The organism is Kingella denitrificans ATCC 33394 (assembly GCF_000190695.1).
Lineage (GTDB): Bacteria > Pseudomonadota > Gammaproteobacteria > Burkholderiales > Neisseriaceae > Kingella_A > Kingella_A denitrificans.
Map to the genome: position 1 here is coordinate 1,650,861 of NZ_GL870929.1, position 49,057 is coordinate 1,699,917.

Here is a 49,057-nt window from a genome sequence, read left to right on the forward strand (position 1 = left end):
GGGGTTTAGTAATGGAAATATCCATCCGTCTGGGATGGCAGATGAACGTGGGTTTTATTATCAAGATTTTGGTTTAATTCCTGTATGGACCAAACACCAAGGTGTTTACCCGCCTTTGAAACTTCGAAATGGGCCGGTATCTTTCATTCCTGAAAATATGGTTTTATTTAGCTGTTTTATTGGACAACAAGCATGGGGGCTACCGCATAAATTATACGTGGTTGACCCGTTGGCATTATCAGAGCCGTTTTTATCGCGTCTGCCGGCTAAAAATGGTGCCCGAGTGGGCCATTATGAACGCGCCTTCCCGGAAGGGTTCTTTAAAAGCAAACGCACCGGACAGAACCGTTTGGCCAATCCCACCTTGAAAGCCTTATATGCGGATGTGGAATTGGCCACGCGCGGCGATCTGTGGACGGCGGAACGCTGGGCGGCGATATGGCGGCTGAATAGCGGGCATTATAAAAATCTGGTGCAATATTTTGACCGTAATGATGTTGGCGCGGATATTTATCCGAAAGATAAAATTGATGCTACTTCTATTTATACCTGTATGGGCGGATTCACAGCGGTTATGGTGGACAAAGAAAAGCCATAAATCACCTCTTCCAAAAGCACCTGCACCGTGAAAAACCAAGTGCAGGCTGCTTTCGTTTTTTGTTTATTCACAAAAACTTGACCTACATTAACCCCCAGCCGAATTACATTTGAGAACAACCAAAAAGAGGCGTACATTGGAACAATATTCTAATTTTTCCAACCCAAACAGGAGGTATGCATCATGGCAAAAATGAAAGCCGCCGTTGTTAATCCCAAAGTAAACGGTTTTGTGGAAGTGGTCGAAAAAGACATCCGCCCGTTGGCCTATAACGAAGCCTTGGTCGAAGTCGAATACTGCGGTGTGTGCCACACCGATTTGCACGTTGCATCGGGTGATTACGGCGTGAAAGAAGGCGTGGTGCTGGGGCATGAAGGCATCGGCATCGTGAAACAGCTCGGCGAAGGCGTTACCGCGCTGAAAGTGGGCGACCGCGTCAGCATCGCGTGGATGTACAAAGCCTGCGGCGCATGCGAATACTGCAACACGGGGCGCGAAACCCTGTGCCGCAGCGTGCTCAATTCTGGCTACACGGCAGACGGCGGCATGGCAACGCACTGCATCGTCAATGCCGATTACGCCGTGAAAGTCCCGGCAGGACTAGACCCCGCACAGGCATCCAGCATTACCTGCGCCGGCGTTACCTGCTATAAAGCCATCAAAGTCTCCGGCGTGCGGCCGGGCCAATGGATTGCCATTTACGGCGCAGGCGGCTTGGGCAACTTGGGCGTCCAATACGCGAAAAAAGTGTTCGGCGCACACGTCGTGGCCATCGACATTAACGATGACAAACTGGCCTTTGCCCAAGAAACGGGTGCGGATTTCGTTATCAATGCAGCCAAAGAAGACGCGGCCAAAATCATGCAGGAAAAATGCGGCGGCGTGCATGCAGCCGTGGTAACCGCCGTGTCCAAAGCCGCATTCAATTCGGCAGTGGATGCCGTGCGCGCAGGCGGCCGCGTGGTGGCGGTGGGCCTGCCGCCCGAAAGCATGGATTTGTCGATTCCGCGCATCGTGTTGGACGGCATCGAAGTGGTCGGCTCGCTGGTCGGCACGCGCAAAGACTTGGAAGAAGCGTTCCAATTCGGCGCGGAAGGCTTGGTAGTGCCGAAAGTGCAACTGCGCACGCTGGACGAAGCCCCTGCCATTTTTGACGAAATGCGCGCGGGCAAAATCACCGGCCGCATGGTGATTGATATGCACAAAGGTGCCAGCGGCTGCTGTGGAGCATGCGGCGGCGCAGGGCATTAACGATTAACGGACGATAAAACGAAAGCAGCCTGCACATTGGAAAATGGTGTGCAGGCTGCTTTTTGATTGTCCATTGGGTTGCCCAGGTTTTTTTGATTTAGCGCAATTATTGTGCCGAATCAAACAGAATAGGCGGCGTTCAGTTTGAAATTTATCGCGCAAGGCTTTATGATGGCGCTTATTAAAGTAATTGATAATCCATTCTATTTGTTTTTATAAAGAATGCGCCGTTGGAAACCGAAGCCGTTTTCCGCGCGGCGCGCATTCCGCGAATATCGTTAGAAAGCCCACCATGTCCACCATCCCACTCTCCCAGCTGCGCAAAGGCGCAGTTGCGCATATCGATTCCATTGTCCCCAATCCCGTGTTCGGCGAGCTCGATGCCTTGGTGTCGCGCCGGTTGGCGGATTTGGGTTTTTCCGGCGGCATGCCTTTGCAGGTGATTGCCGTGGGCGGTTTCGGGCGCGGGCCGTTTGCGGTGCGCTTGGGCAACCAGTCGCAGTTTTCGCTGCGGCAGGAAGAGGCGGGGAAGATTATGTGCCATGTGGTCGATGCGGAACAAAAGCAGCCTGCACCTTAAAGGCTACCTGAAAGCGTCAGCTTCAACGAAGTTGAAATGAAAAAGCAGCCTGCAACCCTGCCGACCAAAGTGCAGGCCGCCTGAAAACCTTGCCGCGCCGCACGAAAGCAGCCTGCACGCGGCAAACAGAAGGAAAACCGATAAAAATCAAAAAGGAAATACGATGGAACTGAGCTATTTCGCCCTCATCGGCGCGCCGAACTGCGGCAAAACCGTGTTGTTCAACGGGCTGACCGGCGCGCATGCCAAAGTGGCCAATTATCCGGGCGTAACGGTGGACAAGCGCGAAGGCGCGTTTTTGGATGACGAAGCCGTGCGCATTGTCGATTTGCCCGGCACATACAGCCTGCGCACGACCAGCCCCGACGAAGCGGTGGCGAAAGATGTCGCCGTGGGCAAGCTGGGCATTCCGCCCGACGCCATCATCGCTGTTGCCGACGCGACCAACCTGCGGATGACCCTGCGTATGATTCTGGAACTGAAAACGCTGAAACTGCCGATGGTGGTGTCGCTGAACATGAGCGATGTGGCGCAGCGGCGCGGTTTGAATATCGACGCGGCGAAACTGAGCGAACTGTTGGGCGTGCCCGTGCTGGAAACCGTGGCCGTGAGCGCGTCGGGCGTGCAGGCGGTGCGCGAAGCCGTGTCGCAGTTGCCGCGCAAACGCTCGTTCCCCGCCAACCCCGCTTCCGCCGAACGCACATTGGATGAATTGGACAGCGACGCGCTTTATCACGAAGTCGAATCCATTTTGGCGCAAGTCGTGCGTACGGAAATGACCCTGCCCGCCTGGCACAAAAAACTCGACGACATCGTGCTGCACCCCGTCTGGGGCATGATTCTGCTGCTGGTCATCCTGTTTATGGTGTTCCAAGCGGTGTACACCTGGGCCGCGCCGATTATGGAAGCCATCGAGGGCGGCTTCGGTTGGCTGGGCGAGTGGGTGGCCGCCAATATGCAGCCGGGCATTCTGAACGATTTAATCGTGAACGGCGTGATTGCCGGCACGGGCAGCGTGCTGGTGTTCCTGCCGCAGATTACCATCCTGTTCGCCTTCATCCTGCTGCTGGAAGACTCGGGCTACCTGCCGCGCGCCGCGTTTTTGCTGGATAACGTGATGGCGAAAAGCGGCTTGTCCGGCCGTTCGTTCATTCCGCTGCTGTCCAGCTTCGCCTGCGCCGTGCCCGCCGTGATGTCCGCCCGCACCATCCACGACCCGCGCGAACGGCTGGTCACCATCGCCGTCGCCCCGCTGCTCACCTGCTCCGCGCGGCTGCCCGTGTACGCGCTGATTATCGCCGCCGTCATCCCCAATCAAACCGTGTTCGGCATCTTCAACCTGCAAGGGCTGACGCTGTTCGTGCTCTATATCGCAGGCATCCTGTCCGCCGCACTCGCCGCCTACCTCATGAAACGCTTGGCGCGGATTAAGGGCAACGTGCAACAGTTCCCGCTGTTGATGGAACTACCTACCTTCCGCATGCCCAACTTCAAACACATCCTGACCAGCCTGTGGGACCGGGTGAAAGCCTTCCTGAAACGCGCCGGAACGATTATTTTCACTTTGACCGTGATTCTGTGGGGTTTGGTGAGCTGGCCTGCTCCGCCCGAAGGCGCAACCGGCGCGGCAATCGATTACAGCCTGGCCGGCATGATCGGCCACGCCATCCAGCCGCTGTTTGCCCCGCTGGGCTTCACTTGGGAAATGTGTATCGCCATGATTCCGGGCATCGCTGCACGCGAAGTGGTCGTGGCCGCACTGGGCACGGTGTATGCCGTGGGCGCGTCGTCCGAAGACGCGGTGCAGAACGCGCTGATTCCCATCGTCCACAGCAACTGGGGCCTGCCCACCGCCTTCGCCTTCCTCGCCTGGTATGTCTATGCCCCCATGTGCGCCGCCACTTTGGCCGTGATTCGGCGCGAAACCAAATCGCTGAAACAAACCGCCATCATCGCGGGCTATATGTTCGCGCTCGCCTACCTCGCCGCTTTCGCCGTTTACCAAATTAGTTCAAGGATTTTGTGATGCTTCAATATATTATCGTCGCCCTCATCATGCTTGCCAGCGCGTTCTTCCTGCTGCGGAAGTTTGTGTTCAAACCGAAAAAAACGAAACACGATTGCAGCAGCGGCTGCGGCAAATGCGGCGGCTGCGGTTAGGCCTGCCGAACAGAAAAGCAGCCTGCACCTTAAAGGCTACCTGAAAGCGTCAGCTTCAACGAAGTTAAAATGAAAAAGCAGCCTGCACTTCGTTTGAGGGAAGGTGCAGGCTGCTTTTGGCGCTTTCAGACGCTCCCATTAAGAAAAAAATATGCTCGAAATCATCTTCATGCTGCTGGTAGTAGCCGTTCCGCTGCTGCACCTCTACACCTTCTTCACCGAAGCCGGCCACCTCGACCAATGGGAGCCGTGGCTGGTAATTGTCATGCTCGTTTTGACTGGCACTTGGTTTATCTATTTCGTCAGCCCCGGCGCACGGAGAAATCTGGGCATCCAACTGCTGCTGATTGCAGGCATCATTGTCTTCATTTTTCTTTTGCAATATTCCGCAGATTTAAGGCAAGCATAGCCCGAGAGCATTCGGCGGCTCCTTTGGATATGAAGCCAAGCTGCGGCCGTACTTTGATTGGGGAAGGTGCAGGCTGCTTTGGGCGATTTCAGACGTTCCCGAAGCTGACGCTTTCAGGTAGCCTTTCAGCCGTTTGAGGCTGCCTAAAAATTTTACTGCGCCAACGGCCAAGGCAGCGCCACCGCGGTTGCGTCATCGGCAGAGCGGTACACGGTTTGCGACCAAAGCACGGTGTCGCCGTAGCGGTAAACGCGTTTGCGGGACACGGCGGTTACGGTGTTCTGCTTGTCCAAAAACACCATCCGGTCATCGCGGCGATGAAGGCCGCGCACATCGCCGTGCGTTTCCGAATACACGGCAAATCCTTTGGCGTCCAGCACCGTAAACCGATGGCGCGGAATATCGCCCACGGTTTCCAGCGCATTGAAATTTTGGTGCAAAACCCCTGTCGGCAGCGGGTCGCTCATTTTCAGGTAGCCTGCATAAAGCCACAAGGCTGCTGCGGGCAGCAGGATGGCCGCCAATATGATTTTCAGTAATTTCATGGGTTTAAGCATTTTGTTTCCCTTGAAAAGCAGCCTGCACTTCGGTTTTCCAGTGTGCAGGCTGCTTTTGGCGTTCCCCGCCAACCTTTTAATCCGCTCCCCCCAGCATCTCTAGCAATTCTTCTTCGCTCAACACCGCCACGCCCAACGCCTGCGCCTTTTCCAGTTTGCTGCCTGCGGCTTCGCCCGCCACCACGAAATCGGTTTTTTTGGACACGCTGCCGCTCACTTTGCCGCCGGCGGCTTCGATGAGGGCGGCGGCTTGGTCGCGTTTCAGGGTGGGCAGGGTGCCGGTCAGGACAAAGGTTTTGCCGGCGATGGGGCTGTGTTCGGGGTGCAGGCTGCCTGAAACGCCGTCCGTGCTGCTTTCAGGCAGCGCTTCGGTGAAGGCGGTGATTTCTTGCAGCAGGGCGGCGTGTGCAGGCTGCTTGCGCCAGTCCTGCCATTCTTGCGGCAGGGCTTGGTCGGTTTGCAGGGCGTGCAGGCTGCCTGCGAGTTGCCAGAGTTCGGCGGCGCGTTTTTCGCTGAGTTTGATGTTTGGCAGGCGTTGCAGCCATTGTTCGGGCGCGGCGTGGGCGCGGGTTTGGGGCGACGGGGCGGCGGCTTGGGGGGCGACGTGTTGCAATAGATCGTCCAGCATTTTTTGCTGTGCAGGCTGCTTGAAATAGTGGGCGATGGCGTGGGCGACGATGCTGCCGATGTCGGGCAGGCAGGCGAGGATGGGTTCGGGGGCGCGGCGCACGGTGTCGAGGTTGCCGAATGCGGCGGCCAGCTGTTTGGCGGTGCTTTCGCCGACGTGGCGGATGCCGAGGGCGAACAGGAAGCGGGCGAGCGGCGGGGTACGGCTTTGGGCGATGCTGTCCAAGATGTTTTGCGCCCATTTGGTGGCGGCGGATTTGCTGTCTTTGATGGTTTGCAGTTGGGCGATGTCCAGTCGGTAAATATCGGCAAAGCTGTGTAATACGTCGGCGGCGACAAGGGCTTCGATTTGCTTGTCGCCCAGCCCGGCGATGTCCATGGCTTTGCGGCTGGCGAAGTGGATAAGCCCTTGTGCGCGCTGGGCTTGGCAGAGCATGCCGCCGGTGCAGCGAGCAACGGCTTCGCCTGCTTCGCGTTCGACCGCGCTGCCGCACACGGGGCAGGTTTCGGGCAGCCTGAACGGTTCGTACTTCGCTTCCATTTGTTCGCCCAATAAATCAACGGGCTGCATGGGGCGGCGTTCCAACAGCACGCGCACCACTTCGGGAATCACGTCGCCCGCGCGGCGCACGACCACGGTGTCGCCCACGCGTACGTCTTTGCGCGCCACTTCGTCCTGATTGTGCAGCGTGGCGTTGGTCACGGTAACGCCGCCCACGAACACGGGCGCAAGCCGCGCCACAGGGGTGATTGCGCCGGTACGGCCGACCTGCACGTCAATCGCTTCGACGGTGGTGAGCGCTTCTTCGGCGGGGAATTTGTGCGCAATCGCCCAACGCGGCGCGCGCGATACGAAGCCGAGTTGCTGCTGTTCGGCCAATGAGTTCACTTTGACGACCATGCCGTCGATTTCATACGGCAGGCGGGGGCGGTGTTCGGCCAGCCGTTCGTATTCGCGCAACACGGCTGCCGCGCCGGTGTGCGTGCCGAAATAGCCTTCGGGCAGGGAAAAACCGAGTTCGTGCAGCAGCGCGAGTTCTTCCATGTGGCTTTCAGGTAGCCTTTCCACGCCGGAAAGCTGGGCGATGCCGTAGGCGAAAAAATGCAGTTTGCGCTGCGCGGTGATTTTGGAATCGAGCTGGCGCAGGCTGCCTGCGGCGGCGTTGCGCGGGTTGGCGAAGGGCTTTTGGCCGGCTTCGAGCTGGCGTTGGTTCAGCGCGGCAAAATCGGCTTTGAGCATCAGCACTTCGCCGCGCACTTCCAAAAGTGCAGGCTGCTTTTCGCCGTGCAGTTTCAGCGGGATGTTGCGCACGGTTTTGATGTTTTCGGTCACGTTTTCGCCCGTGGTGCCGTCGCCGCGCGTGGCCGCCTGCACCAAAATTCCATTTTGATACAACAGGCTGACGGCCAGCCCGTCAAACTTCGGCTCGGCGGCGTATTCCACCTGCGCCACGCCCAATTCCTTGCACACGCGCTCGTCAAACGCCAAAAATTCGGCGTGGCCGAACGCGCCCGTTTCGTCATCGCGCGGCGAAAACGCGTTGTTCAGCGACAACATCGGCACGGCGTGCACCACGGTTTCAAAGCCGTCCAGCACCGCGCCGCCCACCCGCTGCGTGGGGCTTTCGGGCAGCCTGAACTGCGGATATTCGGCTTCCAGGGTTTCCAGCTCGCGGTAGAGCCGGTCGTATTCGGCATCGGGCACGCTGGGCGCGTCCAAAGTGTAGTATTCGTGAGCGTAGCGGTTGAGCGTTTGCACGAGGGTGCGGATGCGGTGTTGAGGGGTGGACATGGTGCAGGCTGCCTGAAAGTGGGGAAAACGCGATTGTATCAAATTCGGTTGGCAGACGGAGGCAGCCTGCACCCGTTTCGTGCTATAGTGGATGAAAATCGCAATGATACGGCGTTGGCTCGCCTTGACGTACTACCTGTACGCCTTGCGGCTCGCCGCCTTGTCTCATTTTTATTTTCATCCACCATCACATTGCCACTTTACACGCCATTTCCCAACGCCATGAAGACCATTCAACCCGAACGTTTTTCCGATGACGACAGCTACGAATATTACGCCGACAAACTGGCGCGAACGGGCTGCCTCACGCCTGCCGAGCATTATGTTTTTGCCCATTTCGTGCCGTTCGATTGGGACGAGTCGGCAGTGGCCGAACATTATCTGCGGCATGTGTGCCGTGCCGCGCGGTCAGGCTATGTGCATGCGTTGTACCAACTGTCGTTCGTGTTTGAATACGGCGATTACGGCGTGGCAAAGGACGCGGCATTGGCACGGCGGCTGATGGGCATTTGCGCGCGCAAGCAGCACCCGAACGCGATATTCCACGCGGCATGGCAGGCGCAGGACGAAGCCGAACGCCGCCGGCTCATCCTGCTCGCCGCACGGAAACGCTCGCAAGCCGCCTATCTTTATCTGGCCGACTGCCATGCCAAAGGCCGCGACGGTTTCCGCCAAAACCGCCGACTGGCCACGTTTTACAAGAAACGGGCTTGGGCGGACGGGACTTGGACGGTTTGACGGATAAGGCCGTACGCATCAAAAAGCAGCCTGCACTTTTGAATGGGAAGTGCAGGCTGCTTTCAGATTGGGCGGGCGATTTCTGTGGACGATTGGTGTGCTGGTTATTTTTTTGTTTATGCAAACAATTCCTGCGGGCGGCAGGGTGCAGGCTGCTTTGTTATGCGTTATGCGGTTGATGCGGCAATTCGCGGTGCGGCGGCAACCTACTCCCTCTCCCGTGGGAGAGGGTTGGGGTGAGGGCTTCTTGGGGTGCTTGCCAATCTTAAGTGCGGGCGGAAACCCGAAAGAGTGGGTATGGCGGCGATACGCCATGCTCTGTCGTTAAATTTTCTGTGCCTGTTCAGGTGGACCGTCTCCCTAGCCCTCTCACGCAGGAGAGGGGCAGGGTTACTGCGCCCGTTAAAAAGCAGCCTGCACGTTTTATTTGGCCGAGCCTTCTGCCAGCAGCCAAGCCGCCCAAGCCGCGTCATCGGGGCGCGTCAGCTTGATGTTGCGCGTGTCGCCCTCAATCAGGCGCGGCGCGTATCCGGCGCGTTCCATGGCCGAAGCCTCGTCCGTCACCTGCTGCAAATCCGCCGACTGCAACGCCAAATGCAGGCTGCCTGCACGGAAGGCCTGCGGCGTTTGCGCCTGCCACAAACCTTCGCGCGGCACGGTGTGCACGATGCGGTGATTGTCGTCCTGCTGTTTGAGCGTATCGGCCACCGGCACGGCCAAAATCACGCCGTCCGGGCAGTGGGGCAATGCGTCCAACAGGCGGTTCAGCGCGGCAACGGGCAGGCAGCAGCGCGCCGCATCGTGCACCAGAACGATGGTGTCGGGCGATAGGTGCTGTTGCAGCAGCAGGGTGTGCAGGCCGTTGGCCACGGTGTGCGCCCGTGTTGCGCCGCCCACGCGGTACACGGCCGCATTGGCCGGCAGACGGATGGTGTCGTCAAACCATTCGTCTTCGGGCGAAATGATCACGGCAATTCGGGCAATCTGCGGATGCGCGGCAAACACATTCAGCGTGTGCTGCAACACTGGGCGGCCGGCGATTTGGGCATATTGTTTGGGCACGGGCGCGCCGAAGCGGCTGCCGACACCTGCGGCGGGAATCAGGACGGTATAAGTCATCAAACGCTTTCCGATGGGAAAAGAAGGTATAGTGGATGAAAATTGCAATGATACGGCGTTGGCTCGCCTTGATGTACTACTTGTACGCCTTGCGGCTCGCCGCCTTGTCTCATTTTTATTTTAATCCACTATATTGTAATGGAATTGCGCGGCGTTATGGAAAGCAGCCTGCACTTTTGCCGCCACCCAAAACCACATTCACCGCCCATTTCACGTTATAATTCGCGCTTGCTTTGAAACACCTTTTTGCAGAAATAAGAAAGTATTGAATATTATGGATAAATTACGAATCACCGGTAACGGCAAACTCAACGGCGAAATTGTGGTATCGGGCGCGAAAAATGCCGCTCTGCCGTTGATGTGCGCAGGTTTGTTGTCGGGCGGAACGCTGCGCCTGACCAATGTGCCGATGCTCGCCGACGTGAAAACCACCGAAAAACTGCTGCAAGGCATGGGTGCGACGGTGACCGGCGACGGTGTTTCCCAATTTGAAATCAACGGCGGCACGGTCAATAATACCTGCGCGCCTTATGATTTGGTGCGCACCATGCGCGCTTCGATTTTGGTGCTGGGCCCAACATTGGCGCGCTTCGGCAAAGCGGAAGTGAGCCTGCCCGGCGGCTGTGCCATCGGCGCGCGTCCGGTGGACCAGCATTTGAAAGGGCTGGAAGCAATGGGCGCACATATTGTGATTGAACACGGTTATGTAAAGGCCACCGCGCCCGAAGGCAAACTCAAAGGCGCACGCGTGGTGATGGACATGGTAACCGTGGGCGGCACGGAAAATCTGCTGATGGCGGCCACGCTGGCCGAAGGCACCACCGTGCTGGAAAACTGCGCCATGGAACCCGAAGTGGTGGATTTGGCGAACTGCCTGGTGAAAATGGGCGCGAAAATCCAAGGCATCGGCACGCCCACCATGACGGTGGAAGGCGTGGCGGAACTGCACGGCGCGGAACACAGCGTGGTGCCCGACCGCATTGAAGCGGGCACGTTCTTGTGCGCCGTGGCCATGACGGGCGGCAAAGTCGTATTGCGCAATGCCGCGCCGCACACCATGCAGGTGGTGCTGGACAAGTTGGTGGAGGCGGGCGCCCTCATTGAAGCGGGCGACGATTGGATCAGCATCGATATGCAGCAGCGCCCCAAAGCCGTGAATATCCGCACAGCCGAACATCCCGCCTTCCCCACCGATATGCAGGCGCAGTTTATGGCGATGAACGCCGTGGCTGAAGGCAGCAGCAAAGTGGTGGAAACCATTTTTGAAAACCGCTTCATGCACGTTCCCGAGCTGAACCGCATGGGCGCGGACATTTCGGTGGAAGGCAATACCGCCATGGTGCGCGGTGTGGAAAAACTGTCGGGCGCCACTGTGATGGCCACCGATTTGCGCGCTTCGGCCTGCCTGGTCATCTCCGGTTTGGTGGCGGACGGCGAAACGATTGTGGACCGGATTTACCATCTGGACCGCGGCTACGAACACATCGAGAAAAAACTGGGCGGCGTTGGTGCAAAAATCGAACGGATTTCCGCCTAATCCATTGACCTGTATCAAGTAAAAAGCAGCCTGCACCCCGAAAAACAAGGTGCAGGCTGCTTTTTCATATTTGCGCCGCGTTATTTGGCCTGTTCGTCAATCTGTTCAGCCTGTTTTTTCTGCATATCTTCCACCGACTTGGCTGCATTCATGGCTTTTTCGCGGTTTTGAATCACTTGCTCGCCAGGGCTGTTGGCCTCCTGTTTCGGCGGCTGCGCTTCGGCGGCGGTTTCACTTTTGCCGCCGCAGGCTGCCAGCATCAGCACCACGGACAAACACAAAACGGTTTTCATCATCATGCTCCTTATAGGGTTAGGGGGATGGGGCATTGTACGCCTGCCGCTGGCAAAAAGCAGCCTGCACATACCAAAACGACACTCACGCGGCCAAAGGCAGCCACACGGGTTCCGGCTGCAAATCCACCGCGAAGCGTTGCGCGACAATGCGGCAGATTTCGTCCGACAAGGCGCGCACGTCGGCGGCGGTGGCGTGGTTTTTGTTCACCAGTACCAAAGCCTGTTTGTCGTGCACGGCCGCACCGCCGATGGTTTTGCCTTTCAGGCCGCATTGGTCGATTAACCAGCCTGCGGCCAGCTTCATGCGCCCGTCCGGCTGCGGATAATGCGGCATTTGCGGATATTGCGCCAACAGCGTTTGCGCGTGGGCAGCATCCACCAGCGGATTTTTGTAGAAACTGCCGACATTGCCCAGCACGGTCGGGTCGGGCAGTTTGCTGCGGCGGATGGCGCACACGGCTTGGGCAACGTCTTGCGCGGTGGGGGTGCGGCCGCTGCATTGCTCTGCCAAAACCTGCGCCAAATCGCCGTATTTCACGTTCGGCACAAACTGCGTATCCAGTCGGAAGACGACTGAAGTAATCACATAACGCTGCCGTCCTTCGTGTTTGAAAATGCTGTCGCGGTAGGCAAAGCGGCATTCGGCGTTTGACAGCTCGCGCCATTCCTGCGCCTGTACATCGAAGCAGCGCACGCTGTGGATGCGGTCTTTCACTTCCACGCCGTATGCGCCGATGTTCTGCACGGGCGATGCGCCGACTGTGCCGGGAATCAGGCTTAAGTTTTCCAGCCCGCCCAGCCCCATGTGCAGGCTGCTTTGTACGAATTCGTGCCAGTTTTCGCCGGCCTGCGCTTCCAGCAGGACGCTGTCGGGCGTGCGTTCCAATTCGCGGATGCCGCGCGTGGCCATGCGCACCACCAGCGATGGGAAATCCTGCATAAACAGGACATTGCTGCCGCCGCCCAACCAGCACACGGTGGCGGCGTCAAATTCGGGCAGCCTGCAGATTTCGGGCAAATCGCCGCTGTCGGTCAATTCGATATAGTGCGCCGCACGGGCGGGCAGGCCAAAGGTGGTGTGCGGGGCAAGCGGGTAATCGTGTTGTCGTGTAAACATGGGGTCAAATTTCGGTTAATGAGGGGGCAGGCTGCGCTCGCGCAATGCGATTTTGCTGCGCTTTTCCAGATACCATACCAGCGCGGCGGCAGCGGAAAACAGGGATAAAATCAGGGCGGTCCAAAAGCCGTAAATGCCCATGCCGGCGGGATAGGCCAGCGCATAGCCCGGCAGAAGCCCCAAGAGCCAGAAGGCGATGGCGTGGATAATCATGGGGACGCGCGTGATTTTGTAGCCGCGCAAGGCATAGGAAGCGATGCACTGCGTGAAGTCGAATAATTGGAAAATGGCGGCAAAAACCGTTACTTGTACCGCAATGGCCACCACATTCGGGTCTTTGTTATACAGCGTGACAAAAAATCCGCGGCCGAACAGCAGCAGGCAGAAAGTGCAGGCTGCCAAGAGCACGCCCAGCAGCAGCGACACGCCGGCAATATACCGCGCCCGAGCAAACTGCCGCTTGCCCAAAGAATAGCCCACACGGACGGTGGCCGCCGTGCCGACCGCCTGCGGAATCATATAAACAATACTGGTCATGCTCATCACGATTTGCTGTGCGGCCACATAATCTTCGCCCAAATCGGCAATCTGCCACACAATCACAGTGAACAGGCTGGCTTCCAGAAAATACGACAATCCAATCGGCCAGCCCAGCCGCCAGAGCTGCTTTTGCACGGCAAGGCGCGGGCGCGTGATGCGCTGCATCAGCCCGAACGGCGCGAAATACGGCGTTTTGGCAATGTACAGCCACAGCGCGGCGGTGTTGAACCAGAACACCACGGCGGAAGCGACACCGGCACCGGCACCGCCCATTTCAGGTGCGCCGAATTTGCCGTAAATAAACATATAATTCAACGGGATGTTCAGAAGCAATGCTGCCCAGCTAATCCACATAATCGCTTTGGGGCGGTGCAGGCTGGAAGCATAGGCATGCAGGGCGCGGTACAGCATGGCGGCGGGCATGGACAGCGCCATGCAGAACAGGTATTGCCCGAACATGGTTTCAATGTGCTCGGACATCGTTAAATAATTTTTCAGCGGCTCAATCATGGCAAACATCAGCACCATGCCGACCAAGCCCAAAAACAGGCCGAACCACAAACCCTGCCGGCCGCTTTCGCCCACTTTTTCTTTTTCGCCCGCGCCGTATAGCTGGGCGATGGTGGGGTTGAGCGCGGTCATAATCCCCATGAAGGTGATGAACACGGTAACGAACACCGAGCTGCCCAATGCAACGGCGGTCAGGTCGTCTTTACCGGCCGCGCCGGACATGGCCGTGTCCACCACGCCCACGGCAACGGCGGCAATCTGCGCCATCATCATGGGCAGCGCGAGGCTGACGAGGGGTTTGATTTCGCCGATAAAGTTGCGGCGGGAATATTGGTTTAAATCAAAAAGCATAAATAGGTTCGCAAATAGGTGCAGGCTGCTTTTGGAATGCGGTCAAAAGCAGCCTGCACGTTCACGGCAAGGGTTGGATTACAATACTTTCACAATGCTTTCGCACAAATAGCGGATATTGCTGTCGGTGATGCCGGCCACGTTGATGCGGCCGCTGCGCACGGCATAAATGGCAAATTCGTCTTTCAGGCGGTCCACTTGTTCCGCGGTTAAGCCGGAGAACGAGAACATGCCGTTTTGTTGCACAATAAAATCAAAATCCTGCGTTGCGCCGCATTCTTTGAGCGTATCGACAAATTTCTGGCGCATGGTTTTGATGCGTGCGCGCATTTCGTCCAATTCCGCAATCCATTGCGCTTTCAGTTGCGCGTCCTGCAAAACGGTGGCGATGGTGGCGCCGCCGTGCGAAGCGGGGTTGGAATACAGCGTACGGATGATGGTTTTGACTTGGCTGAATGCGCGGTTGGCTGTCGCTTCGTCGGCCGCCACGATGGTGAATGCGCCCACGCGTTCGTTATACATGCCGAAGTTTTTGGAATACGAGCTGGCCACCAGCAATTCGGGATTGTGTTTCGCAAACGCGCGCAGGCCGTATGCATCTTCTTCCAGGCCGTTGGCAAAGCCTTGGTAGGCAAAGTCAAACAGCGGCAGCCAGCCTTTTTCGGCCGACATTTTGGCCAGCGCGTCCCATTGTTCGGGTGTGGGGTCGATACCAGTCGGATTGTGGCAGCAGCCGTGCAGCAGCACCACGTCGCCTGCCTGCGCCTGCGACAAATCTTCCAGCAGTCCCGCCCAATCCAAGCCGTGCGCCTGTTTGTCGTAATAGCGGTAATCGCGGATGTTCATGCCCACCGCGTTGAAAATAGCGTTGTGGTTCGGCCAGGTGGGTGCGGAAATCCACACGTTTTTCGCATTGGTTTGGCGTTTGATGAATTCGGCCGCCACGCGCAACGCGCCGGTACCGCCCAAACTTTGCGCGGTTTTGGCGCGTTTTTGCGCAATGATTTCGTGTCCCGCACCAAACAGCAGTTCTTGCGTGGCGGCGTTATAGGCGGCCACGCCGTCGATGGTCAGGTAGTTTTTGGTGTTTTCCTGTGCCAGCAGGCGCGTTTCGGCTTCTTTAACGGATTTCAGAATCGGTGTTTGTCCTTGCGCGTCTTTATACACGCCGATGCCCAGATTGACTTTTTCGGCGCGAGTTTCGGCTTTGAAGGCTTCGCCCAGGCCCAAAATCGGGTCGGCGGGCGCGGCTTGGATGTGGTCGAACAACATGGAACAGCTCCTTGAACGAGGGTTGGATGAGTGGAAAATCTTTGCATTTATACTGCTATCGCCGTGCAATGGCAAGGGTTTTTCCAAAAAAGCAGCCTGCACGCCCCAAAGGTAGGGTGCAGGCTGCTTTTTCATGGCAAAATTACAGCACCAGCGGCGCGAACACAAAGCCCAGCAATACCGAAAGCGCAATCGCCAGCAGCCCCGGCAGGAAGAACGGATGGTTGAACACATAGCGGCCGATGCGCGTGCTGCCCGTGTCGTCCATCTGCACCGCGCCCAGCAGGGTGGGATAGGTGGGCAATACGAACAGGGCGGACACGGCGGCGAAGCTGGCCACCAAAATATACGCATTTTGTGGGTTTTCCGGCGTAATGCCCAGCGCCACCATCACGGCGGGCATCAGCGCTTTCGCCGTGGCCGCTTGCGAGTAGAGCAGCATGCTGGCGAAGAACAGGGCAACGGCCAGCAGCCACGGATAATCCGACACCAGTGTGGACGCGCCGTTTTTAATCGTGTCGATGTGCGCCGATACGAACGTATCGCCCAGCCATGCCACGCCCAGCACGCACACCGCCGCCGCCATGCCCGATTTGAACGTGGACATTTCCAGCAGGCGGCCGCTGTCCAAACGGCACGACACCACGATAATGGCGGCAATGCCGAGCATAAAGCCCATAATCGCACCGTCGCGCGGCAGCACGGGTTCTTTAATCAGGCCGATGGCGGGCGAAATGGCGCAGGCATACAGCACCACCGCCAGCACGCCGGCGCAGAAAATCAGTACGGAACGTTTCGCCGTGTCGGGCAATGCGGCCATCGCTTCAGCCGAACGCGGCGGCGCAACCAAACCGGCCGCCAGCCGTTCTTGATAAATTTTATCGCCCGACAAATCCAGCCGCCAAAACAAGTTCACCAGCAAAGACACCAGCATGCAGGCTGCAAATGTCGTCGCAATCCAAATCAAGAGCAGCTTCGGATAGCTGATGCCCAAGGGTTCGAGCAGGCCGCTCATAAACACCACCGCCGCACTCACGGGCGATGCGGTAATCGCAATCTGCGACGACACCACCGACAGGCTCAGCGGCGCGGAAGGCTTGATGTTTTCGCCTTTGGCCACTTCCACAATCACCGGCATCACCGAAAACGCGGTGTGCCCTGTGCCGGCCAGCAGTGTGAGCAGATAGGTAACCGTAGGAGCGAGAAAATTGATATTTTTGGGATTTTTGCGCAACAGGCGTTCCGCCACGCCCACCAGGTAATCCAAGCCGCCCGCCAGCTGCATGGCGGAAATGGCGGCAATGACCGACATGATGATTAAAATCACGTCATATGGGATTTTGCCCGGCGGCACGCCCAGCAGCAGCGCCAGCAGCACCACGCCCAAGCCGCCCATATAGCCGATGGAAAGCCCGCCCAGCCGCGCGCCGAAAAAAATCGCGCCCAATAGCACGACCAATTGAAAAAACAATATGACTGTCATTGAAAATACTCCTGTGAAGCGTTTGTTATGTGTGGGGGCGAATCATAACACTATCTGGCGCATTTTTAAAAGATTTTTGCCAATCCAAAAGCAGCCTGCACTTCTGATTTCCGAGTGCAGGCTGCTTTTGGAGAATGCCTTATGGGCATCACAAACGCATACCCGCGTCCGCAGCATTATGAAATATCCAATCAATGGGTAAACTTTATCAGGATGGGATAAAATACCGCATACTGTCCTTAACCATCCGACGCAGCGCTAAGCCAATGAATTCAATAAAAGATGACAAATATTTAGATTTCTGCCTATTCGCCTTGTCCGCCCTGCTTTATGCCTTTTGGCACGCATTTTTCCCTTTGCTGTTGCTTTCCTTTGTTTTTCTTTGGTATCGGCGGGAATTGGCTTGGCGGATTAAGCGGGAAAAGCCCAAATTTTTTTGGGGCTTATTCAGTTTGGAGGAAGAAGCCCATCCGTTTGTGAATGTTAGATTTTGGCTTTTTGGTGTGGTATGGAATTTATTAATTCTTATATTTATGGTGGTAATTATCCGAGACTCGGATACAGCTTTTGGTGTATATGAAATATTCTCAAAAGTATTTTATGAAACGGTGGCATACATCTATCCCGGTCATGTAAGTAGCGAATTCGCGATTGTCAAACGGGCGCTGCAAGATGCGTGGGCCGCTCAAAATATCCATACTGTTGTGACAGATGAAATTGTCCGAGATGAGTTAAAAAAAGCCAAGGGATTTGGGAACCTTTTACTGAATTACCATTATGATTTTGTATGCCTGACTGTGTACGTTATCATCTTTGCGCGCCCGCTGATTATGCAGCCTTTTTATCAAGCGGCAATGAAAGATCCGAACCGCCAATTTCATTGGAAAAAACTGAATTTATGGCGGATATTCATTAGTGTGTTGTTTATAGGGGCTCTTTACTATATGTTTTTCCTAACGCCGATTCATCGGGATAATTGTGCCGAAATCCATAATCGGGCGGCACTGTTGTGCAGCAATTTGGCAACTTCGGGAAAATATATCGCGTTTCCGGCAAGGATTTCGGCTTATTGGGCAGCAATTTTGTTTATGGTTCAGATGTTTATTGGTAGTTATTTGGTGGAGCAGGAGAAAAAACATGACAACGCCAGCGAGGAGTGAAAGCGGACAGGAAGCCGTCGGCTTTCGTTAAACCGCCGCCCCAATAGAAAAGCAGCCTGCACTCGCAAAACAAAGTGCAGGCTGCTTTTTCAGTGCGGTTTTATAGCGGATTAAAATAAAAATGAGACGAGGCGGCGAGCCAACGCCGTATCATTGCGATTTTAATTCACTATTATGCCGATTCGCCACCCTGCGGCAACATGCCCGCCGCCTGCAGCGAAACCAGTTTCTTGGTGAGGAAATTCAGCGCCACGCCATACGCCGGCACAAACAGGCCGCAGCACACCGCCAGCTTGAACAGATAATCCACAAACGCGATGTGGCCCCAGTTGGCCGCCATAAACGTATCATCGCTGCCGGCAAACGCAATGCTGAAAAACAGCAGCGTATCCAGCGCGTTGCCCACGAAAGTCGAAGCCGTAGGCGCAATCCACCACGATTTCAGTTGGCGCAGTTTGTTGAACACGAAAATGTCCAGCAGCTGGCCGAAGGCATACGCCGAAAAGCTCGCCACGGCAATGCGGAACACGGGCAGCGCAAACACGGCCAGCGCCGACCAGCCCGTCCACGCGCCGTTTTGAAACAGCACCGACAGCGCATACGACAGCGCCAGCGCAGGCAGCATCACAAAGAAAATAATCCGCCGTGCCAGCCGCTGGCCGAAAATGCGCACGGTCAAATCTGTGGCCAAAAAGATGAACGGAAACGTGAGCGCGCCCCAAGTGGAATGCACTTCGAAGCCGTTCGGCAGCACGACGGTAAACGGAAACTGTACCAGATAATTGCTGGACGCAATCACGGCAATGTGGAACAACACCAGCCAGAACAACGCTTTGCGCTGCTGGGCGGTGGAGAAGGTGAAGTTTTTCATGAAGATTCCTTAGTTTTGGTTTTGAACAATGTCAGCGCGGGAGGATTGCGAACCGCGCGTTTGAAAAAAAGGAGCGGATTATAAAGGATTTTTACGCGTAAGGGGGCGTTTTTGACGATTTATTTTATGTGCAGGCTGCTTTGGGTGCGTATCGATAAAACCGATGTTGCAGGCTTATCCCGCCCAGTGGCAGTGCCGTCGAACACAATTTGCAACGTGCCTCCATTGCGCGGTTCCGGGCGGCAACGTGCGTGGATAAAGCGGTCTTGGCCGCCGTATTGAATCTGCAATTCCACTTCTGCCGGCGGTTTTGCCAACTGAAATTGCACGCAGTAGGGTTTGGCGGCTGAAAACGGTTCGGGCGTTTCGTGTATTTGTAGGAATCCGTCGCGGTTCAGGCCGACCAAATATATTGCGGCAGGTTGTGCGGTGTCGGCGGCGGTAATCGTCAGCGTGTGGGCATACGGCGTTTCAGGCGTTTGCCCAGCAGCGGTCGCGGTGCAGGCTGCTATGAATAGCGGGATTAGGGAGAGTGGGTGCGGTTTCATTTTTCCGTCCTTGTGCAGGCAGTCTGCACCGAATCAAATCAAAGTGTTCCGTAAAAATCGATATAACGGCAATCGGGCAGCGCGCAGGCGTATATCAAATAATCGGCGGCGGCGTGAAGCATTTGTGCCGCTTCGGCTTGGACTTCGGTTTGGGCAAGCGTGCGGATTTCGGCGGCGATGGCACGGCATTGCTCTACGGTAAAATAATTGGACGATGTCGGGTCGATGCGGCATCCGTCTTCATCGGAACCATCGTGTCGGCACGGATACCGTTGCAGCACGGGTTTGAGCCGCTCGAAATTGCGGTGTTGGATAAAGGCATTGCGCCCGTCCGCCTGTTTGCCGCCGCTGTTCAACGGCGTGATGGCATAACCCCATTTTTCGCCGTTTATGGTGTGTCTGCCCAAATAAACCGGCGTGCGGCAGATGGCGGCGATGGCGCGCTCGGTATTGCCTTGGTACACGTCGTATTGGTGCGCGGCTTCGGTTTCGCTACACACGGCGGTTTGGCGGATATGGGCGATTTGGTCGGCGCGATAGGCGGCAATGGCGGCCTGCGGGTTGCCGTGCTGTTTCAGCAGCGCGAGCACGTCGGCGATGGGCAGGGGAATCTGCTGCTGCAAACGGCGGGCGGCCGTGTAATCGGAGCGGTGCATGGTGTGTCGGACGGGAAGGGGGTTGGGCCTGGTTCGGGTGTGGGTGCAGGCTGCTTTTTTAACCGCAAAAAGCAGCCTGCACTTTGTTTTATTGCATATCGTGCCGAAACAGCCGCTCGCGCGCCATTTGCTCAAACGGCGTGCCGGCGCGGCCATAGTTGGCGAACGGGTGGATGGCGATGCCGCCGCGCGGGGTGAATTCGCCGAACACTTCGATGTATTTCGGATTCATCAGTGCAATCAAATCCTTCATGATGATGTTCACGCAGTCTTCGTGGAAATCGCCGTGGTTGCGGAAGCTGAACAGGTATAGTTTCAGCGATTTGCTTTCCACCATTTTCACGTCGGGAATATAGCGGATGACGATGGTGGCGAAATCGGGCTGGCCCGTCATCGGGCAGAGGCTGGTGAATTCGGGGCAGACGAATTTGACGAAATAATCGTTGCCTTGGTGTTTGTTGTCGAACGCTTCCAGCACTTCGGGCGCGTAGTCGCTGCGGTATTCGGTTTTCTGGTTGCCCAAAAGGGTGATGCCGTGGAGTTCTTCGGTGTTGCGGGACATGTTGGATTCCTTGCTGACGGGTGAAACGGGGGTGCAGGCTGCTTTTGATATGCGGCCTGAAACATGGCCAACCTTATAGCAAATACTCGTGCGGACGGCAAGCAAGTGCAGGCTGCCTGCGGGCAAAAAGCAGCCTGCACCCCGCCTGCGGATGACGGTGGCCGAATATCGGGGCATAATGCGGATAAGCCGCTTTTTTGTTCTATACAAACCGATTAAGGAGCCATTATGTCCCGCATTCACTCAAAATCCCCGTGGCTGCTGTCCGCGCTGCTGGTGGCAATTTTGGCGGCGTGTTCGCAACCGCTTCCCCACCATCCCCGTCCGATGACGGAATCGGCTGAGAGGGCTTCGATGTCTGCCGATTCTGCTGTCGTCGCCAAAGATATGTCCGTTATGCGGCTGCAAAGCGTGCGGTCGGAAGAAAGGCTGGGCACGCGCTGGGGCGACGAAGTCCAATCCAACGTGCGCCGCGTGGATTTGCGCCGTGTCAGCCAAGAGCCGCTGGCGCAGAACGTGTTGCATTATTCGTCAAAAGACTACCGCGGCCGCAGTGTCAACTCGATTTCGCTGGCGGCAGGCAGGGTGGAACTGTCGGTGCGGGGCGACGGCCACCGCGAGCTGCCGATTTTCCGCGACAACGGCCGCTATTACCTGCGCGGCATCAACGGACAGGCCTACCGCCTGATATACCGCAACAACAGCAGCCAAACGTTTGAAATCGTCGCCAGCGTGGACGGCTTGGACGTGTTGTCGGGCAAACCGGGCAGCCGATACAACAGCGGCTATGTACTGCGGCCGCACAGCACGCTGGAAATCGAAGGTTTCCGCAAGAGCGACAATGCGGTGGCTTCGTTTATTTTCAGCAGCCCCGGCGATTCTTACGCCGCCCATTCCGACAACGGCTCGGTACGCAACACGGGCGTGATTGGCACGGCGGTGTTCGAGCTGTACGACCCTGCGCGCCGTCCGGGTGACAGCCCCGAAGCCTTCCCGGCGGACAACGGATATGCCAAACCGCCTTCACGCTAACTTTGCCAATGATTAAAAAGCAGCCTGCACTTTTCAATTTCCGAAGTGCAGGCTGCTTTTTTACCGTTGATGCCCATATCACGCCTCAACGGCATCGGCGCTATTGCGAATGCTGGCGGAAGAAATCGGCCAGCGTCCGCACATATTCGGCGTTGCCGTCCAAGCCCAAGTGCGTGCCGCCTTCCAGCAACACCAGCCGTTTGGGTTCGCCGGCCAGCGCGTACAGGATTTGCGAATGTTTCGGGGCAATGACTTGGTCGGCCGTGCCGTGCAGGAACAGGATGGGGATGGGCGCGATTTGGGCGACATAGCGCTCGGCAGCGTAGGTATTGCGCAGCAGCAGCGAGCCTGCGAAGGGGATTTTGTCGTTGCCGATTTTGGAATAGGAAGCAAAGGTGGATTCGATGGCGACGGCGCGCACGCCTGCCTTGTTGCCCGCGCCGACCACGGCAATGGCGTTGGTGCCGCCCAGGCTCTGCCCGAACACGAGCAGCTTTTCCTTGTCCACGTCGCTGCGTGTGCGGACATAATCCAAGGCGGCGTTGCCGTCGTCAAACAGCCCTTGCTGGCTGGGCGTGCCGTCGGATTGGCCGTAGCCGCGGTAGTCGAACAGGAATACGTTGTAGCCTTCTGCGGGCAGGTGGCGCACGGCGGCCCAGTGGGCGGATAGATTTTGCGCGTTGCCGTGAAAATGGATTACTGTGGCGCGGGCGAGGCAGGCGGCAGGGTGCAGGTTGCTTTCGGCAGGGCATTGCGCGGGCACGAACCAGCCGTGCAGCGGCGTGCCGTCTTTGCTGGCGAAGCGGACATCTTCATACCGCAGGCCTTGTTGCGCGGGCGTGCCGTAATCCGTGTGGTCGGGATAATAAAACGCGTTTTGTGCGCAGGACGACAGGCCGAACCAGGCGGCCAGCAGCACGGCGGTGCAGAAAAGGGAGGCGGTGTGTTTCATACGGTTTCCGAAAAGGCGGGGAGCGGGTATTATGCACGAAAACGGCCTGTGTTGGCCGTGCAGGCTGCTTTTGGCAACGGAAAAGCAGCCTGCACCTTATCCGCCATTTCAAAACAAAGGAAACCTGATGAGCCATTACGACAACATCGGCTTTACCGGCATTACCGACAGCCAATCCCTGGTCGATACCACCAAGCGCGTTGCGCCGCAAGCACAAGAAATCGGCCGTTTTTATGCCTACCGCGACCCGAGCGGCGCGGAGTTGTGGATAGGCACGGCTGAAGAAGGCGGTGCCTACGCCGTCGAACCATATTTTGCAGGCTGCCCGCAGCGCGTGTGGATCACCACCGTTCAGGCAGGCGAATACGGCGACGGCACAGGGTTCGCCCAAGTGTGGCAGAACGGCACGGAAGCCGAAGACGGCGAATGCACTGATGGCGACTACCCCTTCATTATGGACATTCCCGATATTGCCGCCTTCCCCGAAAGCACCATCGGCACGGTGCAAACGGTGAAGGTGTGCGCCTTTGCCCAAAGCGTGGAATGCTTCGCCGACAGTGCTGCCTATGAAGCCAGCCAGCCGGACGAAGAGCCGAAATGGGCGGAGCAATGTTTCATCCCCAGCGGCATGTTCACAGACAATGCCGAACGCCCGCGCCCGCTCGCCATTGCCTTGTTCGCCGGCTTCGTCCGCCGCGCCGAAAAACGGGTCAACAGCTTTACCGGCAGCCCGTTTTATTACTGCGAAATCGACACCTACGGCGGCATATGGAGCGCGGTGTATCCGATTGAAACTTTCGAGCGCACGCCGGAAATCGGTAGCATTATCTATGGCGAATACTGGATAACGGGACGGCTGGCAGATGCGCCCGAACCCGCGCCTCCAACGGCCGAGAAACGCAGGTTTTGGCAAAAAAATGCCCGGCAAATAAGTAATCATTAAATATCAATAATTTGCTATTTTTTCCAAAACCCGAAAGCAGCCTGCACTCCTGTTTCCACCACCATGCTTTATTTTTATATCTGCTATGAACAACATGAAAAAACCAATGTCCGCTTTCTTCCTTTTTCTGGCCGGATGCGCCGCAGCCCATGCCGAAACCGCCCCGTTGCGTGATGATTTTATGATGGCGCCGATTGTGTTCAGGCGCAGCCAAATTCCGCCTGCCGAACAGCGGTATTATCAGGCACAGGTACTGTCCGAACCCGCCGCGCCGACTTCGGACGAGCCGCCTTTGTGGGTGTCCGACCACGTGCTGCTCGACCACCGCGATATTCAAAGTGCCGAAGCGGGTTGGGACGCATTGCGGATGCCTGCCATCGACATCACGCTGACACGCGGCGGCATGCAGAAGCTGTACCAAATCACACGGCAATATCGCGGCAGCAGGCTGGTGTTGGTGGATGGCGAAAGCCATACCGTGATTTCCGCGCCGCATGTTTACAAACCGATTTGGGGCGGCAGGGTGCAGGCAGGGGGAACGGGTTCGTTTGCCGAAAACCCAATGCTGGCAAGGCAAATTGCCGAACACGGGGAATTTCGCGCGGGGTCAGAGCGGCCGCGGGCAGGTTTTTCGCTGATGCGGGCATACCGCCGCAAACCGTCTGCCACACAGGAGTTTACCGTGTGGCGGCAGGCAGCCTGCACTTTTACCGCGCAGGATTTTTCACACATAGAGCGTGGGGACGCATCGGATAATGCAGGGAAAACCGTATTGCGCCTGCCACTGAATGCGCGGGGGCGGCAGAAATACCAATCGCCCGCCTGCCTTGATGCGGAAAGCGGCGAGATGGCGCTGTTGTACGGCCAGCCCGCCGAATTGGGCAATGTGAATGTGAAAGAGGACGGGCAGGCGTTTTATTTGTTCGGCGCGATAGGGAAAGACATGAATGACTATTGGAACATTTTGGCACGGCAGGATTGAATCCGCCGAAAAAGCAGCCTGCACATCATGAACCCAGAAAATTCAATGTTAAAAACAACGCGCAAAAGGCAAACGCAAGGGCGGACAGAATGCCGAAGCCCAGCGTTTGCCACAGCGGTTTTGCAAAAATTTTGCGGGATAGGTAACAAGCAGACAGAAAACACACCGCCAAACCGGCGTCAAGATAGACAGGCGTGGGCGCGGCGGCTGCGGCATAGCACAAAAAGACAATGATGGCCGTAATGAGAATGTTGGCGGACAATGCTATGAAAAATTTCATTAAATCTCCATCGGACGGCTAAATCAGTGGTTCAAAAGCAGCCTGCACATCATAATTTCACCACCACACCCGCAGGCTGCGTATTGGTTTTTTCATACGGCTCAAATGTGATTTCGCGTGCGGTTTCATCGTATTTCAGTTTCCGTGCGGGGCTGGCGTGAGCCGCAAGGATTTCCGCCAGCCGCGCACGCCGTTCTTTTTCGGGCAGCCGGTATAAGGCAAGGGCGGCCTGAAACGCGCGCTGCTGCATCAGCATGTCCTGCAAACGGGCGGAATAGGCATTATTGTCCGGCGCGGCAATGGCGGCAAGCTGGCAGCCTGCAAGGTTGTGCCAGCAGGCGGGGCGGTTCCAGCGTTCGCCTGCTTTCGGCTGCGGCGGCAGTTTTGTGTCCGCAGAAATGGCGCGCAGGGTTTCGGGCGTGCAGGCCTGCGCCATGGATTGGGCGACGAGGGCGTTGGTGTGCGGCTCGGAATAAGCCACTACGCTGAACAGCTTGCTTTGCCGGACAACGGGCGGTTCTTCGCCTTCCAAATCAACCGTATCCAACAGCGCGCCTGCTTTTACCAATACGTTGATTTCATTGGCAATGTTGCGGTATTCGCCCTGCTGCGCGGCACAGACGTTCGGTTCGCCGGCGGGGAACGGGGCAAACGCATCGGCGCAGCTTTCAGGCAGCCTGCCCGTCCAAGACGGCTCTTCGGCCAGCATTTCCGCCGCCAGTTGCGTATTTTTGCGGATGGCGGCGGCACCGAGCATCGGTGTCAGCATGGTATTGCCCGCGCGCAGCAGCTTGCGCCCCGTCCGTATATTGCGGCAGACGCGGTTCAGGGCGGCTTCCCGTTTGCCGTTCACCCAATCCAAAGCGGCAGGCGCGGTTTGCGCGGCGATGACGGACAACATGGGCGGCAGAATGGCGGATAATCCTTTGTCTATGGCGAAATCCAAATCGGGATAATCCGCCAGCCTGTCCACATTGGCCAGCAGCACGGCGTGTTTTTTCACGCCCGCCTGAAATGCTTCGCGATGGGCGCACACGGTGCTCAGGCAGCCTGCACCGCGTTGTCCGTCTGCCGCCGTGCAGTTCAATTCGCCGTTTTTCAGTTCGGGCAGGCGGCGGCTGCGCAGCTCGGCGGGCAGCGCTTCGTCTTTGGGCAGGTGGTTGCCCAGTTTGGCCATGATTCGGCGGCGTTCGGCCGCATCGGGAATGTCGTATGCCATCAGCCACAGCGCGTCTGCCCCCGCGCTGTCGCCTTTGGGCGGCGTGCCTTGCAGCAGGCGCAGGGATTCGGCGGCGGCAGCGGTTTCCTGCCGTTGGGCGACTTGGGGCAGCACGCCGAACACGGCCGCCGCCAAGCCGAAGACGGACAATAGGGCGATATGGGATTTTTTCAGGGCATTATTCTCAAAAAGAGATAATAATTTTCTGATTTAAAAACATTTTACCAAAATATCGGGCATGCGGGCGTATGGCACTGCATTTGCCTGCAAAAAGCAGCCTGCACATGGCCGCCAATCAAATAATCGGGCAGCATGCAGGCAAGTCCTTTATAATAGGCGGCTATTTGGCAGGGGAAAGCAGCCTGCAATCCTAAAAAAATCCACACATATATAGTGAAGGGGCTTAGGAAGCAAAATTTATTTTAAAGGATTTTCCCGCAACATTCTCAGCAGTATTTTATATAAATCATCATGCCTGTGATTGAAGCGGAACTCGGTTTCTTTTAAATGCAGGTAAAACGTATGTTTCGGCACCCCGTTAAATTGCACCAAGCGATGCTTGGCGTAACTCCAAAAAGATTCAATACCGTTAATATGCCGCCTACCACGGACAAACTCATTGTCACCATGATGTACCCTGAAATGTTTGGCAAAACCCATGTCAACCAATCCCTGATAACCGCGCCAACCGTCGGTATTGATGACACTCTCGATACCGACACGACCTCTAATGACCTTTTGCAGCGTTGCCTTGGAGGCATCGGGAACAATCTCGGTATAAACCTTGTCCCCGCGTTTCAAAATGCCAAAAACGATGGTTTTCCCACCCGCACCGCGCCCGCGTTTGCCTCTGATGCGTTTGGCACCAAAATAGGATTCGTCCAATTCTACAATGCCGTATAAAGGTGCCTGCCTCCCGCATTCGTCAGCCAAACGCCGGCGCAATTTCAGGTACAGGTTATTGACACTTCTGATGCTGACACCCGTCAGTTTTGCGGTATCGGAGGCAGTCAAATCCAAAGCAAACAGCCGCAGGAGCTGGCGAAATTTGGGCTCGGTAATTTTACTGAACTTTTGGTACTTGTTTTTTAAATTCATTTCAGAAGCTTATCACTATATTGAGTGATTTTGCTTCCTAAGCCCCTAGTGAATTAAAATCGCAATGATACGGCGTTGGTTCGCCTTGACGTACTACTTGTACGCCTTGCGGCTCGCTGCCTTGTCTCATTTTTATTTTAATCCACTATAAAATCCAAGAAAGACCCCATGAAATTCATAGACGAAGCCAAAATTGAAGTGTCCGGCGGACGTGGCGGCAACGGCGCAGCCAGCTTCCGGCGCGAAAAATTCGTACCGCGCGGCGGGCCGGACGGCGGCGACGGCGGACGCGGCGGCAGCGTGTTTGCCGTGGCGGACGAAAACGTGAACACGCTGGTGGAATACCGTTTCGTGAAAAAATACCAAGCCAAAAACGGCGAAAAAGGGCACGGCTCCGACCGTTACGGCGCAGGTGCGGACGACATCGAACTGCACATGCCCGTGGGCACGCTCATCCGCGACGCGGACACGGACGAAATCGTTGCCGATTTGACCTATCACGGCCAGCGCGTCTGCGTGGCGAAAGGCGGCAAAGGCGGCTTGGGCAACATCCATTTCAAATCGTCCGTGAACCGCGCGCCCAAACAGTTCACCAACGGCGAGGAAGGCGAGGCGCGCACGCTGCTGCTGGAACTCAAAGTGCTGGCGGACGTGGGCCTGCTCGGTATGCCGAACGCGGGCAAATCCACGCTGATTCGCGCCGTGTCCGCCGCGCGCCCGAAAGTGGCCGATTATCCGTTCACCACGCTGCACCCGAATTTGGGCGTGGTGCGCATGGACGAAAACAACAGCTTCGTGATGGCCGACATTCCCGGCCTGATTGAAGGCGCGGCGGAAGGCGCAGGTTTGGGGCACCGCTTCCTGAAACACCTGTCGCGCACCGGCCTGTTGCTGCATGTGGTGGATTTGGCGCCGTTTGACGAAACCACCGACACGGCCGCCGAAGCGTTGGCCATCATCAACGAATTGCGCAAATACGACGAGGAACTGTACGGCAAACCGCGCTGGCTGGTGTTGAACAAGCTGGATATGCTGGACGAGGCGGAAGCACAACGGCGTACGGCCGACTTTCTGGCCGCCATCGGCTGGGATTATCCGCTGCCGGACGACCGCTACGAGTTCGACATGGAAACGCCGCGCCTGTTCAAAATCAGCGCGCTCACGCACGACGGCACGCAGGAATTGGTGCAGCAAATCAACCAGTATCTGAACGAAAAACGGCATTTGCAGGCGCAAGAGCAAGCGCAGCAGCCTGCGGCCGAAACGGACGGCATTCAAACCGATATGTCGGTGTTTAAGGCCGAATAGCCGCATGGAAAAGCAGCCTGCACTTTTGCAAATACCGAGTGCAGGCTGCTTTTATTGTGTGATTTCAGTAATCAATCGGCGGGTCGCCCTCAAAAGCAGCCTGCAAACCATTTCCCTTCATAGCGACCCCATGACCACCATCGCCCAAGCCATTGCCCAATCGCCGCTGCCGCGCCTGGAAACGCGCCTGCTGCTGCAACACATCACCGGCCTGTCGCACAGCCAGCTCATCACGCGCGACGGCGACCTTCTGCCGCCCGAACAGGAAGCGCAATGGCGGCAGTTGTGCCGGCGGCGCGAACAGGGCGAACCGGTGGCCTACCTGCTGGGCAGCCGCGAATTTTACGGCCGCACGTTTGCCGTGAACCGCCATGTGCTGATTCCGCGCCCTGAAACCGAACACCTGCTGGAAGCCGCATTGTGCAGGCTGCCTGCCGGCGGCGCGCTGTGGGACATGGGCACGGGCAGCGGCATCATTGCCGTGTCCGCCAAACTGGAACGCCCCGATGCCGATGTGTTCGCCAGCGACATCAGCGCAGATGCGTTGGCCGTGGCGCAATACAACGCCCAAACACTCAAAGCAGCCTGCACCTTTGCCCAAGGCTCGTGGTTTGAAGCACAAAAGCAGCCTGCACGGCAATGGGACGTCATCGTCAGCAATCCGCCCTATATCCGCGCGGACGACCCGCATTTGGCGCAGGGCGATTTGCGCTTCGAACCCGAAGGCGCACTCACCGATTTTGCCGACGGCCTGCAACACATCCGCCACATCGTCGCCCAAGCCCCGCAGCACCTCAAAACCGGCGGCTACCTGCTGCTGGAACACGGCTACGACCAAGCCGCCGACATCCGCCGCCTGTTCGCGCAACACGGCTACCGCCACTGCGAAACGCTGCTCGATTTGGCCGGCCTCGATCGCGTAACGCTGGCGCAGCTTTAACCGCACGCAACAACACAAAAGCAGCCTGCACCTTCAGAAAACCGAAGTGCAGGCTGCTTTTGACAGGCAGCATGGCCGTTTTATTTTGCGCCGATAAAAAAGGCTGTTCGGGGCGGCTGAATTAGAAACTGACTAACTCGCCGCATGGATTGACAAGAAATGTTCTCGTTTCGGATTCACCCCCTTCTCTGGTGTCATCATCTATTTTGGATGGGGCGTACGTATATTTAATTGTTAAATATTCCGCATTCTCCTTAATCCTAATAGGAATATCGCTTCTCCATGATTGCCAATTCATCGGATATTTTTGCTTCAGATAAGCAACAAACTCCTGATAGGAACGCATTGTGCAGCAGTCTTCCGCATAAAAATGAACAGACCAACTATCCGTTTTTAATACACCGAATCCGCTCGGACGATTATAGTAATCGGGCTGCTGCAAGAAACCTTCTCCTGCCGGGTCGTATTTTTTTCCGCCCAAATTCTTTCTGACCATATAGGCAAAATCGCTATTGCCGCGTTCGGATACAAATTCAGGTTGCTTTTTCAGCAATGCTTCCAAAGTGGGATAGCCGTCCAGCCGGAACGGGTAGCAGGAATCCGTTTTCATGAATTCCGGATGGTCAGTCCAGTCATATTCCAAACCGCACATTCTCTCGTTAATTGTAACGAAGCCGCGCGGTGCGGCATCATCCCATACTTCTTGTTCCAACCACTCATCTGCCCGCCAGTGCCACTTTACCCACCGCCGCTAATATTCCTTCATCGCCAGCGCATAGCGCTCGCCCCTGCTAAGGGGTTTGTCGGGCTTGCATTCCATCGCCTCCCGTATTTTCCGTAGATCGGTTTCTTCTTTGGTTTCAAACAGGCTGCGGACGGAAGAGAGTATTTCTCTCGGTTTTATTTCGGGGCGGGCGATGTAATAGATGAATGCGACAAACGATAACAGGAAGATGTTGCGAAAAATGATGTATATTTTTTTCATGATTGTCCAATTGTGAATGAAGCAATATGGGTCAGGCAAAATCTGCCATGCTGCGGACGGGTATATATTATCCCATTGTTTCGGTTCATTAATGTCGGAATTTAAGGTTTTGTTCCGTATGTGCAGGCTGCTTTTCGGGTATCGGCATGAACATTCGGGCAATCGGGTGATGGAATGGGCGGTTTTAACCTTCGCCGTTGCGGCATACGCACAACACAAAAGCAGCCTGCACCCGCCTTTCGCCGCACGGAAATTGAAAAAAACGCCGCGCCGCCGTACACTAAACGCCCCGTTTTTTCAGGAAATTGCTTATGGTAGAACTTTCCAAATTCCGCTTTAAACTCTTTTTCAGCCATTTGATTTGTTCGTGCACCGTTGCCGCCATCACCGCCGCCATCGTGTTTTTGGTGTGGCATCCTGCACCGTTGGCCAAAGCGGTGGGCGTTACCCACATTTTTCTGCTCATGCTGGCGATTGACGCCATTCTGGGTCCCGTGCTGACTTGGACGGTGGCCAAAGAAGGCAAGGCCAGGCATCTGATTCGGCTGGATATGACGGTCATTGTCATTTGCCAGCTTGGCGCCATCAGCTACGGGCTGTACAGCATTGCCGTGAACCGCCCCGTGTATATGGTGTTCGACAAAATCCGCTTCGATTTGGTGCAGGCGGGCGACATTAAAGACGAAGAACTCGCCCAAGCCCAAGCGCCCTACAATACCACTAACTGGGGCACGCCCAAATGGGTGGCCGTGCGCCCGTTCAAAGACGACAAAGAACGTTCCGACCTCCTGAACCGCGAACTGCGCGGCGACGGCGCGCCTTCCACCATCCCTTTCATGTACGAATCCATCGATTCGCCGGCGCAATGGGAACTGATATTGAAGGAAGCGCAAGGCGTGGCGGATTTGTCCAAATACAATCCTGAATCCGCCGTGTCCGCCGTGCTGCAAAGCCATCCGCAGGCCGACCGCTTCCTGCCGATGAAGGCCTACGATACGGATATGACGGTGCTGATTGACAGCAAAAACAAACAGATTGTCGATGTGGTCGATTTGCGGCCTTGGCAATAAACGTGCAAAAAGCAGCCTGCACATTGGGAAACCGAAGTGCAGGCTGCTTTTTTGGGCGATGCGGCTTATCCGTATAGCCACGCCGCCAATAAATCGGGCGATACGATGTGCAGGTACGCGGTTTGCGGCAAGGCAGCCTGCACTTGGACGCAGGCGGTGTGCAGCATGCCGTCGCGGAAATAGTGCACTTGGTGTTCGTCGCCGATGCGGGTGAGCAGTTGCGCGGTCGTGTCGCGGCAGGCAAAGCCGTTCACGGCGATGATTTTGTCTTTCGGTTTCAGGCCGGCGCGTTCCAAAGCACCGCCGTTGAACACGTGGGTAATCAGTGCGCCGTCGGCCTGCTGCGTGAAGCGTCCGCCCACATCGCAGGCAGCCTGCACCATTGGCGGGGCTTCCGTGCCGCACGAGCCGGTTTCGGCGGCGGGCGCGGGCAGCCAGTGCAATGCCAGCCCTGCCTGTTTCAGGCATTCGGCAGTCGGCAAATCTTCGGTGGAATACAGCGCGCGCTGAAAGAAATCGTGCAAATCCAGTTGCGTAAACTCCTGCGCCAACTGCTGCCATTGCCCTTTGTCCGTGCCTTTTCCGGTGGCGCGGTAGCGGGCGTAAAGCTGCTGCATGACGCTATCGAGCGAGTGGGGGCTTTGGCGGCGGATGTGCAAGTCCAAACACAGGGCGGCAATCGCACCCTGCTGGTAATAGCTGACGATGGCATTCGGGCTGTTTTCGTCTTGTTTGTAATATTTGTGCCATGCGGCAAAGCTCGATTGCGCCAGCGTTTGGTATTGCCGCCCGCCCGTCCTTTGCACGCGCGTGAGGTTTTTCGCCAGCAGCGTCAAATAATTTTCTATGCCGATAACACCGCTGCGCACCAAAATCAGGTCGTCGTAATAAGACGTGATGCCTTCGTATGCCCAAAGCTGTTCCGTGTACACTTCCGCATTTAAATCATACGGTTGGAATTTGGTCGGTTTGATGGATTTGACGTTCCACGCGTGGAAATATTCGTGCGCTATCAGGCCCAGCAGTTCGGTGTAGGCGGCATCGGGTTCGCGGCCGGCGTCGTGCGCGGGCAACGCCCAGCGGTCGGCGTGCAGGGCAGTGCTGCTGATGTGTTCCAAGCCGCCGTAGATTTTGTCGCCCAAATGCAGCAGGAACAGGTATTCGGAGAAGGGTGCAGGCTGCTTGAACAGGGCGATTTCATAAGCGCAGATGGTTTTGACGTCGGCGATGAGGCGTTCGCGGTCGAAATCGGGATAGTGCCCGCTCAATGCGATTCGGTGCGGAATGCCGTGCGCTTCAAAATGCAGCACTTCGATTTGCGCGCCCATTTCAAACGGATGGTCGATGAGTTCTGCGTAATTTTGCGCGGTAAACACGCGTGGGCTTTGTTGGGGCAGGGTGGTTTGGATGTGCCATGCGTCCGGCAGGTGCAGCGTGATTTCGCAGGCTTCGTGATGGCGGTCGGGGTCGGTCAGAAACAGGCACGCGCCGTCGAAAAAGCCGCGTTCGTTATCCAGCAGGCTGGCGCGGCAGGAGAGGTCGTTGGCGTAAACGATATAGTCGATTTTCCATTCGCCGGCCGAATCGGGCAGCCGCCAGGTGTTTTTGTCGATGCTCTGCACGGCGGCAGGTTGCCCGTTGCAGGCAGCCTGCACCTGCATGACGTGGCGTGAGAAATCGCGCACCATATAGCTGCCCGGCGTCCAATTGGCCATTTGCAACAGGTGCAGGCTGCTTTTTTCTTCGCGGCGGTAGGTTAGCGAAATGTGCCACTGATGGCGTTCCGGCACGGCGGTAATGGCGTAGTGCAACATAAAAATCCCTATAAAATATAGTGTTAAAAAATATTAAGCCGCGATTTGACGTATATCAACAACGCGAAAACCCGACGCTTATAACATATCCGCACAAAAAATATGGGTATATTGGCAAAAGCATTGATGTTTTATCACTATTTGGTTTTGTAGAAAAGGCAAATATGCTTTAAAATACCCGATTGCGTTTTGCGCCTAAATTTTACAAAGAGGCACAAAATGTTAAATTAAGAAAACAATATTCGGTGCAGGCTGCCTGCAACCCAATTGTTCAGTAATAAATATCAAGCCATGCATTTGGAGACTTTCATGGAAACGCAAACTTATAACTACAAAGTGGTGCGCCAATTTGCCATCATGACAGTGGTTTGGGGTATCGTGGGGATGTTGGTCGGCGTTATCGCCGCCGCGCAACTGCGCTGGCCCGAGCTTAACCTGTCGGAAATCGCGCCTTGGTTCCACTTCGGCCGTATCCGTCCGCTGCATACCAATGCAGTGATTTTCGCATTTGGCGGCAGCGGCCTGTTCGCCACATCGTATTATGTGGTGCAGCGCACCTGTAACACGCGCCTGTTCGGCGGCTGGCTGCCTGCATTCACCTTCTGGGGTTGGCAGCTCGTCATCGTGCTGGCCGCCATCACATTGCCGCTCGGCCTGACGCAAGGTAAAGAATACGCCGAGCTGGAATGGCCGATCGATATTCTGATTACTGTTGTGTGGGTGGCTTATGCCATTGTTTTCTTCGGAACAATCGCCACGCGCAAAATCAAACACATTTACGTTGCCAACTGGTTCTATGGCGCATACATCCTGGCGATTGCCCTGTTGCACATCGTGAACAACATTTGGGTGCCTGCAGGCTGGTTTAAATCCTACCCTGTTTACTACGGCGCAATCGACGCCATGGTGCAATGGTGGTATGGCCACAATGCCGTGGGCTTCTTCCTGACCGCTGCCTTCTTGGGCATGATGTATTACTTCGTTCCCAAACAAGCCGGCCGCCCCGTGTATTCCTACCGTTTGTCGGTGGTGCACTTCTGGGCATTGATTTTCACTTATATGTGGGCAGGCCCGCACCACTTGCACTACACCTCGCTGCCTGACTGGACACAGTCTTTGGGTATGGTGTTGTCGTTGATTCTGTTCGCACCGTCTTGGGGCGGCATGATTAACGGTATCATGACCCTTTCGGGCGCATGGAGCAAACTGCGTACCGACCCGATTTTGAAATTCCTGATTGTGTCGCTGTCGTTCTACGGCATGTCCACATTTGAAGGCCCGATGATGTCCATCAAAACTGTGAACGCATTGAGCCACTACACCGACTGGACTGTCGGCCACGTTCACTCCGGCGCATTGGGCTGGGTGGGTTTTGTGACCATCGGTTCGATTTATTACCTGATTCCGCGCTTGTTCGGCCAAAAAGAAATGTACAGCACCAAATTGATTGACGTGCATTTCTGGATTGCCACCATCGGTGTGGTGCTGTACATCACTTCTATGTGGGTAGCCGGCGTGATGCAGGGCATTATGTGGAGCCAGCTGAAACCGGACGGCACATTGGCGCACACATTCGTGGCCACCGTCAGCCGCACTATGCCTTACTACTTTGTACGTTTCTTGGGCGGCGTGTTCTATTTGAGCGGCATGGTCATCATGGCATACAACGTTTACCGCACTGCAATGCGCGGCAAACCTGTTGATGCGGAAATTCCTGCATTGCCGCAAACACAGCAACATTAAGAAAAGGCAGGCTACCAAAATGAAATTACAACAATTAGTTGAAGAAAAAGTCGGTTTTCTGATTGTCTTTACATTCATCACCATCAGCATCGGTTTGGTGGTACAGGTGATTCCGCTGTTTTTCACTAAAGAAGTGATTACGGCAACCGAAGGCGTGAAACCTTATTCGCCGCTGCAAGTGGTGGGGCGCGATATTTATGTGCGTGAAGGCTGCTATAACTGCCACTCGCAACAAATCCGCCCGTTCCGCGCCGAAACCGAACGTTACGGACACTATTCCGTGGCCGGCGAATCGGTTTACGACCATCCGTTCCAATGGGGTTCCAAACGTACGGGTCCTGATTTGGCGCGTGTCGGCGGCCGTTATTCCGACGAATGGCACCGTATTCACCTGCTCAATCCGCGTGAAGTGGTTCCCGATTCGAATATGCCTGCCTTCCCTTGGTTGGCACGCAATAAAGTCGATGTGGAAACAACCGTGGCTCATATGAAAGCCTTGCAACGTGTAGGCGTGCCTTATACCGACGAGGATTTCGCAAAAGTTCCAGAAGAATTGAAAGACAAATCCGAGTTGGATGCCGTGATTGCTTATTTGCAAGGCTTGGGTTTGGCATTGAAAAACAAAAGGTAAGACATCATGGACATGACTTGGGCACGGGTGTTTTTCACTGTCTGCGTATTTGTCAGTTTTGTAACGGTGCTGTTGATTGCATTCAACCGCCGCAACAAGGTCAATTATGACGATGCCGCACGAAGCATCGTCGATGACCCGGATACGCCGGATACCGAGTCAGACCGTGAGAACGGAGCATAAAATGGAATCACAATTTACTTCATCATTTTGGCATTATTACATTATTGCCATTGTGGCGTGCAGCTTCATCTTTATTTGGTGGCTGCTGCTTTCACAGCATTTTCAGTCGCCGCCGCGCGAACAAAAAGTGGAAACGACCGGCCACTCTTGGGACGGTATCGAAGAGTACAACAACCGTATGCCGCGCTGGTGGTTCTGGATGTTTGTCGCCACGATTTTCGCCGGCATGGGCTATTTGGCACTGTACCCAGGTTTGGGCGACTTCAAAGGCATTGGCTTTAACGGCAAGCCTTGGAGCAGCGTGGGTCAGTATCAGGATGAAATGCAGGCTGCAGAGAAAGAAACCGGCGCTTTGTATGCCAAATACAAAAATATGAGCATTCAAGATGTGGCCAAAGACCCTGCGGCAATGGAGATTGGTAAAAACCTGTTCGGTACTTACTGTATCCAATGCCACGGCTCGGATGCCAAAGGTTCGCGCGGTTTCCCGAATCTGGTCGATACCGACTGGATTTACGGCGGCACGCCTGAAAAAATCCACGAAACCATCGCCAAAGGCCGTGTGGGCAACATGGTGGCCTGGGGTCCTATTTTGGGCGAGGAAGGCGTGAAAGACACGGCGCATTTCGTGATGTCGCTGTCCGGCCGCGAGAAGTTTGACGAGGCTCGTGCGGCGCGCGGTAAAGAACTCTTCACCGCGAACTGTGTTGCGTGCCACGGCGACAAAGGCCAAGGCACAATGGGCTTGGCACCGAACCTGACCGACAACATTTGGTTGTGGGGCGGCCGCGAAAAGGACATCATCGCGACGATTACCGGCGGACGACACAACCAAATGCCGGCATGGGACGGCTTCTTGAGCGAAGAAAAACTGCATTTGCTGACTGCGTTTGTGTGGGGCTCTTCGCACAGCCAAGGCAAAGCATTGCCCACCGACACCGCACCTGCTATCGGCACGCCTGCGGCAAAAAAATAAACGCTGGAAAACGGACGGCTCGTGTTTTGCAACATGAGCCGTTTTTTTGACTGAACAAAGTGCAGGCTGCTTTTGACCCATTCCAAAAGCAGCCTGCACTTTGTTGTTCTTTCAAATATCAAATCAAAACAATATCATATTGTTCCTGCGAATAAGAACCTTCTACCGACAGCGAAACCGGTTTGCCGATAAAGTCAATCAGCATGGCCAGCGATTGCGATTCTTCGTCTAAAAACAAATCAATCACCGAGTGCGAGGCGATAATCCGAAATTCTTTCACATCAAAACGGCGGCTTTCGCGCACGATTTCGCGTTGGATTTCGTAGCACACGGTTTGCGGTGTTTTCAGGCTGCCGCGCCCTTGGCATACGGGGCAGGGTTCGCACAAAACGTGTTGCAGGCTTTCGCGGCTGCGTTTGCGCGTCAGTTCCACCAAACCCAGGCTGGTGAAGCCGTTCAGCGTCACGCGCGTGCGGTCGGAGCTTAACGCTTTTGCCAATTCCTGCAACACGGCGTCGCGATGTTCCTGCTGAATCATGTCGATAAAATCGATGATGATGATGCCGCCCAAATTCCGCAGGCGCAGCTCGCGCGCAATCGCGTGGCAGGCTTCCAGATTGGTTTTGAAGATGGTTTCGTCAAAACTGCGCGCGCCCACAAAACCGCCGGTGTTCACATCGATGGTCGTCATGGCTTCGGTGGTTTCGATAATCAGGTAGCTGCCGAAGTTCAGGTTCACGCGCGGTTGCAGGGAACGGCTGATTTCGGACTCGATGCCGTAGGTTTCAAACAGGGGGCGCTCACCCGTGAAACGGTGTAGCTTCGGCGCGGCATCTTGCACGTATTGCTCGGCAAACGCCATCATTTTGTCGAAATTGAGCCGCGAATCGACCAGGATTTCGCGCGTGTTGTCGTTGAACAAGTCGCGCAGGACGCGTTTGGCCAGCGGCAAATCTTGATACAGCAGGGTTTCGGGCGGGCAGACTTTGGCCTGCGCGACAATATCGCCCCACACGCGCGTGAGGTAGTGGATATCGGCCTGCAATTCGGCATCGGTGGCGGTTTCCGCGCTGGTACGGATAATGTAGCCGTGGCAGGCTTGTTCGGGCAGGAGCGCGTTCAGCCGTTCGCGCAAACTGTTACGTTCTTCTTCGTTTTCAATGCGTTGTGAAATGCCGATGTGGTCGTCTTGCGGCAAATGCACCAAAAAGCGGCCGGCCAGCGAAATCTGCGTGGACAAACGTGCGCCTTTGCTGTTAATCGGGTCTTTAATCACCTGCACCAACACGGTTTGGCCTTCGAACAGCACTTGTTCGATACGCGGATTGGAATTGGGGTTCTGCCGCTGCTCCACCACGTCCATAATGTGCAGGAAGGCGGCGCGCTCCAATCCGATGTCGATGAACGCGCTCTGCATGCCGGGCAAAACGCGGCGGACAATGCCCAAATAAATATTGCCGACCAGGCTGTGGTCGCTGTTGCGTTCGACGTGCAGTTCGCAAATATTGTTTTCTTCCAGCACGGCCACGCGGGTTTCCTGCGGCGTGATGTTCACCAGCACGGTTTCCGGCGGCCGTGGGATGTCGGTGGGGAGAGGGATGGTGATGAAGCTCATAAAATTACCTTAAATGAAATAATGATATTGTTTGTTTTGGTCGGCGCGGCGCGGGTTGGGGGGTGCAGGCTGCTTTTGGGCTTCGGCGATATGTTGCGGAATGATGGTATTTTTGTATTTTTTTGTTACCCAACAATAACGTACAAGACGTGAAAGCCAAATTTTGCTACAATGCGCACGTTTTCAAAAGGACACACACAAAAATGCTGATTACACCACAAACCGCCGCCCCATCTTGGGACGAACCCATTGAAATGCTGCTGGCCTGCCATGGCAAAGTACGGAAATTCTGCCACCAGCTCACGCTGCTGCCCGATTATCTGACGCACAACGGCCTGGACCAGTCGGCCTTAACCTCAATCCATCAGATTCTGACGTATTTCAACAAAGCCGCGCCGCTGCATCATGAAGACGAAGAGTTGGATTTTTTCCCCACGCTGCTGCGCTTCACGCCGCACGCCAAAGACAGTGTGGACGAACTGTTGCGCCAACACCAAAGCCTGCATAGCGGCTGGGAAGCGCTGCGCCGCCAGCTCAACAGCATTATGGCGGGCGAAACGCTGATATTGTCCAACAGTTTGGTGCATATGTTTGTGGCGGGATACGAGCGGCACATGGCGCTGGAAGAGCCGCTGTTCGAACAGGGGCGCGAGGATATTCCCGAAGAGCAACTGAAAGAAATCGGCAGAATTATGGCGGAGCGGCGGCAGCCGAAAAAGAAACCGCAAAACCTGCCGCCCATGCAGCCTGCACCTGAAACAGAATCCGAATCAGAAGAATAGGGCGGTGCGCCGTTTGCCTAATCTTCAAACGGCAGCCCGAAATGTTCAAACGCGCCTGCGGTGGCCACACGGCCGCGCGGCGTGCGTTGCAGCAAACCCTGCTGAATCAGGTAGGGTTCGATCACATCTTCAATCGTGTCGGTGGATTCTCCGATGGCCGCCGCCACGTTCTCCAAACCCACGGGGCCGCCCGAAAACTTGTGCAGCACCGCTTCCAAAAATTTCCGATCCATCATATCCAGCCCGGCCTTGTCCACATCCAGCAGCGACAATGCCGCATCGGCCACCGCCGCATCGATGCAGGCTGCTTTTTTCACTTGTGCGAAATCCCGCACGCGCCGCAGCAGGCGGTTGGCAATGCGCGGCGTGCCACGGCTTCGGCAGGCCACTTCCCATGCGCCCTGTTCGTTCAGGTTCATGTCCAAAAGCTGTGCCGAACGCGCCACAATCGTGCGCAAATCCTGCGGTTGGTAAAACTCCAGCCGCGCCACGATGCCGAAACGGTCGCGCAACGGATTGGTCAGCATGCCCGCGCGCGTGGTCGCGCCCACCAGCGTGAACGGCGGCAAATCAATCTTCACGCTGCGCGCCGCCGGGCCTTCGCCAATCATAATATCCAGCTGGTAATCTTCCATCGCCGGATACAGAATTTCCTCCACCACGGGGCTTAAACGGTGGATTTCGTCAATGAACAGGACATCGTGCGGTTCCAGATTGGTCAGCAAGGCCGCCAAATCACCCGCGCGTTCCAGCACCGGCCCGGACGTTTGGCGCAGATTTACGCCCAGTTCGCGCGCGATGATGTGCGCCAACGTGGTTTTGCCGAGCCCCGGCGGCCCGAACAGCAGTGTGTGGTCGAGCGCTTCGCCGCGGTGCTTCGCCGCCTGAATAAAAATATCCAGCTGCTCTTTGGCCTTGTGCTGGCCGATATAGTCCGCCAGAAATTTGGGGCGCAGGGCGCGTTCCAGCTGTTCCTCTTGGGTGGACAATTTTTGTGCGGAGATTAAACGCGGCGCAGCGTTGCCGCTCAAATTATCGTTTTCAATCATATCATTTATCATTGTCTTTTTATGATGCGCTGTCCGACAGCAGGCGGACGCTCGATTCCATCCAGCGCGCGCCAAACAGCTGCTGCAATTTCTGCACGGCCGAATCCGCCTGCATCAGCGACACGGCCTCTGCGCGCCGCTCGTTTTGCCGCCGCGTTTCGTACATGGCCGGCGTTTCCCAGCCGCGCCCGTCTTCCCAATCGACCAATTCGATGTGCAGGCTGCTTTGGTAATGCTGCGACAGCGTTTGTGCAATCCGCGCCACATAAGCCGGTTTGACGGTATGGCGCGTGGTGTTGGCGCGGTCCACCGCTAGTGTTAGCACCGACGGCTGCAAATCTACCCAGGCCATGTGCGCCAGCGCCATTTGCGCGGCGGAAATTTCGGGCAGCTGCCCCAGTTGACGCACAATGGCCACCCAGTTTTCGGCGCGCAAAGGCGGCAGCTCGAAAGCAGCCTGTACTTCGGCGGGCGCGTTTTCGGGCAATGTTCCTTCGGTTGGGACGGCAGGTTCGGCGGTGTTGTCCGCATGATTCAAATCGCCCGTGTCCGTATCCCACGGCACGTTATCGGCGGCGGATTCGGGGTGCAGGCTGCTTTCGTGCATTTCGGGGAATGTTTCGTGCGGCGGTTCTGCAGCTTCAAAAGCAGCCTGCACTTCAAGGGGCGCGCTTTCGGGTTGCGCTTCTTCGGTTTGGGCGGCAGGTTCGGCGGTATCGTCCGCGTGATTTGAATCGCCCGTGTCCGTATCCCACGGCACGTTATCGGCGGCGGATTCGGGGTGCAGGCTGCTTTCTTGCGGTTTGGGAAATGCTTCGTGCGGCGGCTCTGCGACTTCGAAAGCAGCCTGCACTTCGGCGGGCGTGCTTTCGGGCAGGGGTTCGGCTGCTGAATTGTCGGTATTCGGCGTGTGCAGGCTGCTTTTTATATTGCCGTCGGGTTCAGGTGTTTTTTTTTGCGTTTCGGGCGGCGGATTGTGCAGCTGCGTGCCTTCAATCGTGCCGTGCTGCGGCGTGTTTTTGGCGGCGAACGGGGCAAACGCGAGCATGCGCAGCAGCGTCATCACAAAGCCGGCGTATTCGTCGGGGGCGAGCGGCAGGTCTTGTTTGCCGTGAATCACGCATTGGTAATACAGCTGGATTTGCTCGTCGCTGAAATAGTTGGCCAACTGGGTCAGCCGTTCGCGTTCGGGGTCGTCTGCGGCCACCGCGCCGGGCACGGTTTTGAGCAGTGCCAGCCGTTGCAGCAGCATGGCCAAATCGTTCAACGCGCTGTCGAAGCCGACGGCGTTGCCCGCCATTTCCTGTGCTTTTTGCATGAGCTGCGTGCCGTCCTGTTCCATCAGGAAGGTGAGCAGTTCGTATAGGTAGCGTTTGTCCACCGCGCCAATCATGTCGCGCACGTCGGTTTCCTTCACGCTGCCCGAACCCATGGCGATGGTTTGGTCGAGCAGGCTCAAGGCATCGCGCATGGAACCTTGGGCGGCGCGTCCCAAAAGGGCGAGCGCGGCGGGTTCGTACACGATTTTTTCGGTTTTCAAAACGTGGGTTAAGTGGTCGGCCACTTGCTGCGGCGTGAGGTTGCGCAATACGAATTGCAGGCAGCGGCTCAATACGGTGATGGGGACTTTGTGCGGGTCGGTGGTGGCCAGGATGAATTTGACGTGTTCGGGCGGCTCTTCCAGCGTTTTGAGCATGGCGTTGAACGCGGATTTGGAGAGCATGTGCACTTCGTCGATGATATAGACTTTGTATTTGCCGGCGGTGGGCGCGTATTGGGCGTTTTCCAGCACTTCGCGGATGTTGTCGATACCGGTGTTGGATGCGGCGTCGATTTCCAGCAAATCCACAAACCGCCCTGCGTCGATGTCGCGGCAGGATTGGCATTGGCCGCACGGTTCGCCGTGTTGCGCGTTTTCGCAGTTCAGGCTTTTGGCCAGGATGCGGGCGATGGTGGTTTTGCCCACGCCCCGCGTGCCCGTGAGCAAATAGGCGTGGTGCAGGCGGCCTTTGTCGAGCGCGTTTTGCAGCGCTTTTACAACGTGCTGCTGGCCGACCAAATCGGCAAAGGTTTTGGGTCGCCACTTGCGGGCGAGGACTTGATAAGCTGCCATAACATAACGGTTGTGCCAAATAACAATCCGTGCATTTTAACATTTTCGCCTGCGCCATGCGAAAGGTTTACTCGGTTTGCCGGCAAAGCAGCCTGCACTGCAAAAATCTGCCCAATCTGCCGTTTTCTGCGTACAATGGCAGTCATCTTTTCAGGCAGCCTGAGAACCGTGTCATTAAAGGAATAATAATGCGCTTTTTTTGGTTTGTGATTTTACCGGCGGTGCTGCTCGGCATGCTGGCTTCGTCTTTGCCGGTGGCGATATATGCCGCGGTGTTCGGTGCGGTGCTGATGGCGTTGATTGCGCCCAGCGATAAGGACAACGATAAGGGCAATGCCGACCGCGGCGGCGATAGCGGCGAGCGGCGGCGTTATCTGGCCGACCGAGTGGACGATTTGGAATACGAAGTGCGCGAGTTGCGGCGGCGGCTGGCGGCATTGGAGCGGCGGCAGAGTATGCCTGCTGCCATGCCCGAGCAACAAGCGGCGCAAAAGCAGCCTGCAACCGTATCGCCGGTGCGCGATGCCCAGCCTGAAACCGCTGCCGCCAACGCCCCGTTAACGGCGCGCGTTGCCGAAAGCAGCCTGCAACAACCGGCGGTGGTCCGAATGCCTGCCCCCGATGCGGCACAAAAGCAGCCTGCACCCGAAACGCCCAGCCTGCCGGTGGAAGAAGAGCCTTTGGTATGGGCGGGCTACGAGCTGGTGCCCGAATCGCAATACGAAGAAAGAATGGCGGCGCAGCGCGACCGTGTGCTGTTCCGGCCTGAAGAGCTGCCTGCCGATAATGCAGCCGCCCATATTCCTGCGGATAAAACGTCTGCGGACAAAACCCCTGCGGCGCACACCGCGCCCGTTCAACAGCAGCCTGCACGTCAAAAGCAGGCTGCACATGCTTCTTCCCGCGCCGCTTCGAGCGCACCGTCTTCACGCAAAATCCGACCGCAGCACAGCGAACCTGCCGAGCCTAATCCGCTGCTGGCATGGTTCCTAAGCGGCAACCCGCTGCTGAAAACCGGTGCGCTGGTGCTGTTTTTCGGGCTGGCGTTCCTGCTGAGTTATGTGGGCGGCCATTTGCCGCTGAGCGTGCGCTATCTGGCAGTGTTCGGCGCAGGTGTGGCGGCGGCGGGCGCAGGCGTGAAGCTGCAAAGCAAAAAACGCGAATATGGCCTCACCTTGCAGGGCTTCGGCTTGGGTGTGATGTATCTGACCACGCTGGCGGCCGCGAAACTGCATGCGTTGATTGGTTCGGGCGTGGCATTTGTCGTGATGGTGGCCTTGGTGCTGGTGATGATTGCCCGCGCCGTGTCGCAGGACGCGAAAGTTATGGCGCAGGCTGCTTTGGTGGGCGGTTTGGCCGCACCCGTGCTAGTGGGCGGCGGCGGTTCGCACATTGTGCTGTTCGGCTATCTGGCGTTGTTGAACGCAGGCGTGGCGGCGATTGCATGGTTTAAGGCATGGCGCTCGCTCAATTTAATCGGGCTTTCCGGCACGTTCGTCATCGCTTCTTCCTGGGGTGCTGCCCGTTATCACGATGAATTGTTCGCCAGCAGTGAGCTGTTCCTGATTTACCATTGGCTGCTCTACACGCTGATTGCCTGTCTGTTCGCCCGCAAAACGCTGGAAGACGAACCGCTGGCCGGCAGCCTGAAACGCATTCCCGACAACGCTTCGCTGGAACGCATTTGGCAGACGGTAACGGCATACGGCAGCCACATCGGCATCCTCGACAGCAGCCTGCTGTTCGGCAGCGCGATAACTTCGTTTTCGCTGCAATATGCGTTGATGGACAAAGGCGGCCACGGCGCGGCGTATTCCGCGCTGCTTTGGGCGGCGGTTTATGGCGGCGCGGCACTGTATTTCGCCCGCCTGCGCGACGATTTCGCCGTGATGAAGCAGGCGTTTGCCGGGCTGTTCCTCGTGTTTGTTACGCTGGCCGTGCCGTTGGCGTTTGAATTGCGCTGGACGGCGATGGCGTGGGCGTTGGAAGCCGCGCTGGTGTATTCGTTCGGGCTGATTCAGCGGCAGCCGCAAACGCGCGTGGTTGCTGTCGGCGTATATGGCTTGGCGGCTTTGTCGCAACTGAAAGATTTGCTGCGCAACGCGGGCGAATCGGACAGCGGCGCGCTGCTGAACGGCTCGTTTTCCGGCGCGTTGATTGCGGCGGCCAGCGGCGTGCTGATGTATTGGGCATGGGCGAGAATGCGCCGCGAAGACAGCGCGCTGTGGGAGAAAAACGGCGTGTCGGTGGTGTTGCTGCTCGCCTTAATCCACGCGGTTTCCCTGCCGATGCTGGTGTTCGGCAGGCTGGGCTGCACGCTGGCGCTGGCCGTGTATGCGTTGGCCTTCGCGGCGGCGCAATGGCGGCAGAAGCAGCCTGTGTTCAGCGGCTTTTCCGCCGCGTGCGTGCTGATTTCGTTTTTATGCAGCCTGCACCTTGTGGCTCCCGAAGAAATCAACATCGATATGGTGCTGACGGGCACGGCCATTCTGTATCTTGCCACCGCGTTCACGCTGCACAAAGCCCGCTGGCAGCGCGAAGAACCGCAGTTCGGCAGCGGCACGCAGTTGTGCAATTTGGGTGCAGGCTGCCTGATGATGGTGCTGGCGTGGGTGGAATGGCAGAACGGCTTGGGTTCGCTGGCCCGTATTTTCAACATGGAATACGGCTGGGCGTGGGCATGGTTTGCGTTTGCCGCGCTGCTGCTTTTGGGCGCGCGTGGGTCGCGCTGGCGCGAAGGCGTGCAGGCTGCTTCTTTGGCGATGTGGCTGTTTGCCGTTATGTCGATTGGCCGATATGCCGATATTTGGGCGACAGAAGTGCCGTTGGCAGGCAGCCTGCTGATGTTGGGCTTCAGTGTGTTGGCCGCCCTGTCTGCCCTATGGCAGCCTGAAACACGCCATCCCGACGGTGGAAAACTCATTGGCTTTGCCCCTGCCGTCCATGCCGTGCTGCTGCCCACCTACATTCTTTTGTGGACGCAGTTTTCAGGCAGCCTGGCCGAAGCCCATTGGCCGAACGCCCTGCCGCTGGCCCGTTTGGCCATCCCGTTTGCCGCATGGCTGGCACTCACCGTGTGGCGCGACCGTTTCGGCGAACTGCGCGGCATTTACTGGCGTTGGCACAGCGCCTTGCTAGCCGTGTACGCCGCACTGTGGTTCGTGCATGCCAACTTTGCCCGTCCGCCGCAGTCCGATTTCCCTTATTTCCCCGTGTTCAACGCCGTAGAAATCGGCAGCATCGCCGTGTTGTATCTGCTGTACCGCTGGCTGGGCGCGTGGTTGCCCGAAAGCAGCCTGCAAGCCGACGGGCGGCGTGTGGTAGCCGGCAGCCTGCCCGCGCTGTTCCTGCTGCTGTTGAGCGGCGGCGTGATGCGGCTGTGGCACATCTTCGGCGGCGTGGATTGGCGGCTTGACCACCTGCTGGCTTCCTTCGGCGTGCAGGCCAGCCTGTCGATTGTTTGGGCGCTGGCCGCCATTGTGCTGATGGTGTCCGGCAACCGCGCCGCCGATCGGGCCCGCTGGCTGGTTGGCGCGAGCATTATGGCCGTGGTGGTGCTGAAACTCTTCTTCGTGGAACTGGGCAACAGCGGCGGCATCGAACGGATTGTTTCCTTCATCGTCGTCGGCCTGCTCCTGCTGCTGGTTGGTTGGTATGCACCCGTGCCGCCGAAGGATAGGGATTAGGGCGTAAGCAGTATCGCCAAAACGAAAAGCAGCCTGCACTTTAGAGATTGAAGTGCAGGCTGCTTTTTATCTTGCCGACATATGTTCCAATGCCGTTCCTAAGTAATCCGCCGTTATTCTAAAACCGGAGTTGCGGTGCATCGTGATTGAACGAAGCAGGAAGCAGCCTGCAAGGTTCAAAACCGACGTTCCACCTCGATAAACCATTGGCGGCTGCGGCGTTGGTAGAGTTCCGGAATATTGCTGTTGATGTTCAGATGGCGGTAGGTTAGGCGGGGCATCAGGCCGTGCCATTGCAGTTTGGGATGCCACAGCGACAAGTTGAGCTGGGTTTCTCGGTCGGAGCGCACCACGGGGAAAAAGAAGTGCGTTTGGCGGAACTGCCGCCTGCCCAAGCGGATGTCTGCACGCAGGCCGAATTGCGGCCATTCCCGCATCAGCCCGAAGCGGATGCCGCGTCGGACGGAGGCTTCCGACGGGTCGCGGGTTTGGTGTTCCAGCCAGTCTAAACCGATATAGAGCAGGCTGTTTGCGATGGGCATCCAGGCGGCGGTGGCAGTTAATTGGGTTTGCGGGCCGTTGTAGCTTTGTGCAACGTTTTTGCTGCGGTAATGCCGCCAACTGCGGGTGGCCATCACGCTGATTTGCCATTTTGAGCCGATTTGGCGGCTATATTGCCCCTGTATGCCGTATTGGCGGCTGTATGGGCTACCTGAAAACCAGCTGAATTCGGTATAGGGCTGTATCTGCCAGCTGCTGCGGATATTGCGGAAGCGGTAACCAGCCTGCACACGTAGGTTTTCTTCGTTGTACTCGCGCCGATCCCAGTAAAACACACCGTCCAAACTAACACCGCCGGTGAGGAAGTGGTTGCCGCCAATGTTCACGGATCGGTCGAGCGCGGCACTGTAACGCAGGCCGGTGGCTTTCTGGGGCAACGAGGCTTCATCACGCACCCACACGCGTGAGCCCAAGCGCAGTTCGCGGGCAGAGGAGGCGTTATTGACGTTGTCGTTCCGTTCGTATTGCAGCGAGGCATCGGCTTGCCACGCCTGCCGTTTTTGCATGGCTTGGCGGTATTGCGCCACCAGTTGTTTTGCTTCCGGCAGCAGGTCGGACTGTTCCAATTGTTCGGCCTGTTGATCGGCCTGGCGGTATTGGTGGTTTTCAAACAGCATCGCCATGTAGTCGAACCGGACATAAGACAGTTCCGGCCGCCGCTGCACAATGGCGGCATAATGCCTGATTGCCTGCTCAAGCTTGTCCTGCCCGCGCAATAGGGCACCTTTGCCGTAATCGTACAAAACGGTATCGTGGTTCGGCATGGTGCGGTACAAATCCAGCAGGTCGGCCAGCAAATCCCATTGGTGACTGAGGATGGCCTGATTGATCAGGTGTTCGGTCAGGGCGGGATTGGCGCGCAGGTCGGTTTCGGTTAGGTGCTTGGAGGGTTGGGTACTGCTTTGGGGTGTTTTCGGGGCGATGCTGTCGTCCGTTTGAATGGGCTGGGGCGGCTGCGGCCATGGCGGATTGTCATCGTGCGGCACGAGGGTTGGCGGCGCGGCAATCGTGCCGAGCGGAAGGCTGAGCAGGCACAGTGCCAGAATGGTGGGATGGCGGAAGATGGGTATCATGGCGGCTGAAACAAAAAATGTGGCGGGCAGGCGTTGGATTTAATGACGGCTACAGGCTACCTGAAAACGCTATCGGGGCTGTTTTCAGGTAGCCTGTAGCCGGTTTTATAGCAGGTTAAAATCGCAATGCTACGGCTTTGACCCGCCTTGACGTACTTTTCTGTACGACTTCCGACCCGCTGCTTTGTATCATTTATTTTCATCCGCTATATCTCGCTGCTTTATCGTGTTTCTTTACTATGCAGCACGACGGCAGAGGTGGTTACTGTTTGGTTCCGCTGACGCCGATATTCCATTGGCCGCCAGGATTGCTGCGGCTGCCTTCCACAAAACCGGCTACTTCTTCAGCATTGGGGCCGAAAATAGAAAGGTAATATCGGTAGGCATTCATGCGTTCGGAATGGGCTTCACCGTTGATGCCTTTGGTGCGTTCGGCAGCCGACAGCATCGGATTGTATGGCAGTGCGCCGCCGATACGGGCTTGGCGCAGTTCGATATCGCCGGTGGAAGCCATGCCGGTAATGCGGCCGCTACCGGTTTTATCGGTAAAGTTGATGCTGTAGTTAAATGCGCCTTTTTCCAAACCAGAACCGAAATTGGCAAAAGATTCGCCACTGTAGTTGAACGTGTTGCCGCTGAGACGGGTGATGGTGGCATCGTTCACGGGCAGGCCGCTCACCAGCTGCACCTTCATGGTGTCAGCGCGACCGAGTCGGTTGTTCGGGTCGTTAGCACCATCGTAACGGTAGGCGGTGGGCAGGGTGGCCAACACCATGGAGTAGGGGCGTTGGTAGATATACATTTTCCCTTGTTCTTCCACTTTTACATCTCGGCTGTCGGGGTAGGCGACTTTCAAAGACGTCCATTCGGCTTTGTAGGGCAGTTCGAGCAGGCCGTCCGGCAGCGCGGTAATGTTGATGCGGTCGGCCAGTCCGTAACTGCGGCCGTTAAGGGTAAGGGTGAGGTTTTTCTCACCGCGCGTGTTGCTGCCGGCCTGCGGTCCCAACAGGGTTTGTGCGGCAATCACACTTTTGCTGCTGACCACTCCGGCATAATTGCGGCGGTAGTCCAAGCTGGAGCGGTTTTTAACGGCGGAAGACTCGGCATCGGGTGATGCGGTAGATTGGGGTGTGTTGCTTTGTGTGGAAGGGGCGCTGCTGCCACTGCTTCCGCAAGCGGCCAGGCTGAGGGCGATAATGGTTGTGCTGAACAAATGCTTCATGATTGAGAACTCCTAATTCGATTTTAAATTTTAAAATTAGTATTTACATAGCTTAACATGTAGAGA

At 56.6% G+C, this 49,057-nt stretch carries 45 protein-coding genes; 21 read left to right on the forward strand and 24 right to left on the reverse strand.

Annotated elements, in window-relative coordinates; all coding sequences use genetic code 11:
* From HMPREF9098_RS11765 to HMPREF9098_RS08295, 6 genes are all read left to right on the forward strand, one after another.
* Positions 1-598, forward strand: a 598-nt coding sequence (locus tag HMPREF9098_RS11765) for a hypothetical protein (RefSeq protein WP_218915116.1), incomplete at its 5' end; no start/stop codon positions are given.
* 192 nt (positions 599-790) lie between these two features.
* A complete protein-coding gene (adhP, locus tag HMPREF9098_RS08280; RefSeq protein WP_040564876.1) occupies positions 791-1,849 on the forward strand; it encodes an alcohol dehydrogenase AdhP in 1,059 nt (352 codons plus the stop codon).
* A 292-nt stretch (positions 1,850-2,141) separates the two neighbouring features.
* A complete protein-coding gene (locus tag HMPREF9098_RS08285; RefSeq protein ID WP_003783830.1) occupies positions 2,142-2,429 on the forward strand; it encodes a FeoA family protein in 288 nt (95 codons plus the stop codon).
* 163 nt (positions 2,430-2,592) lie between these two features.
* The gene (gene feoB, locus HMPREF9098_RS08290; RefSeq protein ID WP_003783833.1) at positions 2,593-4,455 is read left to right on the forward strand and encodes a ferrous iron transporter B; all 1,863 of its coding nucleotides are present in this window, start codon (positions 2,593-2,595) and stop codon (positions 4,453-4,455) included.
* Positions 4,455-4,589, forward strand: coding sequence for a FeoB-associated Cys-rich membrane protein (locus HMPREF9098_RS11530; protein WP_003783835.1), 135 nt, complete (start codon positions 4,455-4,457; stop codon positions 4,587-4,589). The genes feoB and HMPREF9098_RS11530 overlap by 1 nt, the downstream gene beginning before the upstream one ends.
* A gap of 151 nt (positions 4,590-4,740) precedes the next feature.
* Complete coding sequence (locus HMPREF9098_RS08295; RefSeq protein ID WP_003783837.1) at positions 4,741-4,998, forward strand: hypothetical protein; 258 nt, start codon at positions 4,741-4,743, stop codon at positions 4,996-4,998.
* Between the two features lie 152 nt (positions 4,999-5,150).
* Here the strand turns inward: HMPREF9098_RS08295 and HMPREF9098_RS08300 are convergent, their stop codons facing one another.
* Together HMPREF9098_RS08300 and ligA are read right to left on the reverse strand one after the other, a co-directional pair.
* The gene (locus HMPREF9098_RS08300; protein ID WP_040564384.1) at positions 5,151-5,555 is read right to left on the reverse strand and encodes a hypothetical protein; all 405 of its coding nucleotides are present in this window, start codon (positions 5,553-5,555) and stop codon (positions 5,151-5,153) included.
* Positions 5,556-5,631: 76 nt separating this feature from the next.
* The gene (ligA, locus tag HMPREF9098_RS08305) at positions 5,632-7,974 is read right to left on the reverse strand and encodes an NAD-dependent DNA ligase LigA (RefSeq protein WP_040564385.1); all 2,343 of its coding nucleotides are present in this window, start codon (positions 7,972-7,974) and stop codon (positions 5,632-5,634) included.
* A gap of 222 nt (positions 7,975-8,196) precedes the next feature.
* Here ligA and HMPREF9098_RS08310 point away from each other — a divergent pair, with 222 nt between their 5' ends.
* Positions 8,197-8,712: an SEL1-like repeat protein gene (locus HMPREF9098_RS08310; RefSeq protein WP_003783845.1), complete on the forward strand. Its 516-nt coding sequence runs from the start codon at positions 8,197-8,199 to the stop codon at positions 8,710-8,712.
* 423 nt (positions 8,713-9,135) lie between these two features.
* Here the strand turns inward: HMPREF9098_RS08310 and ispD are convergent, their stop codons facing one another.
* On the reverse strand, positions 9,136-9,831 hold the full coding sequence (ispD, locus tag HMPREF9098_RS08315) for a 2-C-methyl-D-erythritol 4-phosphate cytidylyltransferase (RefSeq protein WP_003783850.1): 696 nt from the start codon (positions 9,829-9,831) through the stop codon (positions 9,136-9,138).
* A 274-nt stretch (positions 9,832-10,105) separates the two neighbouring features.
* Between ispD and murA the strand changes: the two genes are divergently transcribed.
* Positions 10,106-11,368: a UDP-N-acetylglucosamine 1-carboxyvinyltransferase gene (gene murA / locus HMPREF9098_RS08320; protein ID WP_040564386.1), complete on the forward strand. Its 1,263-nt coding sequence runs from the start codon at positions 10,106-10,108 to the stop codon at positions 11,366-11,368.
* Between the two features lie 80 nt (positions 11,369-11,448).
* Here murA and HMPREF9098_RS08325 read toward each other — a convergent pair whose 3' ends face one another.
* The 5 genes from HMPREF9098_RS08325 to HMPREF9098_RS08345 form a co-directional block, all read right to left on the reverse strand.
* Positions 11,449-11,667, reverse strand: a complete 219-nt coding sequence (locus HMPREF9098_RS08325) for a hypothetical protein (protein ID WP_003783854.1) — start codon at positions 11,665-11,667, stop codon at positions 11,449-11,451.
* 79 nt (positions 11,668-11,746) lie between these two features.
* Positions 11,747-12,781: a UDP-N-acetylmuramate dehydrogenase gene (gene murB / locus HMPREF9098_RS08330; RefSeq protein WP_003783856.1), complete on the reverse strand. Its 1,035-nt coding sequence runs from the start codon at positions 12,779-12,781 to the stop codon at positions 11,747-11,749.
* Positions 12,782-12,796: 15 nt separating this feature from the next.
* Positions 12,797-14,182, reverse strand: a complete 1,386-nt coding sequence (locus tag HMPREF9098_RS08335) for an MATE family efflux transporter (RefSeq protein WP_003783857.1) — start codon at positions 14,180-14,182, stop codon at positions 12,797-12,799.
* 78 nt (positions 14,183-14,260) lie between these two features.
* Positions 14,261-15,454: an amino acid aminotransferase gene (locus tag HMPREF9098_RS08340; protein WP_040564388.1), complete on the reverse strand. Its 1,194-nt coding sequence runs from the start codon at positions 15,452-15,454 to the stop codon at positions 14,261-14,263.
* A gap of 142 nt (positions 15,455-15,596) precedes the next feature.
* Positions 15,597-16,937 (reverse strand): anaerobic C4-dicarboxylate transporter, encoded by a 1,341-nt coding sequence (locus tag HMPREF9098_RS08345; RefSeq protein WP_003783859.1) that lies wholly within the window; start codon positions 16,935-16,937, stop codon positions 15,597-15,599.
* Between the two features lie 194 nt (positions 16,938-17,131).
* Between HMPREF9098_RS08345 and HMPREF9098_RS08350 the strand changes: the two genes are divergently transcribed.
* Entirely contained in the window at positions 17,132-18,097 is a 966-nt protein-coding gene (locus HMPREF9098_RS08350; protein WP_003783861.1) for a hypothetical protein, read from the forward strand.
* 172 nt (positions 18,098-18,269) lie between these two features.
* On the opposite strand, the gene HMPREF9098_RS08355 is transcribed toward HMPREF9098_RS08350, so the two are convergent.
* The 4 genes from HMPREF9098_RS08355 to queF all read right to left on the reverse strand — a co-directional run bounded on the left by HMPREF9098_RS08355 (position 18,270) and on the right by queF (position 20,734).
* A complete protein-coding gene (locus tag HMPREF9098_RS08355; RefSeq protein WP_003783862.1) occupies positions 18,270-18,968 on the reverse strand; it encodes a 7-cyano-7-deazaguanine/7-aminomethyl-7-deazaguanine transporter in 699 nt (232 codons plus the stop codon).
* Between the two features lie 119 nt (positions 18,969-19,087).
* The gene (locus tag HMPREF9098_RS08360; protein ID WP_003783863.1) at positions 19,088-19,516 is read right to left on the reverse strand and encodes a hypothetical protein; all 429 of its coding nucleotides are present in this window, start codon (positions 19,514-19,516) and stop codon (positions 19,088-19,090) included.
* A 38-nt stretch (positions 19,517-19,554) separates the two neighbouring features.
* Positions 19,555-20,172 carry a hypothetical protein gene (locus HMPREF9098_RS08365; protein ID WP_003783865.1) on the reverse strand — a complete coding sequence of 206 codons (618 nt, stop codon included), beginning with the start codon at positions 20,170-20,172 and terminating at the stop codon, positions 19,555-19,557.
* 88 nt (positions 20,173-20,260) lie between these two features.
* Positions 20,261-20,734 carry a preQ(1) synthase gene (queF, locus tag HMPREF9098_RS08370; protein WP_003783866.1) on the reverse strand — a complete coding sequence of 158 codons (474 nt, stop codon included), beginning with the start codon at positions 20,732-20,734 and terminating at the stop codon, positions 20,261-20,263.
* Between the two features lie 228 nt (positions 20,735-20,962).
* Here queF and HMPREF9098_RS08375 point away from each other — a divergent pair, with 228 nt between their 5' ends.
* On the forward strand, positions 20,963-21,766 hold the full coding sequence (locus HMPREF9098_RS08375) for a hypothetical protein (RefSeq protein ID WP_003783868.1): 804 nt from the start codon (positions 20,963-20,965) through the stop codon (positions 21,764-21,766).
* A 100-nt stretch (positions 21,767-21,866) separates the two neighbouring features.
* Here the strand turns inward: HMPREF9098_RS08375 and HMPREF9098_RS08380 are convergent, their stop codons facing one another.
* Positions 21,867-22,718 (reverse strand): alpha/beta hydrolase, encoded by an 852-nt coding sequence (locus tag HMPREF9098_RS08380; RefSeq protein ID WP_003783869.1) that lies wholly within the window; start codon positions 22,716-22,718, stop codon positions 21,867-21,869.
* Between the two features lie 127 nt (positions 22,719-22,845).
* On the opposite strand from HMPREF9098_RS08380, the gene HMPREF9098_RS08385 reads away from it, so the two are divergent.
* Together HMPREF9098_RS08385 and HMPREF9098_RS08390 are read left to right on the forward strand one after the other, a co-directional pair.
* The gene (locus tag HMPREF9098_RS08385; protein ID WP_147285379.1) at positions 22,846-23,661 is read left to right on the forward strand and encodes a hypothetical protein; all 816 of its coding nucleotides are present in this window, start codon (positions 22,846-22,848) and stop codon (positions 23,659-23,661) included.
* Between the two features lie 106 nt (positions 23,662-23,767).
* Complete coding sequence (locus HMPREF9098_RS08390; protein WP_040564389.1) at positions 23,768-24,643, forward strand: SecDF P1 head subdomain-containing protein; 876 nt, start codon at positions 23,768-23,770, stop codon at positions 24,641-24,643.
* Between the two features lie 25 nt (positions 24,644-24,668).
* Here HMPREF9098_RS08390 and HMPREF9098_RS08395 read toward each other — a convergent pair whose 3' ends face one another.
* The 3 genes from HMPREF9098_RS08395 to HMPREF9098_RS08405 form a co-directional block, all read right to left on the reverse strand.
* Complete coding sequence (locus HMPREF9098_RS08395) at positions 24,669-24,923, reverse strand: hypothetical protein (protein WP_003783872.1); 255 nt, start codon at positions 24,921-24,923, stop codon at positions 24,669-24,671.
* Between the two features lie 49 nt (positions 24,924-24,972).
* Positions 24,973-26,292, reverse strand: coding sequence for a hypothetical protein (locus tag HMPREF9098_RS08400; protein ID WP_003783873.1), 1,320 nt, complete (start codon positions 26,290-26,292; stop codon positions 24,973-24,975).
* A 267-nt stretch (positions 26,293-26,559) separates the two neighbouring features.
* A complete protein-coding gene (locus HMPREF9098_RS08405; RefSeq protein WP_003783877.1) occupies positions 26,560-27,240 on the reverse strand; it encodes an IS1595 family transposase in 681 nt (226 codons plus the stop codon).
* Between the two features lie 168 nt (positions 27,241-27,408).
* Here HMPREF9098_RS08405 and obgE point away from each other — a divergent pair, with 168 nt between their 5' ends.
* Complete coding sequence (gene obgE, locus HMPREF9098_RS08410) at positions 27,409-28,548, forward strand: GTPase ObgE (protein ID WP_003783879.1); 1,140 nt, start codon at positions 27,409-27,411, stop codon at positions 28,546-28,548.
* 130 nt (positions 28,549-28,678) lie between these two features.
* Positions 28,679-29,488 carry a peptide chain release factor N(5)-glutamine methyltransferase gene (prmC, locus tag HMPREF9098_RS08415; RefSeq protein ID WP_040564390.1) on the forward strand — a complete coding sequence of 270 codons (810 nt, stop codon included), beginning with the start codon at positions 28,679-28,681 and terminating at the stop codon, positions 29,486-29,488.
* 121 nt (positions 29,489-29,609) lie between these two features.
* Here prmC and HMPREF9098_RS08420 read toward each other — a convergent pair whose 3' ends face one another.
* Together HMPREF9098_RS08420 and HMPREF9098_RS08425 are read right to left on the reverse strand one after the other, a co-directional pair.
* Positions 29,610-30,200 (reverse strand): hypothetical protein, encoded by a 591-nt coding sequence (locus HMPREF9098_RS08420; protein WP_003783883.1) that lies wholly within the window; start codon positions 30,198-30,200, stop codon positions 29,610-29,612.
* Positions 30,201-30,239: 39 nt separating this feature from the next.
* Positions 30,240-30,473 (reverse strand): hypothetical protein, encoded by a 234-nt coding sequence (locus tag HMPREF9098_RS08425; RefSeq protein ID WP_003783884.1) that lies wholly within the window; start codon positions 30,471-30,473, stop codon positions 30,240-30,242.
* Positions 30,474-30,784: 311 nt separating this feature from the next.
* Between HMPREF9098_RS08425 and tfpZ the strand changes: the two genes are divergently transcribed.
* Entirely contained in the window at positions 30,785-31,543 is a 759-nt protein-coding gene (gene tfpZ / locus HMPREF9098_RS08430; protein WP_003783889.1) for a TfpX/TfpZ family type IV pilin accessory protein, read from the forward strand.
* A gap of 65 nt (positions 31,544-31,608) precedes the next feature.
* Here the strand turns inward: tfpZ and HMPREF9098_RS08435 are convergent, their stop codons facing one another.
* On the reverse strand, positions 31,609-33,357 hold the full coding sequence (locus tag HMPREF9098_RS08435; protein WP_003783891.1) for a M61 family metallopeptidase: 1,749 nt from the start codon (positions 33,355-33,357) through the stop codon (positions 31,609-31,611).
* A gap of 297 nt (positions 33,358-33,654) precedes the next feature.
* On the opposite strand from HMPREF9098_RS08435, the gene ccoN reads away from it, so the two are divergent.
* From ccoN to ccoP, 4 genes are read left to right on the forward strand one after another with little or no spacing between them, the layout of a single operon-like run.
* A complete protein-coding gene (gene ccoN / locus HMPREF9098_RS08440) occupies positions 33,655-35,100 on the forward strand; it encodes a cytochrome-c oxidase, cbb3-type subunit I (RefSeq protein ID WP_040564880.1) in 1,446 nt (481 codons plus the stop codon).
* A gap of 19 nt (positions 35,101-35,119) precedes the next feature.
* Positions 35,120-35,731 carry a cytochrome-c oxidase, cbb3-type subunit II gene (gene ccoO / locus HMPREF9098_RS08445; RefSeq protein WP_003783896.1) on the forward strand — a complete coding sequence of 204 codons (612 nt, stop codon included), beginning with the start codon at positions 35,120-35,122 and terminating at the stop codon, positions 35,729-35,731.
* A 6-nt stretch (positions 35,732-35,737) separates the two neighbouring features.
* Positions 35,738-35,914: a cbb3-type cytochrome oxidase subunit 3 gene (locus HMPREF9098_RS08450; RefSeq protein WP_003783897.1), complete on the forward strand. Its 177-nt coding sequence runs from the start codon at positions 35,738-35,740 to the stop codon at positions 35,912-35,914.
* A 1-nt stretch (position 35,915) separates the two neighbouring features.
* A complete protein-coding gene (gene ccoP, locus HMPREF9098_RS08455; protein WP_003783899.1) occupies positions 35,916-36,890 on the forward strand; it encodes a cytochrome-c oxidase, cbb3-type subunit III in 975 nt (324 codons plus the stop codon).
* A 118-nt stretch (positions 36,891-37,008) separates the two neighbouring features.
* On the opposite strand, the gene rng is transcribed toward ccoP, so the two are convergent.
* Positions 37,009-38,505, reverse strand: a complete 1,497-nt coding sequence (rng, locus tag HMPREF9098_RS08460; protein WP_003783900.1) for a ribonuclease G — start codon at positions 38,503-38,505, stop codon at positions 37,009-37,011.
* 203 nt (positions 38,506-38,708) lie between these two features.
* Here rng and HMPREF9098_RS08465 point away from each other — a divergent pair, with 203 nt between their 5' ends.
* Positions 38,709-39,287, forward strand: a complete 579-nt coding sequence (locus HMPREF9098_RS08465; RefSeq protein WP_050781246.1) for a hemerythrin domain-containing protein — start codon at positions 38,709-38,711, stop codon at positions 39,285-39,287.
* A 17-nt stretch (positions 39,288-39,304) separates the two neighbouring features.
* Here the strand turns inward: HMPREF9098_RS08465 and ruvB are convergent, their stop codons facing one another.
* Positions 39,305-40,336 carry a Holliday junction branch migration DNA helicase RuvB gene (gene ruvB, locus HMPREF9098_RS08470; RefSeq protein WP_040564392.1) on the reverse strand — a complete coding sequence of 344 codons (1,032 nt, stop codon included), beginning with the start codon at positions 40,334-40,336 and terminating at the stop codon, positions 39,305-39,307.
* A gap of 19 nt (positions 40,337-40,355) precedes the next feature.
* The gene (gene dnaX / locus HMPREF9098_RS08475; RefSeq protein WP_003783904.1) at positions 40,356-42,449 is read right to left on the reverse strand and encodes a DNA polymerase III subunit gamma/tau; all 2,094 of its coding nucleotides are present in this window, start codon (positions 42,447-42,449) and stop codon (positions 40,356-40,358) included.
* Between the two features lie 188 nt (positions 42,450-42,637).
* Between dnaX and HMPREF9098_RS08480 the strand changes: the two genes are divergently transcribed.
* The gene (locus tag HMPREF9098_RS08480) at positions 42,638-46,135 is read left to right on the forward strand and encodes a DUF2339 domain-containing protein (protein ID WP_003783906.1); all 3,498 of its coding nucleotides are present in this window, start codon (positions 42,638-42,640) and stop codon (positions 46,133-46,135) included.
* 176 nt (positions 46,136-46,311) lie between these two features.
* Here the strand turns inward: HMPREF9098_RS08480 and HMPREF9098_RS08485 are convergent, their stop codons facing one another.
* Together HMPREF9098_RS08485 and HMPREF9098_RS08490 are read right to left on the reverse strand one after the other, a co-directional pair.
* On the reverse strand, positions 46,312-47,769 hold the full coding sequence (locus HMPREF9098_RS08485; RefSeq protein WP_003783907.1) for a surface lipoprotein assembly modifier: 1,458 nt from the start codon (positions 47,767-47,769) through the stop codon (positions 46,312-46,314).
* Between the two features lie 262 nt (positions 47,770-48,031).
* On the reverse strand, positions 48,032-48,991 hold the full coding sequence (locus HMPREF9098_RS08490) for a factor H binding protein domain-containing protein (protein WP_003783909.1): 960 nt from the start codon (positions 48,989-48,991) through the stop codon (positions 48,032-48,034).
* Positions 48,992-49,057: the final 66 nt, after the last annotated feature.

What these genes read in the sequence shown, in the direction of transcription:
- adhP (WP_040564876.1), top strand. Translation starts at nt 791, where the DNA reads ATGAAAGCCGCCGTTGTTAATCCCAAAGTAAACGGTTTTGTGGAAGTG.
- HMPREF9098_RS08285 (WP_003783830.1), top strand. Translation starts at nt 2,142, where the DNA reads ATGTCCACCATCCCACTCTCCCAGCTGCGCAAAGGCGCAGTTGCGCAT.
- feoB (WP_003783833.1), top strand. Translation starts at nt 2,593, where the DNA reads ATGGAACTGAGCTATTTCGCCCTCATCGGCGCGCCGAACTGCGGCAAA.
- HMPREF9098_RS11530 (WP_003783835.1), top strand. Translation starts at nt 4,455, where the DNA reads ATGCTTCAATATATTATCGTCGCCCTCATCATGCTTGCCAGCGCGTTC.
- HMPREF9098_RS08295 (WP_003783837.1), top strand. Translation starts at nt 4,741, where the DNA reads ATGCTCGAAATCATCTTCATGCTGCTGGTAGTAGCCGTTCCGCTGCTG.
- HMPREF9098_RS08300 (WP_040564384.1), bottom strand. Translation starts at nt 5,555, where the DNA reads ATGCTTAAACCCATGAAATTACTGAAAATCATATTGGCGGCCATCCTG.
- ligA (WP_040564385.1), bottom strand. Translation starts at nt 7,974, where the DNA reads ATGTCCACCCCTCAACACCGCATCCGCACCCTCGTGCAAACGCTCAAC.
- HMPREF9098_RS08310 (WP_003783845.1), top strand. Translation starts at nt 8,197, where the DNA reads ATGAAGACCATTCAACCCGAACGTTTTTCCGATGACGACAGCTACGAA.
- ispD (WP_003783850.1), bottom strand. Translation starts at nt 9,831, where the DNA reads ATGACTTATACCGTCCTGATTCCCGCCGCAGGTGTCGGCAGCCGCTTC.
- murA (WP_040564386.1), top strand. Translation starts at nt 10,106, where the DNA reads ATGGATAAATTACGAATCACCGGTAACGGCAAACTCAACGGCGAAATT.
- HMPREF9098_RS08325 (WP_003783854.1), bottom strand. Translation starts at nt 11,667, where the DNA reads ATGATGATGAAAACCGTTTTGTGTTTGTCCGTGGTGCTGATGCTGGCA.
- murB (WP_003783856.1), bottom strand. Translation starts at nt 12,781, where the DNA reads ATGTTTACACGACAACACGATTACCCGCTTGCCCCGCACACCACCTTT.
- HMPREF9098_RS08335 (WP_003783857.1), bottom strand. Translation starts at nt 14,182, where the DNA reads ATGCTTTTTGATTTAAACCAATATTCCCGCCGCAACTTTATCGGCGAA.
- HMPREF9098_RS08340 (WP_040564388.1), bottom strand. Translation starts at nt 15,454, where the DNA reads ATGTTGTTCGACCACATCCAAGCCGCGCCCGCCGACCCGATTTTGGGC.
- HMPREF9098_RS08345 (WP_003783859.1), bottom strand. Translation starts at nt 16,937, where the DNA reads ATGACAGTCATATTGTTTTTTCAATTGGTCGTGCTATTGGGCGCGATT.
- HMPREF9098_RS08350 (WP_003783861.1), top strand. Translation starts at nt 17,132, where the DNA reads ATGGGTAAACTTTATCAGGATGGGATAAAATACCGCATACTGTCCTTA.
- HMPREF9098_RS08355 (WP_003783862.1), bottom strand. Translation starts at nt 18,968, where the DNA reads ATGAAAAACTTCACCTTCTCCACCGCCCAGCAGCGCAAAGCGTTGTTC.
- HMPREF9098_RS08360 (WP_003783863.1), bottom strand. Translation starts at nt 19,516, where the DNA reads ATGAAACCGCACCCACTCTCCCTAATCCCGCTATTCATAGCAGCCTGC.
- HMPREF9098_RS08365 (WP_003783865.1), bottom strand. Translation starts at nt 20,172, where the DNA reads ATGCACCGCTCCGATTACACGGCCGCCCGCCGTTTGCAGCAGCAGATT.
- queF (WP_003783866.1), bottom strand. Translation starts at nt 20,734, where the DNA reads ATGTCCCGCAACACCGAAGAACTCCACGGCATCACCCTTTTGGGCAAC.
- HMPREF9098_RS08375 (WP_003783868.1), top strand. Translation starts at nt 20,963, where the DNA reads ATGTCCCGCATTCACTCAAAATCCCCGTGGCTGCTGTCCGCGCTGCTG.
- HMPREF9098_RS08380 (WP_003783869.1), bottom strand. Translation starts at nt 22,718, where the DNA reads ATGAAACACACCGCCTCCCTTTTCTGCACCGCCGTGCTGCTGGCCGCC.
- HMPREF9098_RS08385 (WP_147285379.1), top strand. Translation starts at nt 22,846, where the DNA reads ATGAGCCATTACGACAACATCGGCTTTACCGGCATTACCGACAGCCAA.
- HMPREF9098_RS08390 (WP_040564389.1), top strand. Translation starts at nt 23,768, where the DNA reads ATGTCCGCTTTCTTCCTTTTTCTGGCCGGATGCGCCGCAGCCCATGCC.
- HMPREF9098_RS08395 (WP_003783872.1), bottom strand. Translation starts at nt 24,923, where the DNA reads ATGAAATTTTTCATAGCATTGTCCGCCAACATTCTCATTACGGCCATC.
- HMPREF9098_RS08405 (WP_003783877.1), bottom strand. Translation starts at nt 27,240, where the DNA reads ATGAATTTAAAAAACAAGTACCAAAAGTTCAGTAAAATTACCGAGCCC.
- obgE (WP_003783879.1), top strand. Translation starts at nt 27,409, where the DNA reads ATGAAATTCATAGACGAAGCCAAAATTGAAGTGTCCGGCGGACGTGGC.
- prmC (WP_040564390.1), top strand. Translation starts at nt 28,679, where the DNA reads ATGACCACCATCGCCCAAGCCATTGCCCAATCGCCGCTGCCGCGCCTG.
- HMPREF9098_RS08425 (WP_003783884.1), bottom strand. Translation starts at nt 30,473, where the DNA reads ATGAAAAAAATATACATCATTTTTCGCAACATCTTCCTGTTATCGTTT.
- tfpZ (WP_003783889.1), top strand. Translation starts at nt 30,785, where the DNA reads ATGGTAGAACTTTCCAAATTCCGCTTTAAACTCTTTTTCAGCCATTTG.
- HMPREF9098_RS08435 (WP_003783891.1), bottom strand. Translation starts at nt 33,357, where the DNA reads ATGTTGCACTACGCCATTACCGCCGTGCCGGAACGCCATCAGTGGCAC.
- ccoO (WP_003783896.1), top strand. Translation starts at nt 35,120, where the DNA reads ATGAAATTACAACAATTAGTTGAAGAAAAAGTCGGTTTTCTGATTGTC.
- HMPREF9098_RS08450 (WP_003783897.1), top strand. Translation starts at nt 35,738, where the DNA reads ATGGACATGACTTGGGCACGGGTGTTTTTCACTGTCTGCGTATTTGTC.
- ccoP (WP_003783899.1), top strand. Translation starts at nt 35,916, where the DNA reads ATGGAATCACAATTTACTTCATCATTTTGGCATTATTACATTATTGCC.
- rng (WP_003783900.1), bottom strand. Translation starts at nt 38,505, where the DNA reads ATGAGCTTCATCACCATCCCTCTCCCCACCGACATCCCACGGCCGCCG.
- HMPREF9098_RS08465 (WP_050781246.1), top strand. Translation starts at nt 38,709, where the DNA reads ATGCTGATTACACCACAAACCGCCGCCCCATCTTGGGACGAACCCATT.
- ruvB (WP_040564392.1), bottom strand. Translation starts at nt 40,336, where the DNA reads ATGATTGAAAACGATAATTTGAGCGGCAACGCTGCGCCGCGTTTAATC.
- dnaX (WP_003783904.1), bottom strand. Translation starts at nt 42,449, where the DNA reads ATGGCAGCTTATCAAGTCCTCGCCCGCAAGTGGCGACCCAAAACCTTT.
- HMPREF9098_RS08480 (WP_003783906.1), top strand. Translation starts at nt 42,638, where the DNA reads ATGCGCTTTTTTTGGTTTGTGATTTTACCGGCGGTGCTGCTCGGCATG.
- HMPREF9098_RS08485 (WP_003783907.1), bottom strand. Translation starts at nt 47,769, where the DNA reads ATGATACCCATCTTCCGCCATCCCACCATTCTGGCACTGTGCCTGCTC.
- HMPREF9098_RS08490 (WP_003783909.1), bottom strand. Translation starts at nt 48,991, where the DNA reads ATGAAGCATTTGTTCAGCACAACCATTATCGCCCTCAGCCTGGCCGCT.